The 56191-nt window shown below is 73.0% G+C and carries 56 protein-coding genes, 1 pseudogene and 1 riboswitch (2 of these 58 only partly in view); of the genes and pseudogenes, 22 read left to right on the top strand and 35 right to left on the bottom strand.

All coding sequences use genetic code 11. From position 1 onward, the window contains the following. From AB0J80_RS22745 to AB0J80_RS22760, 4 genes are all read right to left on the bottom strand, one after another. Positions 1–377, bottom strand: the beginning of a protein-coding gene (locus AB0J80_RS22745; protein ID WP_364708077.1) for a tyrosine-type recombinase/integrase. It extends 592 nt beyond the left edge of the window; 377 of the gene's 969 nt are visible here — the first part of the coding sequence; its start codon is at positions 375–377; the stop codon falls past the left edge of the window. Positions 378–389: 12 nt separating this feature from the next. Then, positions 390–1982 (bottom strand): ABC-F family ATP-binding cassette domain-containing protein, encoded by a 1593-nt coding sequence (locus tag AB0J80_RS22750; RefSeq protein ID WP_364708080.1) that lies wholly within the window; start codon positions 1980–1982, stop codon positions 390–392. Positions 1983–2201: 219 nt separating this feature from the next. Further along, the gene (locus AB0J80_RS22755) at positions 2202–3068 is read right to left on the bottom strand and encodes a sigma-70 family RNA polymerase sigma factor (protein WP_364708083.1); all 867 of its coding nucleotides are present in this window, start codon (positions 3066–3068) and stop codon (positions 2202–2204) included. 215 nt (positions 3069–3283) lie between these two features. Next, complete coding sequence (locus AB0J80_RS22760) at positions 3284–4045, bottom strand: TioE family transcriptional regulator (RefSeq protein ID WP_364708242.1); 762 nt, start codon at positions 4043–4045, stop codon at positions 3284–3286. 83 nt (positions 4046–4128) lie between these two features. Here AB0J80_RS22760 and AB0J80_RS22765 point away from each other — a divergent pair, with 83 nt between their 5' ends. From AB0J80_RS22765 to AB0J80_RS22800, 8 genes are all read left to right on the top strand, one after another. Further along, positions 4129–5703: a DUF6194 family protein gene (locus AB0J80_RS22765; protein WP_364708086.1), complete on the top strand. Its 1575-nt coding sequence runs from the start codon at positions 4129–4131 to the stop codon at positions 5701–5703. 40 nt (positions 5704–5743) lie between these two features. Next, positions 5744–6727: an NAD-dependent epimerase/dehydratase family protein gene (locus AB0J80_RS22770; protein WP_364708089.1), complete on the top strand. Its 984-nt coding sequence runs from the start codon at positions 5744–5746 to the stop codon at positions 6725–6727. 126 nt (positions 6728–6853) lie between these two features. Further along, positions 6854–8293 carry an IucA/IucC family siderophore biosynthesis protein gene (locus AB0J80_RS22775; protein ID WP_364708092.1) on the top strand — a complete coding sequence of 480 codons (1440 nt, stop codon included), beginning with the start codon at positions 6854–6856 and terminating at the stop codon, positions 8291–8293. Continuing rightward, positions 8290–9915, top strand: coding sequence for an IucA/IucC family protein (locus AB0J80_RS22780; protein ID WP_364708095.1), 1626 nt, complete (start codon positions 8290–8292; stop codon positions 9913–9915). Before AB0J80_RS22775 ends, AB0J80_RS22780 begins: the two co-directional genes overlap by 4 nt. Beyond that, complete coding sequence (locus AB0J80_RS22785) at positions 9902–11047, top strand: alanine racemase (RefSeq protein WP_364708098.1); 1146 nt, start codon at positions 9902–9904, stop codon at positions 11045–11047. Before AB0J80_RS22780 ends, AB0J80_RS22785 begins: the two co-directional genes overlap by 14 nt. Continuing rightward, positions 11047–11487, top strand: a complete 441-nt coding sequence (locus tag AB0J80_RS22790) for an NUDIX domain-containing protein (protein ID WP_364708101.1) — start codon at positions 11047–11049, stop codon at positions 11485–11487. The genes AB0J80_RS22785 and AB0J80_RS22790 overlap by 1 nt, the downstream gene beginning before the upstream one ends. A gap of 72 nt (positions 11488–11559) precedes the next feature. After that, positions 11560–12174 (top strand): DUF2975 domain-containing protein, encoded by a 615-nt coding sequence (locus tag AB0J80_RS22795; protein ID WP_364708103.1) that lies wholly within the window; start codon positions 11560–11562, stop codon positions 12172–12174. Next, positions 12174–12425, top strand: a complete 252-nt coding sequence (locus tag AB0J80_RS22800) for a helix-turn-helix transcriptional regulator (RefSeq protein ID WP_364708106.1) — start codon at positions 12174–12176, stop codon at positions 12423–12425. Before AB0J80_RS22795 ends, AB0J80_RS22800 begins: the two co-directional genes overlap by 1 nt. 16 nt (positions 12426–12441) lie before the next feature. Here the strand turns inward: AB0J80_RS22800 and AB0J80_RS22805 are convergent, their stop codons facing one another. From AB0J80_RS22805 to AB0J80_RS22815, 3 genes are all read right to left on the bottom strand, one after another. Then, the gene (locus AB0J80_RS22805) at positions 12442–13251 is read right to left on the bottom strand and encodes a class I SAM-dependent methyltransferase (RefSeq protein WP_364708109.1); all 810 of its coding nucleotides are present in this window, start codon (positions 13249–13251) and stop codon (positions 12442–12444) included. After that, a complete protein-coding gene (locus AB0J80_RS22810) occupies positions 13248–13742 on the bottom strand; it encodes a peptide deformylase (RefSeq protein WP_364708111.1) in 495 nt (164 codons plus the stop codon). The genes AB0J80_RS22805 and AB0J80_RS22810 overlap by 4 nt, the downstream gene beginning before the upstream one ends. A 98-nt stretch (positions 13743–13840) precedes the next feature. Then, positions 13841–15082: a chorismate-binding protein gene (locus AB0J80_RS22815; protein WP_364708245.1), complete on the bottom strand. Its 1242-nt coding sequence runs from the start codon at positions 15080–15082 to the stop codon at positions 13841–13843. A gap of 127 nt (positions 15083–15209) precedes the next feature. Here AB0J80_RS22815 and AB0J80_RS22820 point away from each other — a divergent pair, with 127 nt between their 5' ends. Next, positions 15210–15410, top strand: coding sequence for a DUF5999 family protein (locus tag AB0J80_RS22820; protein WP_364156414.1), 201 nt, complete (start codon positions 15210–15212; stop codon positions 15408–15410). Between the two features lie 346 nt (positions 15411–15756). Here AB0J80_RS22820 and gcvP read toward each other — a convergent pair whose 3' ends face one another. After that, a complete protein-coding gene (gene gcvP, locus AB0J80_RS22825) occupies positions 15757–18561 on the bottom strand; it encodes an aminomethyl-transferring glycine dehydrogenase (protein ID WP_364708114.1) in 2805 nt (934 codons plus the stop codon). A gap of 75 nt (positions 18562–18636) precedes the next feature. Then, a riboswitch (glycine riboswitch) is annotated at positions 18637–18730 on the bottom strand. A gap of 59 nt (positions 18731–18789) precedes the next feature. Here gcvP and mgrA point away from each other — a divergent pair. From mgrA to AB0J80_RS22850, 5 genes are all read left to right on the top strand, one after another. After that, positions 18790–19785, top strand: coding sequence for an L-glyceraldehyde 3-phosphate reductase (gene mgrA, locus AB0J80_RS22830; protein WP_364708117.1), 996 nt, complete (start codon positions 18790–18792; stop codon positions 19783–19785). Continuing rightward, entirely contained in the window at positions 19782–20456 is a 675-nt protein-coding gene (locus tag AB0J80_RS22835) for a nucleotidyltransferase domain-containing protein (RefSeq protein WP_364708120.1), read from the top strand. Before mgrA ends, AB0J80_RS22835 begins: the two co-directional genes overlap by 4 nt. Next, positions 20453–21241: a nucleotidyltransferase domain-containing protein gene (locus tag AB0J80_RS22840; RefSeq protein WP_364708123.1), complete on the top strand. Its 789-nt coding sequence runs from the start codon at positions 20453–20455 to the stop codon at positions 21239–21241. Before AB0J80_RS22835 ends, AB0J80_RS22840 begins: the two co-directional genes overlap by 4 nt. A 13-nt stretch (positions 21242–21254) precedes the next feature. Next, positions 21255–21752, top strand: a complete 498-nt coding sequence (locus AB0J80_RS22845) for a pyridoxamine 5'-phosphate oxidase family protein (RefSeq protein ID WP_364708125.1) — start codon at positions 21255–21257, stop codon at positions 21750–21752. A gap of 130 nt (positions 21753–21882) precedes the next feature. Next, positions 21883–22230: a hypothetical protein gene (locus AB0J80_RS22850; RefSeq protein ID WP_364708128.1), complete on the top strand. Its 348-nt coding sequence runs from the start codon at positions 21883–21885 to the stop codon at positions 22228–22230. A gap of 3 nt (positions 22231–22233) precedes the next feature. On the opposite strand, the gene AB0J80_RS22855 is transcribed toward AB0J80_RS22850, so the two are convergent. The 7 genes from AB0J80_RS22855 to AB0J80_RS22885 form a co-directional block, all read right to left on the bottom strand. Further along, on the bottom strand, positions 22234–22476 hold the full coding sequence (locus AB0J80_RS22855) for a hypothetical protein (protein ID WP_364708130.1): 243 nt from the start codon (positions 22474–22476) through the stop codon (positions 22234–22236). Between the two features lie 1619 nt (positions 22477–24095). Continuing rightward, entirely contained in the window at positions 24096–24221 is a 126-nt protein-coding gene (locus AB0J80_RS22860) for a hypothetical protein (protein ID WP_364708133.1), read from the bottom strand. Positions 24222–24507: 286 nt separating this feature from the next. Continuing rightward, a complete protein-coding gene (locus AB0J80_RS22865) occupies positions 24508–25152 on the bottom strand; it encodes an RICIN domain-containing protein (protein ID WP_364708136.1) in 645 nt (214 codons plus the stop codon). 151 nt (positions 25153–25303) lie between these two features. Then, on the bottom strand, positions 25304–25825 hold the full coding sequence (locus AB0J80_RS22870) for a hypothetical protein (protein ID WP_364708139.1): 522 nt from the start codon (positions 25823–25825) through the stop codon (positions 25304–25306). A gap of 4 nt (positions 25826–25829) precedes the next feature. Further along, positions 25830–26099: a hypothetical protein gene (locus AB0J80_RS22875; RefSeq protein ID WP_364708141.1), complete on the bottom strand. Its 270-nt coding sequence runs from the start codon at positions 26097–26099 to the stop codon at positions 25830–25832. A 1-nt stretch (position 26100) separates the two neighbouring features. After that, positions 26101–28587 (bottom strand): DUF3516 domain-containing protein, encoded by a 2487-nt coding sequence (locus tag AB0J80_RS22880; RefSeq protein ID WP_364708142.1) that lies wholly within the window; start codon positions 28585–28587, stop codon positions 26101–26103. A gap of 298 nt (positions 28588–28885) precedes the next feature. Continuing rightward, the gene (locus tag AB0J80_RS22885; RefSeq protein WP_364708144.1) at positions 28886–29530 is read right to left on the bottom strand and encodes a nucleotidyl transferase AbiEii/AbiGii toxin family protein; all 645 of its coding nucleotides are present in this window, start codon (positions 29528–29530) and stop codon (positions 28886–28888) included. A 142-nt stretch (positions 29531–29672) separates the two neighbouring features. Here AB0J80_RS22885 and AB0J80_RS22890 point away from each other — a divergent pair, with 142 nt between their 5' ends. Beyond that, complete coding sequence (locus AB0J80_RS22890) at positions 29673–30428, top strand: DUF3152 domain-containing protein (RefSeq protein WP_364708147.1); 756 nt, start codon at positions 29673–29675, stop codon at positions 30426–30428. A 37-nt stretch (positions 30429–30465) separates the two neighbouring features. Here the strand turns inward: AB0J80_RS22890 and AB0J80_RS22895 are convergent, their stop codons facing one another. The 4 genes from AB0J80_RS22895 to asnB all read right to left on the bottom strand — a co-directional run bounded on the left by AB0J80_RS22895 (position 30466) and on the right by asnB (position 35019). Continuing rightward, the gene (locus AB0J80_RS22895) at positions 30466–31293 is read right to left on the bottom strand and encodes a DUF6745 domain-containing protein (RefSeq protein ID WP_364708149.1); all 828 of its coding nucleotides are present in this window, start codon (positions 31291–31293) and stop codon (positions 30466–30468) included. A 95-nt stretch (positions 31294–31388) separates the two neighbouring features. Beyond that, positions 31389–32246 (bottom strand): ATP-grasp domain-containing protein, encoded by an 858-nt coding sequence (locus AB0J80_RS22900; protein WP_364708246.1) that lies wholly within the window; start codon positions 32244–32246, stop codon positions 31389–31391. 77 nt (positions 32247–32323) lie between these two features. Beyond that, on the bottom strand, positions 32324–33079 hold the full coding sequence (locus AB0J80_RS22905; protein WP_364708152.1) for a DUF3152 domain-containing protein: 756 nt from the start codon (positions 33077–33079) through the stop codon (positions 32324–32326). Continuing rightward, positions 33076–35019, bottom strand: coding sequence for an asparagine synthase (glutamine-hydrolyzing) (asnB, locus tag AB0J80_RS22910; RefSeq protein ID WP_364708155.1), 1944 nt, complete (start codon positions 35017–35019; stop codon positions 33076–33078). Before asnB ends, AB0J80_RS22905 begins: the two co-directional genes overlap by 4 nt. A gap of 166 nt (positions 35020–35185) precedes the next feature. Here asnB and AB0J80_RS22915 point away from each other — a divergent pair, with 166 nt between their 5' ends. Then, entirely contained in the window at positions 35186–35869 is a 684-nt protein-coding gene (locus AB0J80_RS22915; protein ID WP_364708158.1) for a response regulator transcription factor, read from the top strand. Next, the gene (locus AB0J80_RS22920) at positions 35866–37614 is read left to right on the top strand and encodes an ATP-binding protein (protein WP_364708161.1); all 1749 of its coding nucleotides are present in this window, start codon (positions 35866–35868) and stop codon (positions 37612–37614) included. The genes AB0J80_RS22915 and AB0J80_RS22920 overlap by 4 nt, the downstream gene beginning before the upstream one ends. On the opposite strand, the gene AB0J80_RS22925 is transcribed toward AB0J80_RS22920, so the two are convergent. Both AB0J80_RS22925 and AB0J80_RS22930 read right to left on the bottom strand, forming a co-directional pair. Then, on the bottom strand, positions 37611–38105 hold the full coding sequence (locus AB0J80_RS22925) for a DUF6624 domain-containing protein (protein ID WP_364708163.1): 495 nt from the start codon (positions 38103–38105) through the stop codon (positions 37611–37613). The genes AB0J80_RS22920 and AB0J80_RS22925 overlap by 4 nt on opposite strands. Before the next feature lie 11 nt (positions 38106–38116). Next, the gene (locus AB0J80_RS22930) at positions 38117–39058 is read right to left on the bottom strand and encodes a LysR family transcriptional regulator (protein WP_364708166.1); all 942 of its coding nucleotides are present in this window, start codon (positions 39056–39058) and stop codon (positions 38117–38119) included. A gap of 67 nt (positions 39059–39125) precedes the next feature. On the opposite strand from AB0J80_RS22930, the gene AB0J80_RS22935 reads away from it, so the two are divergent. Both AB0J80_RS22935 and AB0J80_RS22940 read left to right on the top strand, forming a co-directional pair. Beyond that, entirely contained in the window at positions 39126–39905 is a 780-nt protein-coding gene (locus tag AB0J80_RS22935; RefSeq protein WP_364708168.1) for an inositol monophosphatase family protein, read from the top strand. Continuing rightward, positions 39905–40492, top strand: coding sequence for an NAD(P)H-binding protein (locus AB0J80_RS22940; protein WP_364708171.1), 588 nt, complete (start codon positions 39905–39907; stop codon positions 40490–40492). Before AB0J80_RS22935 ends, AB0J80_RS22940 begins: the two co-directional genes overlap by 1 nt. 59 nt (positions 40493–40551) lie before the next feature. Here the strand turns inward: AB0J80_RS22940 and AB0J80_RS22945 are convergent. Continuing rightward, a pseudogene (locus tag AB0J80_RS22945) lies at positions 40552–41340 on the bottom strand (EamA family transporter); the annotation flags it as partial. 82 nt (positions 41341–41422) lie between these two features. Here AB0J80_RS22945 and AB0J80_RS22950 point away from each other — a divergent pair. Beyond that, complete coding sequence (locus AB0J80_RS22950) at positions 41423–42298, top strand: LysR substrate-binding domain-containing protein (RefSeq protein WP_364708174.1); 876 nt, start codon at positions 41423–41425, stop codon at positions 42296–42298. Here AB0J80_RS22950 and AB0J80_RS22955 read toward each other — a convergent pair. From AB0J80_RS22955 to AB0J80_RS23010, 12 genes are all read right to left on the bottom strand, one after another. Next, a complete protein-coding gene (locus AB0J80_RS22955; protein ID WP_364708177.1) occupies positions 42273–42890 on the bottom strand; it encodes a class I SAM-dependent methyltransferase in 618 nt (205 codons plus the stop codon). The two genes, AB0J80_RS22950 and AB0J80_RS22955, sit on opposite strands and share 26 nt — an antisense overlap. Positions 42891–42958: 68 nt before the next feature. Then, positions 42959–43510 (bottom strand): MerR family transcriptional regulator, encoded by a 552-nt coding sequence (locus tag AB0J80_RS22960; protein WP_364708181.1) that lies wholly within the window; start codon positions 43508–43510, stop codon positions 42959–42961. Positions 43511–43686: 176 nt separating this feature from the next. Continuing rightward, positions 43687–44151 (bottom strand): bifunctional nuclease family protein, encoded by a 465-nt coding sequence (locus AB0J80_RS22965; RefSeq protein WP_360637853.1) that lies wholly within the window; start codon positions 44149–44151, stop codon positions 43687–43689. Positions 44152–44414: 263 nt separating this feature from the next. Further along, positions 44415–45092 carry a MerR family transcriptional regulator gene (locus AB0J80_RS22970; protein WP_364708184.1) on the bottom strand — a complete coding sequence of 226 codons (678 nt, stop codon included), beginning with the start codon at positions 45090–45092 and terminating at the stop codon, positions 44415–44417. A gap of 59 nt (positions 45093–45151) precedes the next feature. Further along, positions 45152–45604 (bottom strand): FHA domain-containing protein, encoded by a 453-nt coding sequence (locus AB0J80_RS22975; RefSeq protein WP_067499957.1) that lies wholly within the window; start codon positions 45602–45604, stop codon positions 45152–45154. A 231-nt stretch (positions 45605–45835) separates the two neighbouring features. Then, complete coding sequence (gcvH, locus tag AB0J80_RS22980; RefSeq protein WP_364708187.1) at positions 45836–46216, bottom strand: glycine cleavage system protein GcvH; 381 nt, start codon at positions 46214–46216, stop codon at positions 45836–45838. Positions 46217–46244: 28 nt separating this feature from the next. After that, complete coding sequence (locus AB0J80_RS22985; RefSeq protein ID WP_364708190.1) at positions 46245–47366, bottom strand: DUF881 domain-containing protein; 1122 nt, start codon at positions 47364–47366, stop codon at positions 46245–46247. Between the two features lie 4 nt (positions 47367–47370). Next, entirely contained in the window at positions 47371–47703 is a 333-nt protein-coding gene (locus AB0J80_RS22990; protein WP_364708193.1) for a DUF1290 domain-containing protein, read from the bottom strand. After that, entirely contained in the window at positions 47703–48593 is an 891-nt protein-coding gene (locus tag AB0J80_RS22995) for a DUF881 domain-containing protein (RefSeq protein WP_364708196.1), read from the bottom strand. The genes AB0J80_RS22990 and AB0J80_RS22995 overlap by 1 nt, the downstream gene beginning before the upstream one ends. Beyond that, positions 48590–49201 carry a CDP-alcohol phosphatidyltransferase family protein gene (locus tag AB0J80_RS23000; RefSeq protein WP_364708199.1) on the bottom strand — a complete coding sequence of 204 codons (612 nt, stop codon included), beginning with the start codon at positions 49199–49201 and terminating at the stop codon, positions 48590–48592. The genes AB0J80_RS22995 and AB0J80_RS23000 overlap by 4 nt, the downstream gene beginning before the upstream one ends. 217 nt (positions 49202–49418) lie before the next feature. After that, the gene (locus tag AB0J80_RS23005) at positions 49419–51380 is read right to left on the bottom strand and encodes a hypothetical protein (protein ID WP_364708202.1); all 1962 of its coding nucleotides are present in this window, start codon (positions 51378–51380) and stop codon (positions 49419–49421) included. Positions 51381–51464: 84 nt separating this feature from the next. Beyond that, positions 51465–52889 (bottom strand): sigma 54-interacting transcriptional regulator, encoded by a 1425-nt coding sequence (locus tag AB0J80_RS23010; protein WP_364708204.1) that lies wholly within the window; start codon positions 52887–52889, stop codon positions 51465–51467. A gap of 96 nt (positions 52890–52985) precedes the next feature. Between AB0J80_RS23010 and AB0J80_RS23015 the strand changes: the two genes are divergently transcribed. Next, positions 52986–53825 carry a PhzF family phenazine biosynthesis isomerase gene (locus AB0J80_RS23015; RefSeq protein WP_364708207.1) on the top strand — a complete coding sequence of 280 codons (840 nt, stop codon included), beginning with the start codon at positions 52986–52988 and terminating at the stop codon, positions 53823–53825. 23 nt (positions 53826–53848) lie between these two features. Beyond that, a complete protein-coding gene (locus AB0J80_RS23020; RefSeq protein WP_364708209.1) occupies positions 53849–55483 on the top strand; it encodes an ABC-F family ATP-binding cassette domain-containing protein in 1635 nt (544 codons plus the stop codon). On the opposite strand, the gene AB0J80_RS23025 is transcribed toward AB0J80_RS23020, so the two are convergent. Further along, positions 55473–56191, bottom strand: partial view of a family 10 glycosylhydrolase gene (locus AB0J80_RS23025; RefSeq protein ID WP_364708212.1) — the 3' portion only. It continues 904 nt past the right edge of the window; 719 of the gene's 1623 nt are visible here — the last part of the coding sequence; its start codon lies off the right edge, out of view — the gene reads right to left on this strand; its stop codon occupies positions 55473–55475. The two genes, AB0J80_RS23020 and AB0J80_RS23025, sit on opposite strands and share 11 nt — an antisense overlap.

The raw sequence follows: 56191 nt of genomic DNA on the forward strand, positions 1-56191 counted from the left end.
CTCAGGCCCACGGTGGCCGAGTGGTCACGCGAGACGTACGGGCGGTCCGCGCCGGCGACCGGGTTCGCGTCGATCGCGCGCAGCTTGACCAGGAAGTCATACCAGCTGGACAAGCCCGACAGTTTGCGTGCCACGGTGGCCGGCGCCAGCTCCTGCGCCTCCAGGCCCCGCGCGTACGCGTTGACGTCCAGGAACGAGGCCCGCAAAGGGTCCACGTCACGCCCCGCGCACCAGTCCAGCCATGCGCGCACGTCCCGCCTGTACGCCTCCCGGGTGTGCGCCGACAACCGCCGGTTCTGCAGCCACGCCTCGGTGACCTGCTCGGCGCCGCCGACGGCCGCGACCGTCCCGGCGTGCTGACGCGCTACCAGCGACATACCCCCATGATCTCAGCTCACCACCACCCCGCCGTCCGCGACATGCCAGGACCGGCCATGCCCGACCGCATCCGCGAAAAACCGGTCGTGGGTGACCGTCACCAGCGTCCCCCGGTACGCGCGCAGCGCCTCCTCCACCACGTCGAGCGCATCGAAGTCGAGGAAGTTCGTCGGCTCGTCGAGCAGCAGCACCCGCGCCGGGCTGTTCACCATGACCGCCAGCAACAACCGGCGCAGCTCCCCCGCCGACAGGCTGCGCAGGCTCGCACCCCACTGGTCGGCGCCGAACTGATGCGCCGCCAGCAACCGTTCCGCGTCCTCGGCGTACACGGGAACCTGCGAGCGGAAGAAGTCCACCACCGTGACCCCGGTGCGCAGGCCGTCGTCGGTCTGCGGCAGCACCGCCACCGGCACCCGCGCCTCGGCCTGCAACGCCCGCAGCAACGTCGTCTTGCCCGAGCCGTTACGGCCCGTGATCAGGATCCGGTCGCCGCGGCACACCGTGACGCCGACACCGTCGAGCACCGTGCGCCCGCCCAGCTTCACCGACAGGTCACGCACCTCGATGAGCGGTTCACCGGGCTCCGCGTCGTCGCCGGGGAACGCCAGCGTCAGCGGCGGGCGGGTCCGCGGCTCGGCGATCCACCGTACGGAATCCATCTGCCGCCGCAGCCGCCGCTCCCGCGCCTTGGCCTTCTTCGCCACCTTGCGGGCGATACGCCGCAGGTGCGGCGCCTCCACCCCGGAACGCACGGTCGTCTCGACGAACAACGACTGGGCCTTGGTCCGGTCGATGTCGGCCTCCCACCGCCGCCGGTCCTTCTCCTGCGCCTCGTAGTCCAGCAGCAGCTTCTGCCAGCGGCGGGTCTTCTCCGCCCGGTAGGCCCGGTACCCGCCGCCGGGATAGTCCTGCGGCACGTCGTGGATGCCGTCCAGCTCGATGATCCGGCCGACCGCCGTGTCCAGGAACGCCCGGTCATGACTGACCGTCAGCACGCCGCCGGGATAGCCGGCGAGCCACTCACCGAGCCAGGCCGCGCCCTCGGCGTCGAGATGGTTGGTCGGCTCGTCGAGCAGCAGGACGTCCGGCGCGTCGAGCAGGGCCCGCGCCAGCAGCAGCCGCGCCTGCTCACCGCCGCTGACCTCGCGCAGCGGCCGCCCGTCGTCGAGGTGGGCGATGTCCAGGCGCCGGCGGATACGGTCCAGCCGGGCCGCGGCCGTCCACCCCTGCAGGGTGGTCCAGCGTTCCTGCACCTCACCGTACGCCTGCAGCACGTCGGCGCCCGCCGCCAGCTCCTGCTCCAGCCGGTGCAGCCGCGCCGTGACCCCGGCCAGCTCCCCGAGCCCGGCGTGCAGGAACGCGCCGACGGTGCTGTCCGCCCCGGGGATCTGCTGCGGCACGTACCCGACGCGGATGCCGGGACCGCGCGTGACCGTGCCCGAAGCCGGGGCCAGCTCGCCGGCGAGCACGCGCAGCAGCGTCGTCTTGCCGGCACCGTTGGGGCCGACGACACCGATCCGGTCGCCGGCGCCGAGCACCAGGTCGACGCCGGTGAAAAGCAGGTCGCCGTCATGCGCGGCGCTGAGCGAAACAGCCTTGAGCAAGGAGTCCTCCGAAGGCGGATACCGGATACGACACGGCGACCCGCGCGCCCGCTCACTGACGGCGGCGCGTGACGGGTCGGGTCGGTATCACACGGAGGTGCTCGCTCCTCAAGGCCTCGGGGCTCGTCCGCAAACCACTCTGCTGCCCGGGTGCTGCGGGCCGCAACCGAATTAAGGCCGCCACCCGTGCGGATGGCGGCCTCAACGGTCGATGCCGGATCAGGCGGCGTACGCCGCCGAACGGTTCACGCCCTGCACGTCGGTCACGGCCAGCCGCGACGCCATGGTGCTGCGGCCGGCGATCTGCGCCGCGTACGCCGCCCGGCGCCGCGCCACGCAACCGTCACCCTTCGCCGCACCATTGTCCTGCTGCTCCATGTGCGTGGTCAGCCCGTCGCGCAGCAGCGCCAGCGCCTCGGTACGCAGCTGCGACACCCGCGACTCCGTCACACCCAGCTCGGCGGCGACCTCCGACAGCGGCCGCTCCTGCAGGAACGACGCCTCCACGACGAACCGCAGCCGCTCCGGCAGCACCGCCACCGCGTCGTGCAGGTAACCGATGCGCTCCCGGTGCAGCAGCAGCTCCTCCGGGTTCATCGACGACTCGGTGACCAGGTCCTCGGCGGTCCCGGCGGCGAACCCCTGCAGCGACAGCACCGCGGCGCGCTGCACGTCGTCGTCGACCGTCGCCAGCTCCGACACGCCCACACCCAGCAGCTCGGCCAGCTCCGTCGGGGTCGGGGTACGGCCCAGCTGCGCCGTCAGCTCCTGCCGCGCCACATCGGCGCGCCGCGCCCGCGCCCGCACCGAACGGCTCGCCCAGTCCATGCTGCGCAGCTCGTCGAGCAGGGCGCCGCGCACCCGCACCGCGGCGAACCGGCCGAACGGGATACCCCGGGAGACGTCGAACGCCTTGGCGGCGGTGACCAGGGCCGCGTACCCGGCCGACGCCAGGTCGTCGCGGTGCACGTGCGCCGGGACCTTGAACAACATCTCGCGGACCAGGTGACCCACCAGCGGCATGTTCTCGCGAATCAGGTTCTCCAGCTCACGGCTGACAGTCTTCTGCGCGGTCGCTGCGGACATCGTGTGTTCCCCCTCGTATCCCGTCGCCCGGTGACGGCTCACCGGCTGACAGGGGGAACTTTTCGTGGCGCAGGGTGCAGGGAATGGTCACGCTGGGTTGCCGGTCGGTTGCACCCGAAAAAAGCCTAAAGTCGCACAGGCACCTCCCAGCCGGCACCTAGCTCCGCAACCGACCGACCGCCACCCACTTCCGCAACAGGCCGCGACGGGGGACGCTACGACGACCCGGTGCGGTCCGGTACGGCTCTCGCAGCCGCACCGACCGGGACGGCCGCACCGGGCCGGCCCAGCCCCAGAAAAGCCAGGTAGTCCGCGAGGCGGGCGGACCCCGTCAGCATCGCCAGGCCGCGCGCCGTGATCCGCTCCCGCCACTGGTCGATCGAGGCCGCCAGCGGACCGGGCCCACCCGCCGCGCGCACCTGCCCGATCACCGCCGCGATGCGATCCAGCAGGTAACCACCACGACGCAACAGATGAGCGAGCTCGGCGTCGCGCACATCATCCGGCGAGTACACGCGCGCCCTGCGAGACCGCGCCGGAGCCAGAACACCAGCCCGCTCCCACTTGCGCAGCGTGGCCGGAGTGACACCGAGCCGGTGCGCGAGCACACCGATCGACACAAGCCCCTCCCGGCCCGGCGCGGCAGGCGCGGAAGAGGCAAGCACGACAGCCGCCGACGCGACCCGCTCCACGGTCTCCCGGTCGCGCTGAAGCCGCACATGAGCGGAGCTCAGCACAGCCAACGCCGACGGCAGGTCGCCGCGCAGCACCGACTGCATGACCTCCCCGGCCGCGCCATAACCGAACCCCGCCACCAGCGCGACATAGGCGTCCAACGCCCCCGCATGGTCGTCCGTGTAAACCCGGTAACCGGCCGCCGTCCGCGCGGCCGGCGGGATCACCCCGGCGTCCTCGTAGTTCCGAACCGCCTGCGCGGACAACCCATGACGCCGCGCCAGATCCACCGGCCGATACACCCCGGTTTGAGGCTTCACCGCACCCAGCCTCCGCGACATCGTGCACAACTTTCAACGGGCGGTTCAACGATACGGTTGAGGCCATGGCTTTCGACAGCGCCCTGCAGTCCCTCATCACCGCGCACCGGCCGCACCTGCTCGCCCTCGGCGAACCCTTCCACGGCGAACCGGCGTTCCCCCGCCTGCGCAACCGCATCCTCGAAACCCTCACCGGACACGGCTTCCGGTCCATCGCCATCGAATCCGACCGGGCCGCCGCCCTCGCCGTCGACGACTACGTCCAAGGCCGGCGCGACGACATCGACCTCACCACCGCCATCAGCCACGGCTGGGGCACCCACCCCGCCAACCGCGACCTCGTCGAATGGCTCCGCGCCCACAACCAGAACCGGCCGGCCGACGAACGCCTCACCTTCCACGGCTTCGACGCCCCCACCGAGATCACCGGCGCCCCCAGCCCCGGCCCCCTCCTGCGCCGGCTCACCGAATACCTCGGCGCCCCCGCACCCCAGCTGGACCGCCTCGTCGGCGACGAAGACCGCTGGACGAACCCCGAAATCATGACCGACGCCACCCGATCCCCCGGCCGGTCACCCGAAGCCGCCACCCTGCGCGCCCTCGCCGAAGACCTCCGAACCCAGCTGTACGCCGACGCGCCCCGCCTCATCCAAGACACCTCACCGCAGTCCTGGCACCAAGCCCGCATCCTCGCCACCACCGCCATCGGCCTGCTCGCCTACCACGCCGCGATGGCCGAACCCGGCACCCAGTCCCAGCGCATCGGCCGCCTGCTCGCCGTCCGCGACGCCCTGATGGCACAGAACCTGCTCGACATCCTCGCCCTCGAACGCGACCGCGGACCGGTCCTGGTCTCCTCCCACAACACCCACCTGCAACGCCACCCCAGCCGATGGGCCAGCCACTGGGACGGCCAGGACCTCGCAGCGCAATGGAACGGCGCCGGCTCGATCCTGTCGCCCCTGCTCGCAGACCGGTACGTGTACATCGCCGGCAGTCTCGGCGCCAGCAACACCGCCGGCCTCGGCCCACCAGAACCCGGCACCTACGAGGACCGCCTCGGCCCCCACACCGGCATCTACCCGCCCCCGACCGGCAGCGGCCTGCGCGAACGCGCCACCGACCTGCTCGGCCACTTCCCCCTGGACACCGCCACGATCGAGACCTGCGACGCGATCCTGCACATCGGCTCCGAGCCCGGCGCGGCCGACGCCGCCCGCATCGCCGGCCTCCCCGGCGTGACCGAGACCCGGATCGAACCCGGCTCCGACATGCCGCCCTACACCTGGGGCGACCGGTTCTTCTTCGCCACCGACGACCGGATGCGGCCGTTCGCCACGATCGTCCTGCACGACATCCCCGGCTTCGACGAACGGTCCCACCTGTCGCAGCCCGGACGCTACCGGCTCAACATCGAGGTCGGCCGCGCCGAGTTCCGCAACCTCTTCGGCTACGGCCCCGAAGAGTTCGCCACCCACAGCGACACCATCGACTTCACCCAGACCGACCGGCTCATCCCCCACCCCGCCTACGCCGTCCAGGGCTGGGCAAGCGTCGTCAACCCCGGCCCCGCCACCGCCGACGAGGTGACCCGCCTGGTCGCACAGGCACGCGCCCGCAGTTTCCGCCGACAGCGATAGCCCCTTCCACCCCGCGTACGACACCAGGCATCGTCGCCGCATGAACCTGCTCGTCCTCGGAGGAACCGGATTCGTCGGCCGCACTGTCGTCCACGAAGCCCTAGCTCGCGGCCACCGGATCACCGTCCTCAACCGCGGCCACCACCCGCCACCCCCCGGAGTCACCGCCCTCGTCGGCGACCGCCGCGCCCCCGACGGCCTCGCCGCCCTCGCCCACGGCACCTGGGACGCCGTCGTCGACACCTGGTCTGCCGCCCCGTACGCCGTCCGCGACGCAGCCACAGCCCTCACCGGCCGGGCCGGCCACTACACGTACATCTCCAGCCGCAGCCTCTACACCGGCGACGGCCCGCAACCCCTGACCGAGCAGGCCCCCGTCGTCGACGCCTCCCCCGACGCCGGCGACGACGTCGACTACGCGGCCGCCAAACGCGGCGGCGAGCTCGCCGCCCAGCAGTCCTTCGACGGCCCCGTCCTGCTCGCCCGCGCCGGGCTCATCCTCGGCCCGCACGAGGACATCGGCCGCCTCCCCTGGTGGCTGAACCGCCTGGCGAAGGGCGGCCCCACCCTCGCCCCCGGCCCGCACGACCTGCCCCTGCAGTACATCGACGCCCGCGACCTGGCGATCTTCCTCCTCGACGCGGCCGCCGCCGGGCGCACCGGCGCCTACAACATCGTGAGCGTGTCCGGCCACACCACCATGGGCGAGCTGCTCGACACCGCGAACGAGATCACCGGCGGGCGCGCCGAGCTGCGGTGGGCCGAGCCGGAGGCGATCCTCGCCGCCGGGATCACGCCGTGGATCGAGCTGCCGATCTGGCTGACGCCGGGACCCGACCACTCCTTCATGCACTGCGGAGACGTGAGCAAAGCGATCGCGGCGGGCCTGCGAGCCCGGCCGATGCGCGAGACCGTCGCCGACACGTGGGCCTGGCTGCAGGCTATCGGCGGCACCGCTCCCCAGCGTGCCGACCGGCAGCCCGTCGGCCTGGAGCCGGCCAAGGAAGCCCTGCTCCTGTCTTAGGGGGTCGATGAAATTCGTTTTTGGGGTTGATCTTTGTGTGCGGCCTGTGCCGGGGCGCACACCCTGTAGATCGTCCTAGGATGTTGGTGGAGGGGCGTTGCGGCGGCTCCGGTACGGTGCCGGACAATGGGCGCCGTGCCCACCGCCGACGCCGTCCGCACCCGAGCCGAGCTGGCGACCCTGCGGCCGGAACTGGTCGGCCCCTACGACCGGGCCCTGCCCCGGGCCGAAGCGGAGATCCTCGCGCGGCTGCGGGGCGCCCTGGCCCGCGAGCCGCTGCCCGGCATCGCCGCCCGCGGCACCCTCGCCGACGGGATCACCGATCCGGTCCTTCTGGTACGCCGCCTGGGCTGGCCCGAGACGTTCCGCGCCGAGATCGCCAACAGCGTCGCCAACCTGGCCCTGGCGTACGCGGACCCGCCCCCGCCGGCCCCCCGCCCTCTCCTGGACACCGGCGCCGACCTGGCGACCCTCGAACAGCTCGTGCTCGACGGGCACCCGCTGCACCCCTGCTGCCGCACCCGCGCAGGCATGACCGTCGCCGACGTCCTGGCCTACGCCCCCGAGCACCGGCCCACCCTGCGCCTGCACCGGTTGCGGGTGCCCGCGGACCGCTGGTACGGCGAAGGACCCCCCGTCCTGCTCGCCCACCCCTGGCAGGCCCCCCGCCTGCGGGAGCGGCACCCGTGGCTGACCCCGGACGGCGAGACCGGCCCGGTACGCCCCTTGATGTCGCTGCGCACCGTGGACACCGGCACCGGCGTGCACATCAAGACCGCCGTCGACGTGCAGATGACCTCCGCCGTCCGTACCGTGTCACCCGCGGCGGTCCACAACGGACCGCGACTGTCCGCCCTGTTGCGAGACCTCACCGCCGGGTCGCCCCTCTCGGTCCCCGCGGAGTACGCGGCCGGCGCGGTCCTGATCGACGGCCACCCCGACCGCCACCTCGCCCACCTGCACCGGCAGGCCCCCGCGGTACGCCCCGGCGAGACCGTCGTGCCGCTGGCCGCGCTCGCCGCCGCCGACCCGTACGACGGGCGCCCCCTGCTGCTGCACGCCGCGACCGACCCGTACGCCTGGTGGCACGACCTGACCCACCTGCTGTTCCCGCCGCTGCTGGCGGTCCTCGACCGCGGGGTCGCGCTGGAGGCGCACGGCCAGAACACCCTGGTCGTCCTCGACGGCGGCCGGCCCGTGCGGATCGTCTACCGCGACCTCGGGGGGGTCCGGGTCAGCCCGGCCCGGCTGCGCGCCGCCGGTGTCGACCCGCCGCCGCTGATCGGTGACCTGCCCACCGACGACCCGTACGCGCTGCGCACCAAGCTGGCCGCGGCCCTGGCGACCGTGACCATGCAGCTCGTGGCCGTGCTCGAGGGCGGCGGCGCCGACCCCGCCAAGCTGTGGGCGACGGCAGCCGCGGCGGTCGCCTCGGCCGGGACGAAGGACGCGGCCGCGCTGCTCCGCGAGCCGCTGCCGGTCAAGGCCACCACGGCCATGCGGCTGGCCGCCGACCCGCTCGACGACGTCTGGACCCACCTCGACAACCCGATGGGGCACCCATGACACCCGGCCTGGCCGCACGACGGCTCGCCGTGACCGCCGCCGACTCGGGGGCGTCGCTGGCGGTGCACGCCCCGCACCTGCTGGACCCCTTCACGGCGGCGCTGCCCGTCGCCGCCGACGTCGTCGGGCGCCGGCTGCGGGGAGCGCTGGTCCGCGAGGGGCTGACCGCACCGGCGCCGGGCGACCGCGTGCACGCGTTCCACCGCGTCGAGTACGCCCACGCCGGCGCCGACGACCCGGCCGACCTGCTGCCGCCCGGGCTGCCCGGCAACACCGCCGGGTTCGCCGCGGAGCTGCGCAACGCCGTGGTCAACCTCGCCATCGCCATGGCCCGCCAGGACGACACTCCCGGTACCGGCGGGGACCCCGACGCCGGCGCGGTGAGCGGGGAGCGGCTCGCGGTGGCCGGGCACAACCTGCACCCGTGCGGGCGTACGCGGCTCGGCTGGGACACCGTCGACGTGCTCGCCCACGACCTGGAGGCCGGGCACACCCGGGTCGGCCTCCTCGCCGTCCGCGACGACCTGCACCTCGGCGACGACCTGGGTGCCGCCCTGCGGGAGGCGTACCCGCAGCTGCCCGCGGCACCGCCCGGCTTCCGGCTGCAGCCCGTGCACGCCTGGCAGCGCGACGCCGTCGTGGCGCTGCGCCACCGCGAGCTCGTCGCCGACGGCATCGTGCGGATCCTCGACGACGAGCTCGACGCGGTCCCGACCGCCGCGCTGCGCACCCTGCTGCTGCCGGCCGCCGCCGACGGCAGCCGCCGTTACCTCAAGCTTTCCCTCGACATCCAGGTGACCTCGACCCGGCGCGGGATCTCGGTGGCGAGCACCCGCAACGGCCCGCCCGTGTCCGCCCTGCTGCACCGCCTCCTCGCCGAGGACCCCGACGCCGGGCGGCTGCTGCTGATGGCCGAGACCGGCGGTGCCGCAGTCCCCGTCGGCTCCGGCCGCGACATGTCGGCGATCCTGCGCGACGGGCTCACCGGCCGGCTCGCCCCTGGTGAACGGGCCGTCGCCGGCGGCGCGCTGCCGTTCCTCGCCGCGGGCCTGGTGACGGCGTACGCGAGCAGCACCGGGCGCCGCGACGACGCCACAGCGGCAGCCGCGTTCCTGGACGCGTACGCCCGGCTGCTGGTGCCGCCGCTGCTGAGACTGACCCTGCGCGGGGTGGCCCTGGAGGCGCACCTGCAGAACTGCCTGCCGACGTTCGTGGACGGCGTGCCGCACCGCCTGGCCGTCCGCGACTTCGCCGGGCTGCGCCTGCACCCCGCAAGGCTCGCCGCGGCCGGGCACGACGTGGCGCTGTGGCCCGGGTCGGTGGTCGGCACCGGCGACGAATCGGTACTGCGCGCCAAGATCGGCTACACCGCGTTCCAGGCCCACCTCGGCGAGCTGATCCTGCGCCTCGGCGACTCGCACGGCCTCACCGAGGACGCGGCGTGGCGGATCGTACGGTCGATCGTGGACGAGACGTACGACGCACTGGGCGACGCCGGCCGCGCCGACCACGCGGCGTTCACCGCCCCGCTCGTGCCGCACAAGGCTCTGGTGCGGATGCGGCTGGCCGGCGCCGGTGACCAGTACCTGCCCGTGGGGAACCCGCTGCATGCGCCCGCCTGAGCCGGTGACGGCCACGCTGGCGGGTCTGCCTTCACCGGTCTGCGCGTACGTCTACCAGCGGCAGGCGCTGCGCGACCGGGTCGCGGCCGTGCGGGCGGCGCTGCCGGCGGCCACGCTGCTGTACGCGGTGAAGGCCAACGGGCACCCGGAGGTGGTGCGTACCCTCGCGCAGTCCTGCGACGGCCTGGAGGTCGCCTCCGGCGGTGAGCTGCAGCTGGCCGTGGCGGCCGGTGCCCGGCGCATCGTGTTCGGCGGCCCCGGCAAGACCGACGCCGAGCTGACCGCGGCGATCGCCGCGGGCGCGCAGATCAACGTCGAGAGCGGCCAGGAGCTGCTCCGGCTGGATCGCCTGGCCCGGGCCGCGGGCGTCGTCGTCCCGGCCTGCGTACGGGTGAACCGCGCCGGCGCCGCCCTGCCCGGAAGCCACGCCATGACCGGTACGCCCACCCCGTTCGGCGTCGACGAGTCGCAGCTGGGCGACGTCCTGGCCCAGCCGCACGACCACGTCGCGGTGCTCGGCTTCCACCTGCACGCGGTCTCCAACAACCTCGACGGCGCGGCCCACGCGCGGTTCCTCGCCGACGCGCTGAGCTGGTCCCGGGCGGCCGCCCGCCGGCACCGCATTCACCTGCGCATCGTCAACGCCGGCGGCGGCCTCGGCGTCGACTACCTCAGCGACGCGACCGTGGACCTGGCCGCGGTCGGCGCCGCGCTCGACGTCCCGCCCGGCGTGGAGCTGATCGTCGAACCCGGCCGGCTCCTCGCCGCCGATGCCGGCTGGTACGCGGCCGAGGTGCTGGACCTCAAACGCACCCACGGCCGGTGGTTCGCCGTGCTGCGCGGCGGCACCCACCACTTCCGGCTCCCCGCCGCCTGGGGCTACAGCCACCCGTTCACCGTGCTCCCCCGCGACCACTGGCCCTACGACTGGCCGCGCCCCGAGGTCCGCGACACCACCGTGGACGTGGTCGGCGAACTGTGCACACCCCGCGACGTCCTCGCCCGCGACCGGCACGTTGCCCGGCTGCGCATCGGCGACGTGCTGGTCTTCGGCCGCACCGGCGCGTACGCGTGGGACATCTCGCACCACGACTTCCTGCGCCACCCGCCGCCGTCGTTCATCATCCTCTGATGGAGCCCCCCACGCATCGCCCCGCCGCCCGCATCGTCTGCCTCGACGCCGACGGCCGGGTCCTGCTCCTGCACTGGCGCGACCCGCATGACGGCCACGACGTGTGGGAACCACCCGGCGGCGGCCTGGACCCGGGCGAGAACCACCTGCAGGCCGCCCGCCGCGAGCTCGCCGAGGAGACCGGCCTCGACCCGGCGGCGGTGCTCGACCATTCCGTCGAGGTGGAGCGCGACTTCGTCTGGAAGGGCCGCCACTTCGCCGGACCGGAGCGGTTCTTCCTGGCCCGCTTCCCCGATGCCCGCCCGGCGCTGGCCCGCGACGGGCTGCTGGCCGACGAGCAGCAGGAGCTGGCCGGGCACGCCTGGGTGGCCATCGCCGACCTCGCCGGCCTGCCGGGCCTCGACCCACCCGACCTCCCGCAGATCATCGCCCGGCTCTGAGCGCCACCCGTGTTGACAGGAGATGATCTCTTATCGATACTCGATACATCGATCTTCGATAAGGAGTTTCTCGTGGCGCCATCCCCTCGTCGCTCCGGCGCCCTGCGCCCGCTGCGGGCCCTGTTGACCTTCACCATCGTCATCAACATCCCGTTCCTGCTCATCGAGCCCTTCCTGGCCTGGACCAGTGAGCGGGTCCCGGCAGAGTTCCTGGCACCGCTCGACGCGCTGAAAGACCCTCTGCCCGACACCCTGCGGCCGGCCTTCACGGCGAAGGTCGACGATCTCGGAGTGCTGGTCACAATCGCCGACCCCACCCCCGCGCAGACGATGCTGGAGATCCTCGCCGGGGGCATGGTCGGCGCGGTCGCCTGGCTGGTGATAGCCGTCCTGGCCCGCCGGATCGTCACCTCGGCCCTGCACACCGATCCGTTCACCGTCGACACGGCCGGCCAGATCCGCCGGCTGGGCATCGTCATCCTCGCCGCCGGCGGCCTCGCGGAGATCATCGGCGCGGCGGCGGAGTACGCGCTGTACCGCACCGTGTTCCCGTCCGCTTCCTATACGGGCGCCGGCGCCGACCACCTCAGCCTCTGGTGGCTGCCGCTGGGTCTCGCCGTGCTGGCGTTCGCCGCCGTGGTACGGCACGGCTGCACCCTCCGCGCCGAGCTCGACGAGGTCATCTGATGCCTCCCGAGGAGCAGCACCGCGTCGACATCCACATCGACCGGCTGCTGGCCGCCCGCGGCATGACCCTCACCGAGCTCGCCGGGCAGGTCGGCCTCACCCTGGCCAACCTGTCCATCCTCAAGAACGGACGCGCCCGCGCCCTCCGGTTCAGCACCCTGACCGCGCTCTGCGACGCGCTCGACTGCCAACCCAGCGACCTGATCACCGTCCGGCCCGCGCCGTCGGTGTCGAAAACGGAAGACCGATGAACGGCCCCCGGCGGGGTCACCCGGCGGCTCGGAACTCCGCTCGCCACCGGGCGACCAGCGGGTCGTCCGGGTCCCGCAGGTGCTCCACCGACACCGGCGTCAACGCGGCCACCGGCCCGGCGAAGGCGTCGATCTCCGCGCGGGTCAGCGGCCACGGCGGCCCCTCGCGCTCACCCTGCTCCGCGACCGCGATGACGAGCAGGGTCCCGCTGGGGGCGACCATCGGGCCGACGTTGGCGATCGCCCGGGCGCGTTCCGGCGCCGGGAGGGCCTGCACGTTGTTGCTCTCGACCACGAGGTCGAAGCCGCCCCGCCAGCTCGGGGGCGGGTCGAGCAGGTCCGCGACGACGTAGTCGACGGGCGAGGACGGGTGCCGCACGCGGGCCGTCCGCACCGCGGTGGCGGAGATGTCGAAAGCGATCACGGCGAAGCCGAGGCCGGCGAGGAACTCAGCGTCGCGGCCGAGACCGCACCCCACCACCAGGGCGCGGCGGCCTTCGCCGGTGAGCCCTCCGCGGCGGGCCCAGGCGGCGAGGTAGCGGCTCGGCTCCGGCACGTCCCACGGCACCTCGGCGGTGCCGGCACCGGCCTCGGCGTAGAGCCGCTCGAACCAGCCGGTCGGATCCCCGGCAGCCAGTGACGCCGCCGCCAGCCGCGTCGTGTCCGGCACCCGCCCACCACCCTCGGCCGCCGCCACCGGGACCTGCTCACCGCCCTGGGCCGCCGCCTCGTCTGCGACGTCCCGTTCGTCGGCAAGCGCGGACGGCACCGGCACCTGCTCGCGGTCACCGGCCGCTGCGGACGACGGGTCCTGGCCGGTCGTCATGCCGGCATCGGGCGGGTGCGGCGCAGCTCGCGCAGCGCCCGGCGGCGGGTGTCGCCGGTCAGCGTGTCGATGTACAGCCGCCCGTCGAGGTGGTCCGTCTCGTGCTGCAGCGCCCGGGCCAGGAATCCGGTGCCCGCGATCGTCAGCGGCCTCCCGTACGCGTCGAAGCCGGTGGCGGTCACCGACCAGGCCCGGGGCGTCGCGAAGCCCATCCCCGGCAGTGACAGGCAGGCTTCCTCGTCGTCCTGGGTGCCGTCGAGGTCGGACAGCACCGGGTTGACGAGGTGACCGACCCGGCCGGCGACGTTGTAGGAGAACACCCGCAGGCTGACGCCGATCTGCGGCGCCGCGACGCCGGCGCGGCCGGGTTCGCGGACGGTGTCCTCCAGGTCCTGGACGAGGTCGCGCAGGGCGTCGTCAAAATCGGTCACCGGCTCGGCCGGGGTGCGCAGGACGGGGTCGCCGAACAGCCGTATGGGACGCACAGTCATGGCGTCCAACCTACCGAGCCGGTGTACGGCCCGGCAGCCCCGGCACCCGTTACCCGAAGAGGGCGAGCTGGTCGGCGACCAGCAGTCCGCGCAGCTTCTCAGCCTTCGCCGGCCAGCGCGGCCCGCAGGGGGCCCGCCTTCGCCGCGGCCTCGTCCACCTCGGCGACCGGGTCGCTGTCCCAGGTGATGCCGCCGCCCGCCCACAGATGGACGCGGCCCTCGCTGACCGCGGCCGTGCGGATGGTCAGGCCGAGGTCGAGGTGGTCGGTGCCCACCCAGCCGAGGGCGCCCATCGCGACGCCGCGCCCGACGGGCTCGACGGCGGCGATGAGGTCCAGCGCCGCCAGCTTCGGTGCGCCGGTGACCGAGCCGCCCGGGCAGACCGCGCGCAGCAGCTCCGCCAGACCCAGGTCGCCCTGGATCGGGGCGGAGACCTGCGACTCGGCCTGCCACAGACCGGACCAGCGGCGTACGGCGAACAGCTCGTCCACGCGTACCGGGCCGACGCCGCTCAGGCGGGCCAGGTCGTTGCGTTCCAGGTCGACGATCATGATGTGCTCGGCGCGTTCCTTGGTGGAGCCCAGCAGCTCCCGGCGCCCCGCCGCGGTCGCCGGGCGGGTGCCCTTGATCGGCCGGGTGAAGACCCGCCCGGCGCGGACCTCGACGAGGGTCTCCGGCGACGCCGTGGCGATCGCCCAGTCCCGGCCCGCCAGGATGCCGCCATACCGCGCGCCGGCCAGTTTCGTCACCCGCTGTAGGGGCGGGCCGGGATCTCCCGTGTACGGGGCGCTGGCGTGGCCTACGACATTGACCTGGTAGACGTCCCCTCGGGCGATGGCGGCCCGGACCGCGTCGACCGCTTCGGCATGCTCGTGCCGGGTCCAGCTGTCCTGCCAGGCGCCCAGCGACCACGCGCCGGGTGTTGACTCACCGTCACGGGTCGCGAACGGGAAGAGACCACGCTCCGCCGGTTCCACGGGATCGCTGTGGCGGTAGAGAACCGCTGCCACGTCGGGGATTCCGGGGACCGGTGTCGGTTTGCCGACGGCCCCGCCGGCCATCACCGATCCGGCCGCCGCAGATACGTACAGTGAACTTCCGCAGACCGTGCCGACGCCATTCGGGTGGAATGAACTAGCCGTTCGGATGAGGTTTCGCACCGGCAGTCCGTTGTCCGCGAGCCACGCTGTAACAAGCTCTGCGGGGTCACCACCGTCGCCGAGGTACCACTCGAACACCGATGACGGACGGTGACGGCGCTGGCAGGAGGCCGGAGAACACGGTGGAACGGCTGGCGCGACTGTCGCACAGTGGTCGTATCCACGCCCCGCGTGGACCATCTCAACAGTGGGCTCGCTCAATGGGGCGCCGTCACTCGCTCCACCCGGACTCGTTCGGATGGGAGTAGTGTTCGCCACCGTTGATGTGAACCTCAACACAACACAACCCCCCGACCGGAGACCTCCGATGTGCCAGCACCAAACCACCTGTCCTTCCGCTGAGGCCGTGGACCGCGAGGCGGCCCGCATCGTGGCGACCTTCCCCGAGCAGGGCTGGAGCCTGCTCTGCAACGGCGTCATCCTCTTCGAGGACACGGGCGAACTGCTGCCCGACGGCAGCAAGATCGAACCGCACCGCGGCCCCGCCCGGCACGCCCTCGCGGCCTGACGGCCCCGCACCGCACCACCGGGCGGCTCAGGCCGTCGACCCGACGGCCCGCATACGCCGCCCGCGGCGCGGAGCCCGAGCACGACCGCCGGAAGAGTAACGGCGACGAGGCCGCGACCGCATACCGGCCTGCACCCCCCACGGCGCCCGCAGCGCCGCCGAGCCCCGCTCGCACCGACCAGAAACGCCACCGCGCCCACCGCCGACGCCGCACCCGCGACGCGACGGCGAGACACCGCCCTCGATCGGGCGGCACCACGGCGAGGACCCGCCACCAGCGCCCGCGGGCCGACCGACGACACCACCGGCCGACCCGCCCGGCGCCACCAGGCCGCGGCCGGCGCCCTCAGTCCTCGAACGCCTCCGGCGCTGGACACGAACACACCAGGTTCCGATCCCCGTACGCGCCGTCGATCCGCCGCACCGGGGGCCAATACTTCGCCGTGCGGTCCACACCCTCCGGGAAACCGGCCAGCGACCGCGGGTACGCATGCTGCCACTCGTCCGCCGACACCGCCGCCGCCGTGTGCGGGGCATGGTGCAGCGGATTGTCGTCGCGTGGCCACTCACCCGCCGCCACCCGGTCGATCTCAGCCTTGATCGCGATCATCGCGTCGCAGAACCTGTCCAGCTCCGCCAGGTCCTCGCTCTCCGTCGGCTCGACCATCAGCGTGCCGGCCACCGGGAACGACATCGTCGGCGCGTGGAAGCCGTAGTCGATCAACCGCTTCGCCACGTCGTCCACCGACACACCCGTCGCCTTGGTGATCGGCCGCAGGTCCAGGATGCACTCGTGGGCGACCAGGCCCTCGTTGCCCGCGTACAGCACCGGGTAGTGGTCCCGCAGCCGCGCTGCGACATAGTTCGCCGCCAGCACCGCCACCGCCGTCGCCTGCGCCAGGCCGTCCGGGCCCATCATCCGCAGGTACGCCCACGAGATCGGCAGGATCCCCGCCGAGCCGTGCGCCGCCGCCGACACCGCGTGGTGGTCACCGGGCTCGAGCGGGTCGCCGGGCAGGAACTCGGCCAGGTGCGCGCGCACCGCGACCGGGCCGACGCCCGGGCCACCGCCGCCGTGCGGGATGCAGAACGTCTTGTGCAGGTTCAGGTGCGACACGTCCGCGCCGAACCGGCCCGGCCGGGCGAAACCGACCAGCGCGTTCAGGTTCGCGCCGTCGACGTACACCTGCCCGCCGGCATCGTGGACCTTGCCGCACAGCTCCGCGATGCCGCGCTCGTACACGCCGTGGGTCGACGGGTACGTCACCATGATCGCCGCCAGCGCGTCCCGATGCTTCTCGATCTTGGCGTCCAGGTCGGCCAGGTCCACGTTGCCGTCGTCGTCGCAGGCCACCACGACCACCCGCATGCCCGCCATCACCGCGCTGGCCGCGTTCGTGCCGTGCGCACTCGACGGGATCAGGCACACGTCCCGGTGCGCCTCGCCCCGCGAGCGGTGGTAGCCCCGGATCGCCAGCAGGCCGGCCAGCTCACCCTGCGAACCCGCGTTCGGCTGCACGCTCACCGCGTCGTACCCGGTGAGCTCCGCCAGCCACCCCTCCAGCTGCGCCACCAGCGCCTCGTAGCCCGCGGTCCGCGACGCCGGCGCGTACGGATGGATGTTCGCGAACTCCGGCCAGGTGACCGGCTCCATCTCCGTGGTCGCGTTCAGCTTCATCGTGCACGACCCCAGCGGGATCATGCCCCGGTCCAGCGCGTAGTCACGGTCCGACAACCGGCGCAGATACCGCAGCATCGCCGTCTCCGAGTGATGCGTCCGGAACACCGGATGCGTCAGGAACTCCGACGTGCGCGCCAGCTCCCCGAAGCCCCCCGCGGCGGGCTCGGCCGGCTCGGCGCCGAACGCCGCCAGCACCGCCGACACCTGCTCGGCCGTGGTCGTCTCGTCGCACGCCACCGACACCCGGTCGGCGTCCACCAGGCGCAGATCAATTCCGGACACGGCCGCCGCCTCGACGACCGCCGCGGCCCGGCCCGGCACCACCGCCGTCACCGTGTCGAAGAACCGCGCGTGCGCCAGCTCGACCCCCGCCGCGGTCAAGCCTCCGGCCAGCGCCAGCGCCCGGTCGTGAACCCGCTGCGCGATCGCCCGCAGACCCTGCGGGCCGTGATACACCGCGTACATGCTCGCCATGACCGCCAGCAGCACCTGCGCGGTGCAGATGTTGCTCGTCGCCCGCTCCCGGCGGATGTGCTGCTCCCGCGTCTGCAACGCCAGCCGGTAGGCCGGCGCCCCGTCCGCGTCCCGCGACACCCCGACCAGCCGCCCGGGCAGCGACCGCTCCAGCCCGGACCGCACCGCCAGGTAGCCCGCGTGCGGACCCCCGAACCCCAGGGGTACGCCGAAACGCTGCGTCGTGCCCGCCGCGATGTCCGCACCGATCTCCCCCGGCGCCCGCAGCACCGTCAACGCGAGCAGATCCGCCGCGACCGTCACCAGGGCACCCACCCCGTGCGCCGCTTCCACCAGCGCCGCGTGGTCCCGGACCGCCCCGGACGCTCCCGGATACTGCAGGTGCAGGCCGAAGAACTCGTCCGGCAGCGCCGCGTCGGCGTCCAGGTTCACCAGCCGCACCTCGATGCCCAGCGGCTCCGCCCGGGTCCGCAGCACCGCCAGGGTCTGCGGCAGCGTGTCCGCGTCCACCGCGTACACGTTGCTCTTGCTCTTCGACGACCGCCGCGCCAGCGTCATCGCCTCCGCGACCGCCGTCGCCTCGTCGAGCATCGACGCGTTCGCCGTCGCCAGCCCCGTCAGGTCTGTCACCATCGTCTGGAAGTTCAGAAGCGCCTCCAGCCGGCCCTGACTGATCTCCGGCTGGTACGGCGTGTACGCCGTGTACCACGCCGGGTTCTCCAGCACGTTGCGCCGGATCACCGCCGGCGTGAAGGTGCCGTAGTAGCCCAGCCCGATCATCGAGGTGGTCACCGTGTTACGCCCGGCGATCTCCCGCAGCTCGGCGATCGTCTCCTCCTCGGAGGCCGCGGTCGGCAGCTCCAGCGTGCCGTGCCAGCGGATCACCTCCGGGATCGCGGCATCCATCAGCGCCTCCAGCGACGCGTACCCGATGGCCTTGAGCATCTGGGTCTGCGCGTCCGGATCGGGACCGATGTGGCGATGAGCGAACGTCATGGCGGCTCCAGGGGGCTGCGGAGGTCGACGGGCAACCTCCCCCTCTGTCATACCCACGAGCGCACTCCAGAGTCGCCTGCCCTCGCGGTCCTTTTGCCTGAGAGGTTCCGGGGAGGATTTGCCCCTTCGGCGCCACCGGCGGACCGGCGGTCTCTCCCGCGAGAGTGGTACGGCCCCTTCAACCTACCAGCGCACCGATGTCGATCACGTGTCCCTAGGCTGTGGCGTGTGACCTACTCCCCCGCGGACGACCGCTACGCCACCATGACCTACCGCCGCGCCGGGCGCAGCGGCCTCCAGCTGCCCGCGCTCAGCCTCGGCCTCTGGCACAACTTCGGCGACGCCCGCCCCCTCGAGCGGCAGCAGGCGATCATCCGCCGCGCCTTCGACCTCGGCGTCACCCACTTCGACCTGGCCAACAACTACGGGCCCCCGCCCGGCAGCGCCGAGACCAACTTCGGCCGCATCCTGCACACCGACCTCGCCGCCCACCGGGACGAGATCATCATCTCCACCAAGGCCGGCTACGCCATGTGGGACGGCCCTTACGGCGACTGGGGCTCGCGCAAGTACCTCGTCTCGTCGCTCGACCAGTCGCTCAAGCGCCTCGGCCTCGACTACGTCGACATCTTCTACCACCACCGCCCCGACCCCGACACCCCGCTCGAGGAGACCATGGCGGCCCTCGACGCCGTCGTCCGCGCCGGAAAAGCCCTCTACGTCGGCATCAGCAACTACAACGCCGAGCAGACCGCCCAGGCCGCCGCCATCCTCCAGGAGCTCGGCACCCCGCTGCTCATCCACCAGCCGTCCTACTCGATCCTCAACCGCTGGATCGAACGCGACCACCTGCTCGACACGCTCGAACGCGTCGGCGCCGGCTGCATCGCCTTCAGCCCCCTCCAGCAGGGCCTGCTCACCGACCGCTACCTCGGCGGCATCCCCGCCGACTCCCGCGTGCGTACGAGCGTCTTCCTCGACGAGAGCGACCTCGACCCCCAGACCATGGGACGCATCCACAACCTCAACGACATCGCCCGGCGCCGCGGTCAGAGCCTCGCCCAGCTCGCCCTCGTCTGGGCCCTGCGCGACTCCCGGATGACCAGCCTCATCATCGGCGCCAGCAGCGTCGAGCAGCTCGAGACCAACGTCGCCGCCCTGCGCAACCCCGCCCTCACCCAGGACGAGCTGGACGCCATCGACGCCACGGTCCTCGACCTGTGACCGAGCTCTACCCACCCCGCACGATCCTCGCGGTCGTGGTCGGCTCCCGCGCGTACGGCCTCGACGGCCCGGACTCCGACCACGACCGCCGAGGCGTGTACGCCGCACCCACCCGGGCCTTCTGGCACCTCGACAAGCCGCCCACCCATCTCGACGGCCCCCGCGACGAGCAGTTCACCTGGGAGATCGAGCGGTTCTGCACCCTCGCCCTGCAGGCCAACCCCACCGTCCTCGAAGTGCTCTGGTCCCCGCTGGTCGAGCACGCCACCGCCGACGGCCACGAACTGCGCGCCGCCCGCCACGCGTTCCTCTCCCGCCACGTCGCCCACACCTACGGCGCGTACGCCCAGGACCAGCTCAAACGCGTCGCCGCCCGGCGGAAACGCACCGGCGAGACCAACCACAAACAGGCCATGCACATGATCCGCCTGCTCCTCGCCGGAGCCCACGTCCTGCGCACCGGCGAGGTCCTCGTCGACGTCCGCCCCCTGCGCGACCAGCTCCTGCGGATCAAAAGCGGTGGTGAGCCGTGGGAATCCGTGGTCTCGTGGGCCGAGCAGCTGCAGGCCGACCTGGCCGACGCGGAGACCACCAGCACCCTGCCGGACGAACCCGACCGGGCCGCCGTCGACGCACTGCTCACCGGCGTACGGGAAAGGGGTCTGCAGTGACCGTCGACGTGCCCGCCTGGGCCGCGGAAGCCGCCGCCCTGCCCTACCCCACCGTCTTCGCCACCGTCAGCGGCGCCCACCTGTACGGCTTCGCCTCCGTCGACAGCGACCTCGACCTGCGGGCCAGCCACATCCTCCCCGCCGCCGAGGTGGTCGGGCTGCGCACCGGCCCGGAGACCATCAGCACCGACACCTGGCGCGACGGCGTCGAGCTCGACGTCGTCAGCCACGACCTGCTCAAGTTCGCCCGCATGCTGACCAGCCGCAACGGCTACGTGCTCGAGCAGCTGCTGTCCCCGCTCGTCGTCACCACCTCGCCGGTCCACCGCGAGCTGGTCGCCCTCGCCCCCGGCCTGATCACGTCGCACCACGCCCACCACTACCTGGGGTTCGCCGCAACCCAGGAGCGGCTGTTCGCCAAGACCGGCGAGCTCAAGCCCGCGCTGTACACGCTGCGGGTCCTGCACACCGGCATCCACCTCATGCGTACGGGCGAAGTCGTCGCCGACCTCGGACTGCTCAGCTCCCTGCGCTACGTCCCCACGCTCATCGACCTCAAGCGGTCCGCGGAGCACGGGGCCTTCCCGGACTCACTGCGCTCCACCGTGCTCCAGGACATCGAACGTCTGCGCACCGAGCTGGAGTCGGCCCGGGACACGTCAGCACTGCCCGCGCACGCCGACCCGGCGGCGGTCGAGGCGCTGCACGAACTGGTGGTCCGCACCCGCCTTGTCGAGAACGAGGTTCCGGCTTCGTCCCAGGGGCATCAGACGCCGAGCCCGTGAGCGAGGAACCACCATGCAACCGAACCAGATCACCGAGATCCTCGACCGCCCCCTCAGCCGCGAGCTGCTGGCCCGCGACCTGACCCGGCTCGCATACGTCGCCGAGGACGGCACACCCCGCGCCGTACCGATCGCGTTCACCTGGAACGGGTCGCAGATCGTCATGTGCACCACGAAGAACGCCCCGAAGCTCCCGGCGCTGCGCCGCAACCCGATGGTCGCGCTGACGATCGACACCGAGGTGCATCCGCCGAAGATCCTGCTCATCCGCGGCCGGGCCGAGCTGGACGTCGTCGACGGCATCCCGGACGAGTACCTGCAGATGAACGGGACCTACGAGATGACGCCGGAGCAGCGGGTCGCGTGGGAGGCGGAGGTGCGCTCCCTCTACGACGGCATGGTCCGCATCGTCGTCACGCCGACGTGGGCCAAGCTCATCGACTTCGAGACGACGCTGCCGAGCGCGGTCGAGGAACTCGTAAGGCAGCGCGAGGAACGCCGGCGCGCCTGATCCCCTCTTCCGGCCCGAAGCGCGCCCGGCTGGTTCTCCGGGCGTGCTGTGGTCTGGCGCTCTGCGCGTAGAGCATCCTAGGAACCTAGGGGTTATCGGTAGGTGCGTGAGTCGGTTTACGCTGGTCTCCATGTCCACCCGCGCGCTCGACGCCCCGGTCGCTTACCTGGCGCGGCCGTACCGGCCCGTCCTGGTCGCCGGGACCCTCGCCGAGCTGACCGGCCCGACCCACGGGCTCGTGGAGCTACCCCTGCGCCTCTGGTGGAATCCGCAGCGCGCCTTCGACCTGGGCGAGCACACGATGCTGCTGTGGATGTACGAGAACGTGCTGCGTGAGGCGGTGCGGATCGACGAGCTGCGCGCCCACATCGACGGGGGGACACTCGTGCGGGTGTGGCCCGAGCTGAACCTGCCTCGCGGCGTGCGTGCGGCCTGGGAGGCCCGGCACCCGGCATTGCGGCGCGCCGGCCGCCCGTGAGCATCAGCTGAACGGACGGTCGGCGCCGAGCACGAACTTGGCGATGTTCCGCTGGATCTCCGCCATGCCGAAGGCGGCGAGGTCGCCGGTGACCTCTCCATCGGGCAGGACCGTCAGACTCTTGACGACGCCGCCGCCGGCGTCCCGCCACGCCAGGAACGCCTGCCCGCGAAGCAGGTCGTTGTCGGGCTCCGGCGTGGCAACGAAAGTCGTGAAGACCCAGTACCAGCCGCGGGTTGCCACCACCGCCGCCGCCCGTCCGACGGTCGCGGGCCCAGCCGGGCGAAGCGACCGCACAGCTCCCGCTCGGCGGCATGCGAGGCAGGGACAGGCAGCACCCTACGCACGCGTGAGGCCGCCTGCGACTGCCGCTGCTCGCTCAGCCGGCGCGCAAAAGCATTGATCGACGCGGCGGGGTCGGCGCGACGCTCCGACGGTTCACGGGCCATGCCTCACTCTGGGCCGTCCGGGCCCGGATGACCATACGGAACGGAAACTACCGCGGCACCTGAGCACGCACGAGGTCTGGCACGCGATCGCGATCCTCCACGAGCGGGCCGGCTTCCCGGTCGACGTCCGGTACGGCGAGAAGCTGTTCGCCGACGCGGTGCCGACCTGGGTACAAGCAGCAGAAGTCCCTGAGCACGAAGCAGGTCGGCGCGGCCGCCACGGCACTGCAGGCGACGACCCTTCGCCGCGATGACATCCGGGCTGACGCCCACCGCGCGGGCGGAAGGACTGTCTCGCGCGGAGCGCGGGTCCATCCGCAGATCGGTGACGAGCCGCGGCGAGCTTCGGCGCCACCCCCTGAGCGAGGACCGGCTCACCTGTCGTCACCCAACGCACCGTCCACGCGCGGTGACGGGCGTCGGGACAGGGTGCGCTTTGTCGGCGGCAGATCAACGCGCTCGACCTCAGTGTCCTGTAACTGTTTTCGTAAGGCCGGACCAGCGGATCATACAGGTGACCACGGATCATTTCTTGATATGAAATACGGGCGGTCATCTTCGTGGATCATGAGGGGCGCCTGAGACAATGGGGAAATGACGCAGCTCGCATTGTTCCCCACGAAGAATGTGCGGGACCGGACGCTGCGTCGCAATTATTCACCGGCCGCTGAAGAGTTCCGGCGCGAGCATGCACGGCACCGCTCGTGGGGCTTGGTGCGACGTCATTCCCGGCGCTTGCGCCGGCCACGCGAGACCGCGGAGCAGCCCGCGAAGCCGCAGCGCGGCCCTCATCACCCCCGCCCTGGCGACTCACGCCCCGGCGATTCGCACCGCAGCGATTCCCACCTCAGCCACCCGCGCCCGGGCGATCGGCGGCTCGGAGCGCCGCCCAGCATGACGTATCCGGGTGGCCCAGCTCATCCTCCCGACCAGCCGGACAGGCCAGCACAAGACGACGACCCGGGCCGAGGCACCGCACCTGCAAACGGCAAGGTGCGAAGCGCCGGCGCAGCGGAGCACCGACTCGAGACGGCGGCCGCGCAACAGGCGCGGGCCGCCGGCCCACCACCTCACGCCGGGCGCGACAGCCGCGCATCGTGCCGGGCAATCCCTGCGACCAGAAAACGGGCTCGGTCACCATCCGACCGCCGCTTCCCTGCGCGCGAATACCTCGGCGTCATCCAATCAGCGGCCATTGTCCCACCGAACCAGCGCGGCGACCGCCGCCGAAAGCGGCGGAAAGGCGAACGAGACCCTCCGCGAAAACTTTCGATGATGAACTCATCTCAGCAGATCCGTGCACTCGCTCCGCGACTGGCTTCACGTTTTCTTGCACGGAGCGTGAACGGGCTCGAGAGCGACCGTCGGCACCACCGGGCGGTCAAGGCTCCCAAGTGGTGCCGGTCCTTACGAACGTTACGGCGCCAGTGCCGGCAGGGTGGCGCCGAAGGTCGCCTCGCCGTACACGACGTCGACCGGGGTGAGGGCGCCAAGGTGCCCGAGAGCCGGCCAGGAGAGCACCGCTGACGGTGACGCCGACATGAACGTGGTCGACCGGGCCGCCGCCCTGTCCGGCCGCTACCGGTACCGCCTGGCGACCGCCGACGACCTGGCGACCTCCCTTGATCTGCTCACCCGGCAGCTCATTCCGGCAGGGTGACGGACGGCAGCCTGCCGAAGGGTGCGGCGAGATGCCGATGTCCGGCTGTTCCCCAGCGTGCAGCTCGACGCCGCCGGCCGGGCAGCGGTGCCGCGCTCGGCTACGCCGGCAGCCGCGAAGGGAGAGCCCCGGGCCGAGGACCGGCCCGGGAACCTTCGCCTGCTGAGGCTAGTACCAGAGCTGGTCGGCGTGCCCCTCCCAGTCCCACTGGACCACGGGCGCGCCATCGTCCAGGAAGCCGCCGCCGACTCCGATGATCTTGCCCGAGTTGTAGTTGAGGAACGCGTAGGCGCCCGTCGAGGCGTTGCGGACCGGGCTCCAGAGCTGGTCGGTGTGGCCGTTGCAGTCCCAGATCACGAGCTGCGCCCCGCTGTCTTTCGTGCCGCCCGGGACGCCCAGGCACTTGTTGTTGTTGGCCTGGTTGCGCAACTGGTAGTAGCGGTCGTCGTCCAGGGGCGTGGAGAGCCAGAACTGGTCCGGGTGGTCCAGGCAGGTCCACTGGACGGCCTTGGTGCCGTTGGCCATGTTGCCCCCGGCGATGCCCAGGCACTTGCCGGAGTTGTAGTTGTACCAGTGCCAGTAGACGTCGGCCAGCGAGCTGCTCTGCCTGTTCGACTTCACCGCGGCCCGGTCCGCCTTCGCCGCCGGCGCCGGCACCGGAGCAGCGCCGATGGTGCCGAGATCGGCGGATCCCGGAGCGGCCGGCGCCGCCGTGGCGCTACCGGTCACCACCGCCGCCGTGACCATGGCGGTTGCGGCCGCGACCGCCAGGCCGCGGCGCGTGAACATCTTCAACACGATCGTCCCCCTCATGCGGGTCCTTGCCGGCACGTCGCCGGTGTATCGAGGTTGGCGACCACGCTCCGAACAGGACAAGGCTTGAGCCGTCCCTCCCTGTCCCGGGACGTGAGGGACGGTGAGGGACGGCTTCAGGGACGCTCGAAGCCCCACCGCCGGGCGAGCGTCAGCGCACCAGGTGGGGGAACGTGCCGAAGGGGCCGACCGGCCCGCTGGCCATCGTCAACGGGATGACGCCGGCGGGAACCTGCGTGAGCGGCGGCAGCGCCGGTGGCTGCGCGGTCACGCCGAGGGTGATGTGCGGGCGGTAGTCCCGGTCGACCAGGCCCAGCGGCGGATGCCCTAGGCGCAGGAACTCCTGGTGCAGGGCGTCCAGGACCGGAGTGCGGATGATCTCGAGGCCGAAGTAGTAGCCGCCCGTGGGAACGTAGTGGTCGCCGGGCGGGACCACCGAGTAGAGCAGGCCGATGACCGTCGCTTCAAAGGTCCGGCCGCGGTGCGGTGCGGTCGCCGCGGCGATGCCCGCTTCCTGGGTCGCGGCACAGTCGACGTGCAGCACCGACACGTGCGGCGGGGCCTGCTCTCCCAGCAGCATCAGCGGCTCGTGGCCGTCCCCGATCGTGTGGGACAGCTCCATCAGCGACCGTGACGTCGGCGCGTCCGGGCGCAGGACCACTCCATAGGCCACGAGGTCATCCGTCCTGTAGCGGGAAGGTGCCGCCCTTGGCGTCGGGGTCCCAGCCGGCCTCGATGCCCCGGGCGATCAGGGCGCGCACGTCGTCCGCCGACGGGTGGTCGTACTCCCCCTGCGGCTGGAGCAGGTCGACCTGCAGCGCCCGGCCCGTCTTGCCCGAGCCGAAGATGCGCAGGCGCAGCACCCGGCGGCCCGGTTCGCGGACGACGCGGGCCTGCCAGCGGTACGGCCGCCCGTCGAACTGCAGGCGGCGCAGTGGGGCGCGCACGTCAGTGCGGTCCCACGGCCGTGATACGGATCGCTGCCGCTCCCGCCTCGTCGCTGGCCGCGAGGTCGACCTCCGCCTCGATGCCCCAGTCGTGGTCGCCCTCCGGGTCCTCGAAGACCTGGCGGACCTTCCACACCGCCGGGCCCGCCTCGATGTGCAGGAAGGCCGGGCCGCGGGCCGACGGACCGGTGCCGACCACCGGGTACTCCGCGTAGTAGTCCTCGAGGGCCTCGATCCAGCGGTCCGTCGTCCAGCCGGACTCGGCGTCGAGCTCGCCCAGGTCCTCGGCGCGGCGCAGCGCGAAGAGCTCGACGCGGCGGAACATGGCGTTGCGGACCAGGACGCGGAAGGCCCGGGTGTTGCGGGTGACCGCCGGCGGCCTGTCGTCGAGCGGGGACGGTTCGGCGAGCTCCGCTCCCGGGTTGCGCAGGCGCTCCCACTCGTCGAGCAGGCTGGAGTCGACCTGACGGACCAGCTCACCCAGCCATTCGATCAGGTCCGTCAGTTCTTCGGTACGGGCGTCCTCCGGCACCGTCTGCCGCAGCGCCCGGTACGCGTCGGCGAGGTAGCGCAGCACCAGCCCTTCGGAGCGGGACAGGCCGTAGAAGGACACGTACTCGGTGAAGGTCATCGCGCGCTCGTACATGTCGCGGACGACGGCCTTGGGCTTCAGCTCGTGGTCGGCGACCCACGGGTGGCCGCGGCGGTAGGTCTCGTACGCGGCCTCGAGCAGATCCCGCAGGGGCTTCGGGTAGGTGACCTCCTCGAGGAGCTCCATGCGCTGGTCGTACTCGATGCCTTCGGCCTTCATGGCGTTGACCGCCTCGCCCTTGGCCTTGAACTGCTGGGCCGAGAGCACCTGGCGGGGGTCCTCCAGGGTGGCCTCGATGACCGACACGACGTCGAGCGGGTAGTCCGGCGACTCGCGGTCGAGCAGTTCCAGGCAGGCCAGCGCGAACGGCGACAGGGCCTGGTTGAGCGCGAAGTCGAGCTGCAGGTCGTCGACGAGGCGGTAGGTGCCGTCGACCTTCTCGATGACGCCGCCGGCCAGCAGCGCGCGGGCGATCGCGATGGTGCGGCGGATGTGCCGGCGCTGCGCGGCGGGCTCCTCGTGGTTGTCGGTCAGCAGGTGGCGCAGGGCGGCGAACGGGTCGCCGCCGCGGGCCAGGACGTTCAGCAGCATCGCGTGCGAGACCTGGAACGACGAGGTCAGCGGTTCGGGGTCGGCGGCGACGAGGCGGTCGAAGGTGGGCTGGCCCCAGCCGATCGTGCCCTCGGGCGGCTTCTTGCGGACGACCTTGCGGCGTTTCTTGGGGTCGTCGCCGGCCTTGGCGAGCGCGCGCTCGTTGTCGATGACGTGTTCGGGCGCCTGCACGATGACCGTGCCGAGGGTGTCGAAGCCGGCCCGGCCCGCGCGGCCCGCGATCTGGTGGAACTCGCGCGCCTTGAGCAGCCGGGTCTTCACGCCGTCGTACTTGCTCAAGCCGGTGAACAGGACCGTGCGGATGGGCACGTTGATGCCGACGCCGAGGGTGTCCGTACCGCAGATGACCTTGAGCAGGCCCGCCTGCGCGAGCGTCTCCACCAGGCGGCGGTACTTGGGGAGCATGCCGGCGTGGTGGACGCCGATGCCGTGGCGCACCAGGCGCGAGAGCGTACGCCCGAAGCCCGCGGTGAACCGGAAGTTGCCCAGCGCCGCGGCGATCGCGTCCTTCTCGGCGCGGGTGCACATGTTGATGCTCATCAGCGACTGGGCGCGCTCCAGGGCGGCCGCCTGGGTGAAGTGCACGATGTACACCGGCGCCTGGCGCGTGCTGAGCAGCTCCTCGATCGTCTCGTGCAGCGGCGTCATCGCGTACGAGAACATCAGCGGGACCGGCCGCTCGGCATTGGCGACGACGGCGGTCTCGCGCCCGGTGCGGCGGGTCAGGTCCTCGACGAAGCGGGTGGTGTCGCCCAGAGTCGCCGACATCAGCAGGAACTGCGCCTGCGGCAGCTCGATGAGCGGCACCTGCCAGGCCCAGCCGCGGTCGGGCTCGGCGTAGAAGTGGAACTCGTCCATCACGACCTGGCCGACGTCGGCGTCGGCGCCCTCGCGCAGGGCCAGGTTGGCGAGGATCTCGGCGGTGCAGCAGATGATCGGCGCGTCGGCGTTGACGCTGGCGTCGCCGGTCAGCATGCCGACGTTGTGCGCGCCGAAGACCGCGCAGAGGGCGAAGAACTTCTCCGACACCAGCGCCTTGATCGGGGCGGTGTAGAAGGTGGTGCGCTTGTCGGCCAGGGCCGCGAAGTGCGCGCCGGTCGCCACGAGGCTCTTGCCGGAGCCGGTCGGGGTGTTGAGGATGACGTTCGCCCCGGTGGCGATCTCGATGAGCGCCTCCTCCTGGTGGGGGTAGAGCGTCAGGCCCTGCTCGGCGACCCAGGTCTGGAAGGCGTCGAAGACGGCGTCGGGTTCGGCGGTGCCGGGCAGGCGGTCGGTGAGATTCATGATGCGGCCAGTCTATGAGCAGGCCGTCCGCGGACAGCACCGCGGCCGGGCGCATGCGCGCCCGGCCGCGGAAGGGACCTTGCTGTGGAGTTGGAGCGCTGACCTACGCGGCGAACGCCGCGTAGATCGGGCCGGCGACGCTGCCCGCGAGGCCGATGACGGCGGCGAAGACGGCGATGGTGGATCCGATTCGGTGGCGCATTCCGGGAGCCTTTCTGGTGCTGACTGGCCTCGCTGAAGCAAGATTCGGCCCGCGTGGTTGCTGGTCGGGACGCCTGCGGTTGCGAAACGGTTGCGCTCAGCGGGGCCAGCCGGCGAGCCGCTCCCGCAGCCGGGCGACGTCGGCGGCGGAGAGCCCGTAGACGGCGAACCTGGCGTCGTCGAGGCGGTCCAGGTAGCGGCCGGCGTCGGCGATGTCGTCGTCCTCGAGGGTGTCGTCCAGCGCATGGGCCAGCTCCAGGACCCGGGGCAGCGGGTAGCGCTCCAGCGCGGCGGCGACGTCGATGTAGTCGCGGACCTCCCGGCGGTTGACCAGGGCGGCGACCTTGGACGCGACCAGGTCGTCGAGGTGCATGACCGGCCCGACGTCCATGACCACGGGCGCCCTCCGGCGGTCGAGCCGGGTGAGGGTCAGCCGCAGGGCGCGGCGGCCGTCGGCGACGTGGTACTCGCGCAGGTCCTCGTCCATGCCCACGAACATCTCGTCGGCGACCTCGCGGAACACCTGGTAGCCGGCGGCGGTCAGGGCACCGGTCACCTCGGCCGCGGCCGCCTCGACCGCGCCGGCGGTGTCGGTGAACAGGTCGATGTCCTCGGTCGGGCGCCGGACCAGGCCGTTGACCAGCCAGGCGACCCCGCCGCCGAGGACGAAGCCGTGCCGGCGCGCCGCGGTCAGCGCGATGGTGGCGACGTCGCGGTAGAAGTCGTCGATGTTCGCAGTCACCGAAAGACCGTAGCGGGCCGCCGGGGCCGCCCCTAGGACGGGCGAGCCGCCGGAAAGGTTGACAGCGAACGAGATCAACTATTCGGGCCCTTCACCAGTCTCTCCCTGCGCACACCCCTCCCCCGTGCGAAGGAGAGAGCTCATGATCATCCGCGGCCCCGTCGTCCCGGCCGTCCTCGCGGTCCTCCTGCTGGCCGGATGCGGCGTCATGACCTCCGGCAGCGCATCCCCGGCGCCGGCGTCCCGGCCGTCGTCCGCCGCGCCGCCTTCACCGGCGCCGCGGCTGAAGGTCACCTACCCGAGGGCCGGCGGCGGCACCTTCACGAGCGCCGAAGCAGAGCCCGAGGCGGCCGGACAGGGCGGCGCGCTGCGCTACCGGGTGCTGGTGGAGAAGGACATCACCGGCATCAGCCCGGCCGCGTTCGCCGCCACGGTCGCCGCCACCCTGGGCGACCCCCGCGGGTGGACCGCGGGCGGCGGACGGTCGTTCCGGCGCGTCGGCGTCCGGGACGCCCGGGACTTCACGATCTACCTGGTGACCCCGGGTACGCGCGACACGCTCTGCCAGGACGTCCCGGACGGGTACACGTCGTGCCGCAACGGCGACAGGGTCGTGCTGAACGTGGCCCGCTGGGTCAAGGGTGTCCCCGGCTACGGCGCACCCCTGGCCGCCTACCGGCAGTACATGGTCAACCACGAGGTCGGCCACCGCCTCGGCCAGGGCCACGAGATGTGCCCCGGCAAGGGTCGCCCGGCACCGGTCATGCAGCAGCAGACCCTCGGGATGCACGGGTGCAGGCCGCAGCCGTGGCCGTACCGGGACGGCAGGCGCTACAGCGGGCCGTCCGGCCAGTACGACGACCCGATGCCGCCGCGGGACCGCGGGTCGGCGGGTTGAGGGCCGGGCACCACAGTGTGGCGCCCGGCCGGGGCGGTCAGCGGAAGACGGTGCCGTCGCGGTACTCGACGGTGGCGCGTACCGGGGCGGCGAGCGGATCGTCGGCGAGGGCGACGGGGCCGATGCGGGACGGGCGTTCCACCAGGACGCAGACCTGCTCGCCGGGCCACCACCAGCCGGTGGCGCGGGCCAGGGCGGCCCACTCGTCGAGGTGGGCGGCGTCGCGGGCGGCCGGCTGGGCGAGGCCGAGGCGGCGCAGGACGTCATGGTGGGCGATCCACGGTGCTTCCTGCTGGCCGTACCAGCAGATCGGCAGCGTGGCCGGCGGGCCGAGAGCGGCCCGCACCGGCAGCGCGACGCCGTGCATCAGCGCCGTCCGCAGCGCCTGGCGGACGCTCTGGTCCAGCACCAGGCGCAGCGGCACCCCGGCTTCGAGTGCCGGCACGGGTGGCAGGACGGGCCACGGCTTGTCACCCTTGCGCCGCGGCCGTACCGGTTGGAGATCGGGATGGACGGCGGCCTCGTCGAGGGCGGCCCGTAGCCGGGTCCAGCTCGCAGCGATGTCGACGGCGATCGGCGGCCGGCCTGCCGGCGGATGCGGGCGCAGCCACGCGTGCAGGTCCTCGTGGCTGGGAATTCCAGCGGTGTGCGGGAGGTCGGCGGCCGGCGAGTCCACCCAGGCGAACCGCGGCCGGGCACGGCCGTGCCGCAGATAGAAGCGGGTGAGGATCTGTTCGGCGGTCTCCCGGTCGGCGGCCCCGGTGGCAACTCCCGCGGCGAGCCACTCCCGGCGCCCTTCGTCGGCCCGGTGCCAGTGATCGAGGAGAACGGCGGCGGCGTCCCTGCGCCGCACGGCGGCGGTCAACGCGCGAGGGCGCGCACGCCCTTTCGGTCAGCAATGATCATGTGTCGAGGGTAGCGGGCGGCACAACCCGTAATCGGCGGGCCTGCCGCTCGCGGTCAGCTGCCCGTTCCGGTGATGTTCGCGATGAAGTTCTCGGGGCTGATGGTGGTTGGCCGATCGCTGACCTGACCGTCGCCGATCTCGATGACCCGCCACACGCCGTCATCACGAAGGGCGAAATCGACGGTCACAAACGGTAGGCGTAGGGCGGCCACGAGCGGCTCGGCGTCGGTGAGGTCCATCTCCACCCGCGGGTCGTCGTGGGGCGTGTCCGGATGGGGACCGATCAGGCGGCAGACACCGTTGACCCACCACGTCCGCACCTCAGCCGAGACGAACCGTTCGAAGCGGCGCAGGACGAACCCTCCCGTGAAGTCGTCATCGCGCAACTGACGGAACCGCTGGGCGACGGCCCATGCGGCATCCCTGTCGGCGAGATCCGGGATGAACGCCGCTTCGCGCCAGTAGTGCTTCATCGACTTGGTGTAGTCACGCAGAACTGCTGGGCCGGGACCCAGGTCGGTGCAGGCGCGTGCGAAACCGTCAGGCGTGTCGCCGGACGTCCAAGCCGATGCTGGGGTGACATCGGCCAGCGCCGCGTACCAGCCGGGAAGCTCGTGTGCCTGCCGGTACTGTTCCGGGCTCGTGAGCAACAGGATGTTTCGTCGTGCAAGCGCCTGCGCGAACTGCTCGTACTGTTCGCTCCGCATCATCCAGCCGCGGTAGATCGCCGCGCGCTCGGTCGTCGGCTCCGGCACGCGCGCCAGCGCCCCCACAGCGCCACCGCCGGTGGTGAGCGCGTCATGGTCGATGAGAGCGACATCGAGCCCGGCTTCTCGAGCGGCGCGGGCCTCGCCCGCGAAATGGTCGTCCGGACGACGAGGCCTGAGCACGTCCGCGGGGAGCAGCAGCATCACGCCCGAGATGATCCCTGTCCCCGCGCCGGAGATCCACAGCTTTACCGAAGGCCCGCGTCTCGAGAGACGCGCAGTTACCGGCGGGCCCGTTCGGGGGCGGGCAGCGGGTCGGGGTACGCGCCGGAGGCACCCGCGTAGCGCCGGCCGGACCGGTACGGCCACGGGTACGCCGTACAGCCGTGCAGGCCGAGGGTCTGCTGCTGCATGACGGGTGCCGGGAGGCCCTTGCCGGGGCAGCGTTCGTGGCCGTGGCCCAGGCGGTGGCCGACCTCGTGGTTGACCATGTATTGGCGGTAGACGCTCAGGGGTGCGCCGTAGCCGGAGACGCCCTTGACCCAGCGGGCCACGTTGAGCACGACCTTGTCGCCGTTGCGGCACGACGTGTACGCGTCCCCCGCGCTGCCGCACAGCGCATCGCGTGTCCGGGGCGTGGCCAGGTAGATCGTGAAGTCGTACGGCTGGCCGAGCCCGGAGCGCCGCAGCCGCAGCGCGCCGCCGGCCGTCCAGCCCCGCGGGTCGTCGAGCGCGGCCGACACCGCGTCGGCGAAGCCGGTGAGCGCGAGCCCGCGGATGTCCCGTTCGACGCGGACGCGGTAGCGCAGCAGCCTCCCCCTGCTTCCGCCGGTGCGCGCCGACGCGGGTGCGGTCCACCATTGCGCCCGGCCGCGTGCCGGGTAGGTGATCTTCGGGGCCCGCGCCGGTGCAACCGCCGCGCGTGAGGGCTGCGGCGCGGGCGGTTCCGCGGCCACCGGCGCCGACGTGGCGCCGCACCCGGCTGCCGCGGGCAGCACGGCGAGCAGCAGCGCCGCCGCCCACCGGATCCGAGTCACACCCGACCATCGGCTCCGGCACCGGCGGGCTGAGCCGCTCCGCGTGGCGGCGCCGGGACGATCGTCTTCTCGACCGTGATCGCATGCCACAGGCAGAACATGGCCACGGTCCAGACCTTGCGGGAGTGGTCCGCGACGCCCGCACGGTGCTCGGCGAGCAGGCGGTGAGCGTAGCTGAGGTTGAGCAGGTGGCCGGCCTGCGAGTCGGCGAACAGCGCCCCCGCCCAGTCGCCGATCGCGCCCTTGAGCCACAGCCGGGTGGGCGTGGGAAAGCCGAGCTTGCGGCGCTCGCGCACGGACTCCGGGACGATGCCGCGCATGGCTTCGCGCAGGGCGTGCTTGGTCGTGCGGGTGCCGTGCGGCAGCTTCAGCTCAGTGGGCAGGCCGGCGGCGGCCGCGTACACGGCCTGGTCGAGGAACGGTACGCGTAGCTCCAGCGAGTGCGCCATCGACATCCGGTCCGCCTTCACCAGGATGTCGCCCTGCAGCCAGGTGTGCAGGTCGACGTACTGCATGGACGCCACGTCGTCGACGTCGGCCGTCTCGGCGTACAGGTGGGACGTCACGGCGGTGTGGGGTTCTGCCGTGAACCGCAGGAGGGCGGCCTTCTCGGCCGGGCCGAAGATGCGCGCGTTGCCGTAGTAGCGCTCCTCGATCGGGGTCGTGCCCCGCTCGAGGAAGCTGCGCCCGCGCATGCCCTCCGGCAGAACGTGCGACAGGTGGCGCAGGCCGCGTCTCATACCGGCCGGGAGCCGTTCCACGCCGGCCAGCGACATCGGCTCCCGGTAGATCGTGTAACCACCGAACAACTCGTCCGAGCCTTCGCCGGAGAGCACCACGGTCACATAGCGGGACGCGGTCTGCGCGAGGAAGTAGAGCGGGATCAGCGACGGGTCGGCCACCGGGTCGTCGAGCAGCTGCACGATGCGAGGCAGCTCGCGCAGCACGTCGTCCTCGGTGACGACGGTCGGGGTGAGCCGCACGCCGAGCTGCGCGGCGGTGTCCTGGGCGACCTCGATCTCGGAGTAGCCCTCCTGAGCGAACCCGGCGGTGAACGCGTGCAGGCCCGGCTTCGCCTCGCGGGCCAGCGCGACGATCGCCGACGAGTCGACGCCGCTGGACAGGAAGGCGCCGACCGGCACATCGGCCTGCAGGTGCCGCCGGACGCTGTCGCGCAACGCGTCGCGGATCGTCTGGTGCGCGGCTTCCGGCTGCACGTCCAGCGGCCGCAGCGAGGGCCGGAAGTAGCGCTCCTGCCGCACGCCGCCGCTCGGGGTCCAGGTCAGCCGATGCCCCGGCGGCAGCCGCCGCACCTGTCGGTGCAGGGTCAGCGGGTCCGGCACGTACTGGAAGGTCAGGTAGTGGGCCAGCGCGTCGGTGTCGAGCGCGGAGCCCGAGTCGCCGCTGAACGGCAACAGTGCCTTGCGCTCGCTGGCCAGGAACACACCGTCGGCGGTCTCCAGCAGATACAGCGGCTTGATGCCGAACGGGTCACGGGCCGCGTGCAGCGTGCCGGTGACGTGGTCGTACGCGGCGAACGCGAACATGCCGCGCAGCCGGGGCAGCGCTTGCGCACCCCAGTGGTGGAAGGCGGCGGCGAGGACCTCGGAGTCGCCGTGGGTGGCGAACGTCGCCCGGTGTTCGCGGACGAGGTCGGCGCGCAGCTCGCGGTAGTTGTAGATCTCGCCGTTGAAGAGCACGGTCCAGCGCCCGGCCTGCGGTCCGTCGACCGGGTAATGGACCGGCTGGGCGCTCTCGGCCCGGTCGACGACGGCCAGCCGCTTGAAACCGAAGGCGACGCCGTCGCCGTACTCGACCCTGGTGTCGTCCGGGCCGCGGTGGTGCATCGTCTCCAGCGCCCCGGCGAACACATCGGCCGACTCCGGGTCGGGCACACCGGCGTTCGGGCGGCTGCTGACGAAGACGCTGAGACCACACATCGGGCACTCCTGTCGTTGCGGCGATGGGTGGCACACCGTAGGAAGATCGCGACGAAGAACTTGTGAAGAAGTCGCCGAGATCCGCACCGGCACCGGAATCGGAACGGGTCTTCACAGGAAACGCACATTCCTTGGTGCGGTCGGCCCGCCGAGCGAGAATCGCTTCGTGACCGCTCGTATTCTCGTGGCCGACGACGATCCCAAGCATGCCCAGCTCATCCGCCTGTACCTGGAGCGGGAGGGGCATCAGGTGCTCACGGTGGGTGACGGGCGGGCCGCGTTGGACCTTGCCCGGGCGCGGCGGCCCGACCTGGTCGTACTGGACGTGATGATGCCGCTGGTCGACGGCCTCGACGTGTGCCGCATCCTGCGCGCCGAGTCGACCATCGCGATCCTGCTCGTCACCGCCCGCTCGTCGGAGAACGACATGCTGCTCGGGCTGGACATCGGCGCGGACGACTACCTGGCCAAGCCGGTCAGCCCGCGGGAGCTGACGGCACGGGTACGGGCCCTGCTGCGCCGCACCGGTGCGACCGGCGGCACCGCGTCGGTCCTGCGGGTGGGTGACCTGGAGGTGGACAGCGGCCGGTTCGAGGTCCGGGTGGCCGGCGTGCCGGTGCACCTGACCGCCAAGGAGTTCGGGATCGTCGAGCTGCTCGCCCGGGAGCCCGGCCGGGTCTTCACCCGGGGCCAGATCATCGACAAGACGTTCGGCTTCGAGCACGACGTGTCCGAGCGTACGGTCGACGCCCACGTGGTGAACCTGCGCCGCAAGATCGAAATTGACCCGGCCGAGCCGCGGTACGTGCAGACCGTGTACGGCCGCGGCTACCGGATGGCCGACCAATGAGCTTCCGGCTGCGGATCTTCACCCTGGTGATGATCGTGGCGGTCACCGCGATCGGGGCGACGGCCTGGCTGACCCTCAGCCTCACCTCCCGGGCGGTGACCCGGTCGCAGCAGGCCAGGGTGCAGCACCAGACCGAGATCATCGACGCGGTGCAGCGCTTCGGGCGCGTGCGCGGGCGCTGGCCGGGCCTGGATGGGGTGGTCCGCGACCTGTCCGGCAGAACCGGGTTGCACATCCAGCTCAGCACGAAGGACGGCGAGGTTCTCGTCGACTCCGACTCACTGAGGGGGCACACGTCCGGACCGGTGCAGGGCGCAGCGCTCGACATCGACCCACGCCCGTCGTTGAGCTCGCCCGTCGCCGAGCTGGTGCGGTCGCGGGACCTTCTGCCACCCGTGAAGGACGTGCCGCTGTCCTTCTCGCAGGTGCTGCCCACCCAGCTGTTCGGCCCCGATCCCGTTGACCCGGTCCGCGGCTCGGCGGCCGCGTTGATGCTGCGTCAGGCCGCCCAGTACCGTGCCGCGCTGACAGCGGTCCGATGCCTGGCCGACGCCGGCGTGATCGGCGAGCCGGAGCTGCCCTCCGACCAGGCGCCGTACCTGGCCGCCGGGCAGATCCAGGCGAACCCGAAGTGTCTCGCCACGGCGACCAGACAGGTGCTCGCCGACAAGGCGTGGTCGCTGGACATCTGGAGCACCTACCGCAGATGCATACATCCGGGATCGGCGGACTCGGTGCGCATCTGCCTCCACTCCGCGTTCACGAGGGGTGTGAGCACGTCGTCCGCCGTACCCCTGCAGTTGCATCTGGGAGCCCCCACCGACACCGACATCGGCGAGCTACGGCGCCCGGCCGCGCTCGGCGCCGCGGGCCTGGTCGTGGTCGCCCTGGCCGGGACCGCCCTGATCGCCCGCCGCGTGAGCCTGCCGGTGTGGCGGTTGACCGAGGCGTCCCGGTTGCTGGCCGACGGCCAGCTCGACGTGCGGGTGCCGGCGCGGGGCGGCGGCGAGCTCGCCGACCTCTCGGCGTCGTTCAACGCCATGGCAGGCGCGCTGCAACGCAGCGAGGAGCGGCAACGCCGGCTGGTCGCCGACGTCGCCCACGAGCTGCGTACACCGCTGTCGAACCTGCGCGGCTATCTGGAGGGCCTGTCGGACGGAGTGGTCGAACCGAGCCGGGAGCTGTTCGCCTCTCTGCACGAGGAGACCCTGCTGCAGCGACGCATCCTCGACGACCTGCAGGTGCTGGCGCTCGCGGAGGCCGGGGACCTGAACTACACCAGGGCGCCGCTCGACCTGGCGGAGCTGGCGTCCGGCACAGCGACGGCGCACCGGGCGGTGGCCGCCGAGGCGGGTGTGACCCTGCTGGTGGAGGCGCCGCGGCCGATCCCGGTGGAGGCGGACGCCGACCGCCTGCGGCAGGTGCTCGGCAACCTGCTGACCAACGCCATCCGCTACACCGACCGGGGCGGCCAGGTCCTGGTCGGGGTCCGGGCCGACAACGGCACGGCGGTGCTGACTGTACGGGACACCGGCGTGGGCATCGCGCCGGCCGATCTGCCACGGGTCTTCGACCGGTTCTGGCGCGCCGACCCGGCCCGGCAGCGGGCGACCGGCGGCACCGGCCTCGGCCTGACCATCGCGCACCGCATCATCACCGACCATGGCGGGCGCATCGAGGTCACCAGCGTCCCGCACATCGGCACCATGTTCACCGTGCACCTGCCGGTGCAGCCTCTCCCTTAGCTGTACCGGCTCACGTGCACGGCGAACGGTTCAAGGCCCACGGCGACGCGCCGGTCGTCCAGCGTCTCCGCGTCCTCGCAGGGCCACGGGACCGGGGCGCCGTCGGCTACGCCGGCGATCTGGGTGCCGTAGAGCTGCGGCCTGCCCTCGTTGACCCGTACCCGGTCCTCCAGCATCGCCAGGTGGGCGGGCTCCGCCTCCCCGTCGGCCACGGCGGCGGCCAGGAGCGGCAGCACCCGGCGCTGCAGCTCGAGCTGCCGGTCGGCGTGCTGGGCGATGAGGAACGCCCGGCGCGCCGCGTCCGCGCCGACGAGGGTCACGGTGGGCCAGCCGTACGTGTCCAGGATCGCGGCCAGCCGGTCGGCGTTGCGGACGGTCACCCGCCGGTGGGCCAGCTGCGCGGCGGGGTCGTCGCCGAGCGCCCCGGCCTGCAGGGCGCGGTCCTCGTCGGTCATGACGATCAGTTCCTGGGCCAGCGCGTCGTTCGTCATGGTCCCCGACGCTAGGCGTTCCGGTCCGCGGAACCGGGGTCCCCCTGCGACCCGCCGGACACCGCCGGACTGGCATGCTGAGTGAACACCGCGGCGAGGGCCTCGCGGACGGTGTCCCGCAGCCAGGCGTGCGCGCGGTCGTCGTCGTAGCGCTGGTGCCACGCCATGATCACCCGGTTCGGCGGGAGGGCGAGCGGCAGCGGCCGCAGCTCGAGCTCGCCGGCACCGGCCGCGTGCCGGGGCAGCGTCACGAGCAGGTCGGTCCGGCGGGCCACCTCGAGGGCCGGCGCCACCGACGGCAGCGAGGCGACGACCGTCCGGCGCAGGCCGCGGGCGGCGAGGGCGTCGTCGACCGGGTCGCGCAGCCGGCCCCGCCGGGAGACCAGGACGTGGCCGGCCGCCGCGTAGGCGTCCACGGTCAGCACCGGCGGCAGGTCACGACCGGCCACCGCCCACGAGTCGTGCGCGACCACCTCGCCGCGAATCTCCGGCAGGGCCGGCTCGGTGGCGCCGATCTCCAGGTCCACGTGGCCGTGCCGCAGGTCGTGGGTGTCGCCCGGGCCCTCCGCCGGCAGGCTCAGCCGCACGCCCGGGGCCTGCGCACCGACCGCCGCCAGCAGCGGCACCGCCAGCGCCGTGGCCAAGGCGTCGTGGCAGCGGATCGTGAAGGTGCGCGTGAGGGTGCCCAGGTCCAGCGACGCCGCCGGGGACAGCACCCCGCGGGCCTCGGCGACCAGGCGGTGCACCTGCTCCCGTACGGCCAACGCGTACGGCGTGGGAGTCATCGTGCGGCCGGTGCGGACCAGGATCTGGTCGCCGGTCGAGCGCCGGATGCGGCCCAGGGTCCTGCTCATCGCCGGTGGGGACAGGCGTAACCGGTCGGCGGCACCGGCGACGCTCCCCTCCTCCAGCAGCGCGTCGAGGGCGGCGAGCAGGTTCAAATCCAAGTGCATTTCGGTAACTCTAGCCGTACCAAAGATGCATTTGCCGTCATACCACCGCGTCCCTAGCGTTGCGGGCATGGATCTCAACCCCGTGATCGCGGCCGTGCAGGCCGCCGGAAAGCCGCTGCTGGACCGCTTCCGTGCCGCCGCCGTGCCGGACACGCTCGCCGGGATCGTCGCGGCGATCGACGCCAACGACGCGGCGTCCCTGGCCATGCTGCGCCCCGCCCTCGAACAGGCGCGGCCGCAGGCCCGCTGGGCCGAGGACGAGCTTGCCGCGGGCGCGCTCCCGGCCGGCGAGTGGTGGGTCACCGACCCGGTCGAGGGCAACATCAACCACGTGCACGGCACCACCGAGTGGGCGGTGACCGCCACCCTGGTCCGCGACAACCAGCCCGTGCTGACCGCCGTGCACCTGCCCCTGACCGGGCAGACGTACGCCGCCACGGCCGGCGGTGGGGCGACCCTCGACGGCGTACCGCTGCGCGTGTCGGACAAGACCAGCCTCGACGCCGCGCTGGTCGGCACCGGACAGGCCCGGCCCGGCGAGGACCCGGAGGCGCTGCGCCGGATGGGCCGCTCGGTCGCGGCCATGCTCGAGTCCGCGCTCGTGACCCGCGTCTCGGTGCCCGCCACGCTGCCGCTGCTCCAGGTCGCCGCCGGGCGCATGGACGTGTTCTGGCAGCACAGCCGGGTCCGGTCGGGCCTGATGGCCGGCGCGCTGCTCGTGGCCGAGGCGGGCGGGACGGTGACCGGCGGCGACGGCGAGCCGTGGGGGCCGGCCAGCGCGGACTTCGTGGCGGCGGCTCCCGGGGTACACGCGGCCACTCTCGCCGTCCTCGCCGGGACCCGGTGATGCGGATCGCCGTGCTGGGGGCCACCGGGCGGACCGGGCGGCATCTTGTCGCGGCGGCCCGGGCCCGCGGCCACGAGGTGGTTGCGCTGGCCCGGCGGCCCGCGACGGATCAGGTACGCGCCGACGTGACCGAACCCCCCACCGTGCTCGCCGCGCTCCACGGCGTGGACGCGGTCGTCAGCGGTCTCGGCGTCCGCCGCGGCGAGGACCCCCGGACCCTCGTGGCGGGCGCCCGGCTGGTGGCCGCCGCCGAGGTGCCGCGCATCGTGTGGCTGGGCGCGCTGGGCAGCGGCGTCACCGCGGGAGCGTTCCGCCGGCCCACCGGCGCCCTGCTCGCCGCCGTGCTGCGCCACGAGTGGGACGCGAAGGCCGAGGCCGACGCGGCGGTACGGGCCGCCGGCGGCACCGTGGTGCACGCCGGCCGGCTCACCGACGACGGGCGCGAGGGCCGCCTGGTCGCCGCCGATCAGGTGCGCTCGCGGCTCATCCCGCCCACGGCGGCCCGCTCGGGCGTCGCCGCGCTGATGATCGCCGAGGCGGAGGCACCGCGGTACGCCGGTTCGACGGCCGTCACGCTGTTCGGCTGAGCCGGCGCCGGGCCGGGGCGGGCGCCCGTACGCTCGGCCCCGACCCCGGCGGCGACCACGAACGCGATGCCCAGGACCGGCGCCCATCCGGGCCGCTGTCCCAGCACGAGCAGCCCGATGATCAGCGCGAAGGCGGGCTCCAGGCTCATCAGCGTGCCGAACGCCGCCGTGGTGAGCCGGCGCAGCGCGAGGAACTCCAGCACGAACGGCACCACCGGCAGCAGGATCGCCAGGCCCAGCCCGCCGAGCAGCAGCTGCCAGGTGAGCGCGCCGAAGATCGACGGTCCGGCGACCACGGTGGCGACCAGGCCCGCCACCGGCATCGACACCGCCAGCCCGGCGTAGCCCGAGACCCCGTCCCCGACCCGCTGGGTCAGCAGGATGTACGCCGCCCAGCACGCGCCCGCGCCCAGCGCGAAGCCCACCCCGGCGAGATCGACGTCGCCGTGCCAGGGCTCGGTGAGCAGGGCGACGCCCACCGCGGCGAGCGCCGGCCACACCAGCGTGCCCCGGCGGCCGCGCGCGACGGCGACCCCGAGCGGCCCCAGGAACTCCAGGGCGCTGGCCGTGCCGAGCGGCAGCCGGGCGACGGCCGCCATGAACAGCATCGTGACGCCGGCGGTCACCACTCCCAGCGCCACCGCCGCCGGCAGGACGCCGCGGGAGAACGCCCGGGGGCGGGGCCGCACCACCACCAGCAGGATGACGCCGGCCCAGGCCAGGCGCAGCCAGGCGGTGCCGCTCGGCCCCAGCCGGTCGATCAGGCCCACGGACACCGCCAGGCCGAGCTGGACGAGGAGCATCGAGGCGAGGGCCATGGCGGTGCCAGTACGGACGTCGGAGCGCATGTCCCCAGTACACGCCGCACCACCGTTCACGTCCACGTGAGAATCATGGACGAACCGTTCGGCTTTAGCTGACGATAGCGGGATGGAGACCCGCCGCCTGCGCCTGCTGCTCGAACTGTCCCGGCTCGGCTCGATGCGCGAGGTCGCCGACGTGCTGCACCTCACCACCTCCACCGTGTCGCAGCAGCTCGCCGTCCTGGCACGCGAGGCGGGCACGGCGCTGATCGAGCCGGACGGCCGCCGGGTGCGGCTCACCCCGGCCGGCCGGCGCCTCACCGAGCACGCCGTGACCATCCTCGCCGCCGTCGAGGCGGCGCGGCTCGACCTGGCCCCGGACGCCGAGCCGTCCGGCGAGGTCCGGGTGGCCGGCTTCGCGACCGGGGTACGCCGCTCGCTGCTGCCGGTCGCCGCCACCCTCGCCGAGCAGCACCCCCGCGTACGCCTGAGCATCCGCGAACACGAGCCCGCCGAGGCGTTCGCGCTGCTCGCCACGGACGCCGTGGACCTCGCGCTGACCTACGACTACAACCTCGCCCCGGCCGCCCCGGACCCGGCGCTGGAGCTGTTCCCGCTGTGGCGCACCCCGTGGGCGCTCGCCGTGGCCGCGGACGCGCCGGGCACCGGCTTCGCCGACTTCGCCGGCAGCGACTGGATCGTCAACTCCCGGCACACCGCGGACGAGGACGTGGTGCGTACCGTCGCGGCGCTCGAGGGGTGCACACCGCGCATCGCGCACCGGGCGGACAGCCTGGACCTCGTCGAGGACCTCATCGTGGCCGGCCTGGGCGTCGCCCTGCTGCCGGACCGCCGGCCCGCCGCGCCCGGGGTACGCCTGCTCCCCCTGACCGGCACGCCGGTGTGGCTGCGCAGCTACGCCGTGGTCCGCGGCGGGCGCGCCAACTGGCCGCCACTCGCGCTGGTGCTGCGCCTGCTCACCGAGTCTTCCGCCGCAGCTTGAGCGTGCTGTCGGTGCGATGCGCCGGCCGGCCGTCCGGACCGTTCTGCTCCCGGTCGTGCTCCTCGCTCACCAGGACCTCCCACTCCCCCTCGGGCAGGCACAGATCCTCGAGCATCTCGGCAGGGGTGGCGAAATGCACCGGCGGGTGGTCGTGCGCCTGGTGGCCGAAGGGACCGTGGTCGAGGTGGCTCTCGATCAGCAGAATTCCGCCGGGCGCCACCGCCTGCGCCGCCCTGCGCAGGATCGCGCCGCGCGGGAAGTCGCCGTACGAGTGCAGGAACTGGGCGGACACGAGGTCGAACTCGCCGTCGGGAAAGGACTCGTAGAGGTCGTGGCGCTGGAAGTCGACCTTCACACCGGCTTCCTCGGCGTGCCGGGCGGCCCGTTCCAGCGCGACGCCGGAGATGTCCACGCCCGTGACAGTCCAGCCCTGGCGGGCCAGCCAGATCGCGTCGGCGCCCTCACCGCAGCCGAGGTCGAGGGCGCGGGCCGGCGGGAGGCCGGTCACCTCGCGGACCAGGACGACATTCGGGTTGCCGCTCCAGACGCGGTCCGTGCCGGCGTACCGCTCGTCCCACCATGCGTCAGCCATGCGTCAAGAGTGGTCCGCCGGTAGGCCAGGGAGCAACGTTCGTTGCCGGACCGGCAAGTCGTGGCGGTTCAGCCGGCGCGGCGGCGGGCCCGGCGGGCGGCCAGCTCGTCGCCGGCGGCGGGCTGGGCCGGGGTGCCGACCGGCTGCGGGGCCGCGGCCGGCTCGGCGGGAAGGTGCGACAGCGAACCCTGGATCTCCTTGAACGCACCGCCGATGGCGATGCCGAAGACGCCTTGACCACCCTGGAGCAGATCGACGACCTCCTCCGGCGACCGGCACTCGTAGACGGTGGTGCCGTCCGAGATCAGCGTGATGCCCGCCAGGTCGTCGACCCCGCGCGAGCGCAGCGTCTCGATCGCCTTGCGGATGTTCTGCAGCGAGACCCCGGCGTCGAGCAGGCGCTTGACCACCTTGAGGACGACCAGGTCCCGGAACGAGTAGAGGCGCTGGGTCCCCGACCCGGACGCGTCACGGATGCTGGGCACGACGAGGGTGGTCCGGGCCCAGTAGTCGAGCTGGCGGTAGCTGATGCCGACCGCCTGGCACGCGGTGACCCCGCGATACCCGACCTCACCGTCCTCGCCGACGTGAGGACCCTCCTGAGGTTCTGAGTCGTGCACGCGACTACCTCCCCGCTGCGCGGTGCCGCTTCACCTGGACTTCACGAGCCTATAACTCAGCGTGCCGGGAAACAGGGAGGTAATGACGCGACACGCCGCGTACGGGCGACCGGACATGTGGTGACCGTCGATGCAATAACCCCGAAACCGGCCGCTCACGGCACATTCCGGCCCGGTCAGCCGGCGAAGTCCTCCGGGCGCACCTGGTCGAGGAACTCGCGGAACTTCTCGACCTCGTCCTCCTGCTCGTCCGGGATCACGATGCCCGCCTCGGTCAGCACCTGGTCGGCGCACCGGATCGGGGCGCCGACGCGCAGCGCCAGCGCGATCGAGTCGCTCGGCCGGGCCGACACCCGCAGGTCGTCGCCGATCAGCAGGTCGGCGTAGAAGACGTTCTCCTTGAGCTCCGTGATCTCGACGGCCTTCAGCGGCGCCTGCAGCGCCGCGAGAACGTCCCGGAGCAGATCGTGGGTCAGCGGCCGTGCCGGTTTCACACCCTGCTGCTCGTACGCGATGGCGGTCGCCTCCACCGCGCCGATCCAGATCGGCAGGTAACGATCCCCGTCGACCTCCCTGAGCAGGACGATCGGCTGGTTGCTGGGCAGCTCTACCCGAACCCCGACCACGCTCAGCTCGCGCACCGCCCGCCTCCGTGTCGCACGTCGTCGCCGCCCCGTCGGCCACCGCACGAAACGGCGACCGTCAGGCTGTTTCCCGCCCTATCCTGCACGGTACACGGGCGCCCGGGCACAAGCGCCACACGAGGTCCGTGTCCGATCCCACTGCGCATACCCCGCCGGGCGGCACCGAACCGCCCCCGGACGCTGGTCACGGCCGATCCCTCAGGCGAGCGCCGTGACACCGTTCAGCGCTGGGCGTAATGCTGCGGCCGCCGACCACCGGCTCAGCGGCCGAGAGTGTCCCGCAGGCCGGCGCGTACCAGGGCCGCGTGCAGTCGCTGGGACAGCGCCTGCAGCTCGCGGGCCGTCTCCGCGGCCCGGGCCCGGGCGGCCGGGTCCTGCTGGCGGACCAGCGGTGCCAGCAGCTGCGTGAACAGCCCCACCTCCCGGTCCGCGCCGGCGCGGAAGGCCCGCAGGTGGCGCACCTCGAGGCCGTGGCGGGCCAGGCCCACCACCGCCTCCACGATGACCACCGCGTCGTTGTCGTACCAGCCCGGCGGGCGGGAGGTGACCAGGCCGATCTGCTCGAGCTCGGTGAGCAGCTGGTCGCCGATGCCGGTGCGCTCGACCAGGTCGGCGCGCGCCACCCGGGTGTCCGTCTCCGCGGGCGGCTCCGCCTCGGAGCCGACCGCCACCAGCGACGGACGCTGGCGGCTGAGCGGGTCGTCGCCGCGCTCCAGGGCCTCCAGCTGCTCGCGGATGACCCGCAGCGGCAGGTACTGGTCGCGCTGGGCGGTCAGCACGAACCGCAGCCGGGCCACGTCGTTCCACGAGTACTTGCGGTAGCCGGAGGCGGTGCGCTGCGGGTCGACCAGCCCCTCCGCCTCCAGGAACCGGAGCTTGGAGATCGTCGTATCGGGGAACTCCGTGCGCAGCTGGGCCAGCACCTCCCCGATGCTCATCAGCGCGACGTCACGACCCGGGCGCGCGCCCGGGTCGTGTGCGGCCGCCCCCGCCGGGTTCACGCCCCGCCGCCCTCGCCCTCCGGGCGCGGACCGGCGATGAAGACCAGACGGAACTTGCCGATCTGCACCTCGTCGCCGTTGCTCAGGGTCGCGGACTCGACGCGCTCACGGTTCACGTACGTGCCGTTGAGCGAGCCGACATCGCGGACCGTGAAGGTGCCCCCGTCGCGGTGGAACTCGGCGTGCCGGCGCGACACCGTCACGTCGTCGAGGAAGATGTCGCTGTCGGGATGCCGGCCGCTCGTGGTCACGTCGTGGTCCAGCAGGAAGCGCGCGCCCGCGTTGGGACCCCGGCGCACCACCAGCAGGGCCATACCGGGCGGCAGCGAACCGGACATGCGGCTCGGTACCACGTCGGTCTCAGGTCCCTCGAGCACCTCGTCGAGCGCTCCGAGGTTCAGCGTGGACGTGACGTCGAGTGGGGGGAACTCGTCGTCTGGGCGCGTCATGGACCACCTCACGGATCTGTTTCGGTCGCCGCCCGACGACGAAGGGTGAGCGAGCCGGACGTGAGGTCCGGAGCGCAGCGCCCCCCGCCGCCGCTGCCCGGTCCTGCCGGACGTACGACTATCGGTTTCGAAGTAATAACGGTTCTACAGGTGCCCCGCGAGCCTAGTCAGCCCCGAAATAGCGGGCAACCAGACGCGCGGACGTTGCGGGGCTGAGCCGCGGGCGGCGGATCAGCCGTCGGTCAGGGCCTTGTACGCCTCGGCGTCCAGCAGCCCGTCGAGAGCGGCCGGGTCGTCCGGGGCGATCTCCACGAGCCAGCCGGCCGCGTACGGCTCGGCGTTGATCAGCTCGGGCTCGTCGGCCAGCGTCGCATTGCGGGCCACCACGGTGCCCGACACGGGCGCGTAGATCTCCGACACGCTCTTGGTCGACTCGATCTCGCCGAGCTGGTCACCGGCCTGCACCGCCGTGCCCTCCTCGGGCAGCTGCACGAAGACGATGTCGCCGAGCGCGTCCTGCGCGAAGTGGGTGATGCCCACCCGCACGGGGCCGGTGCCGTCGCCGGACACCCACTCGTGCTCGGCCGTGTAGCGCAGATCCTCGGGAATCACACATTCCTCCGTTGAGAAGCGCGCCCGCTCAGGAGACCGGACGCGCGTACTGCAGGCTGGCGGGCTGGCGCACCGCGGTCACCGCGACCGCAGTGCGCTGTTCCATGGTCACGTTACCGCCGGCCTGGCTCACCGACGCCACCACCCCACCGGGGATCTGCAACGCGGTCTGCATGGTCGACGGCACCCCGATCACCGACACGGTGTAGGGGCCGCTGAGCTGCTTGCCGTCGACGATCACCCCGCCGTCGGCGTCGACGAAGTACGAGGACGCGACGATGCGCACGGCGACACCGTTGTTGCCGACGAGCTCCATCACCTCGCCGCCGGCGCCGCGCAGCTCCTGCACGGCGTTGAGGATCGCCGACGCCTTGAGCGGCTGCCCCTTCGGGTCGATGGTGATCTTCAAACCGGGCCCCGTCGCGGGCAACGTGCCGGACAGCAGGCCCAGCTCCTCGGCCCGCTTGTCGGCCTCGGCCAGCGCCGCCTGTCGCCCGGCGACCCCGGAGGTCAGCTGCCGCTGGCTCTCCTCCAGGCCGTTGATCTCCTGCTGCAGGCGCTGGTCCCGGGCCTCGAGGTCGGACAGGATCCGGACCAGGTCCTCCTGCCGGGCCGACGCGAGCCCGGAGTCGGCGTCGTTGCTGCGCAGCTGCACCACCAGGGTGAACCCGAAGAGCGCGAGCAACACCCAGATCAGCGCACCGGCCGACGAGAGCCGCCGCCACGGCGCCGAGACCTTCTCCGGTACGCGCCCAGCCGCCTCACCCGCCTCCTCGGGCGACGGCGCCGCCGGATCACCGGCCGGATCCGGTCCGGCGAGCGCCACGGCGGGCTCCGGAACCGGCTCGGCAGCGGGCGGTTTCCGCAACCTGACCGTCTCCTTGTCGCCGACGTCGACGGGCGCCGTCACGACGGGCGCCGTCACGACCGTGGGCTCGTCGCCGTCGGCCGTCGCATCGTCACGGTCGGCCGTGGCGTCCCCGTCGGCAGGGCTGGGAGCTGCCACGGTCGGCGTCGGAGGCGCCTCCGACGGCGGTGCGGCGTCCGTGGGCGCGGTCAGCCGTACCGTCGGACCGTCGGGCGCGGGCAGCCGGTCCGCCGCCGGCGCCTCCGGGGTCTCGCCCGGTTCGGGGGTCTTCTCGTCGGTCATCGGCCTACGCCCTGAACAGGTGCCGGCGGATGGCCGCCACGTTGCCGAAGATGCGGACCCCGAGGACCACCACGACGCCCGTGGACAGCTGGCTGCCCACGCCGAGCTGGTCACCCAGGTAGACGATCACCGCGGCCACCACCACGTTGGCGATGAACGACACGACGAACTGCTTGTCGTCGAAGATGCCGTCGAGCTTCGCCCGCACCCCGCCGAAGACCGCGTCGAGCGCGGCCACGACCGCGATGGGCAGGTACGGCTGCAGGGCGGGCGGCACCGTCGGGTGGAAGACGATGCCGAGGACGACACCGGCGATCAGGGCGAGTACGGCGATCATCAGCCGCCTTTCGACGGGGTGCGGGACGGGGACGACGACGAGGCAGGCGTCGGGGTGGCCTGCCGCAGGCTGGGCTCGGTGGCGGCGTCGAGCGTCACGCCGTGCACCTCCGCCACGTCGAACGACATGCCGTACTTACTGTTCAGGGCACGGAAGAACTTGCCGGCCGAGCCGTCGCGGAAGTCCTCCACGAGGGAGTCCGGGCCGATCGCCACCACCTGGTACGGCGTGGTCACCGGCCGGAAGTCGACCAGGATCGCCTCGCCGGCCTGCCGGATCGTCGAGGTCGCGGTGAGCCGCTGGCCGTTCACGGCGATCGCCTCGGCGCCGGCCGCCCACAGCGCGTTCGTGGCGAGCTGCAGATCGGTGTCACGGACCCGGGCCTCGTTGCGCCGCTCCCCGGTGACCGGGTCGATCGGGGTGGGACCGTCGCCGACGGTGACCCGGGCGCCCGAGCCGCGCACCGGCGCCAGCCCGGTCTCGGCCTCCAGGTCGCGCAGCCGCGCCACCGCCGCGCCGCCCAGCTGCCGCTCGCGCAGCGCCGCCACCTCGGCCCGCAGCCGGTCGGCGCGCGCCTGCAGCTGCGTGGTGTCCTCGCGACGGCCCTGGACCTGCTCGATGAGGGTGTCACGGGCCCGTGCCCGGGCCGGCTCGTCCGCGACGGTCTGCTGGTAGGCGACCGCCAGCAGGAAGCCGACCCCGGCCAGGGTGAGGGCGCTGACACCGCTGAGCGCCCTGCGGCGGGCGCCCGCGGGGCCCTCGCCGCGGGCCCGGCGGGCGGCGGCCTCGGCGTACCCGGGGTCGAGCGGGTTGCGGAACAGCTCGGTGAGGAAGTCCGGGGTGTACGTCCGGCGCTGAGCGCCGTCGGTGCCGCCGTCGGCCGAGGTCATCCCGCGACAGCCCCGCCCGTGGTGCGGTCGGCGCGCAGCAGCGTCCGGGTCTGCGCCAGGTAGAGGGCGGCGGCGGCCCAGTACAGCCCGAGCGCCCACCAGGCCAGCCCCCAGCCGATCGGCGCGGCGACGCTGTGGGCGGCGGGCACGGCCTCGGCGAGCAGCAGCACCGGGAAGGCGCCGAGCAGCACGAACGTGCCGGTCTTGCCGACATAGTGGACCGGCGGCGGCCCGTACCCGTGCCGGCGCAGCACCAGCAACGCGACGCCGAGCACGGCCTCCCGCAGCAGCAGCGCCGTGGTCAGCCACCACGGCACCACCTCGCGGACGGTGAAGCCGACAAGGGTGGCGAGGATGTAGAGCCGGTCCGCGAACGGGTCGAGCAGCTCCCCGAGCCGGCTCACCGAGTTCAACCGGCGGGCTATGTACCCGTCGACCCAGTCGGTGGTGCCGCCGAGCGCCAGGACGATCACGGCCGCGACGTCCTGCTCGGGTCCGAGCAGCAGGTAGAGGAAGAGCGGTACGCCGAGGAGGCGCACGAAGCTGATCACGTTCGGGATGGTCCAGATGCGGTCGTTCGCGACGAAGGGCGCAGCCTGCTGCGACACGGCGCCCCCTCTCCCTGCGAACCGGCCGCGAACCCCACCCGCGGACGTCACCAGCCCGGCCCGGGTGCCGCACCTGGCCGCCGTTCCCCCCGGAAGGCTGCCGGGCACCCCGGGCCGCTCACTCGCCGAGTCACTATATCCAGCCCCGCCGCACGGCAGATCACGTCACCCACGGCACGCCGTGCAGGCCGTCCTAGGAAGATAGGTCGGTAGCTGGTCAGCGCTTCCCGCGGCGGCTGCGGACGTAGTCGTCCACGACGTACCGGCCCAGCTCGCTCAGGTCCGGGCTGAACACCCGCCCGCCGCTGCGCTTGGCCACCGCGTCCACGAAGCGGCGCAGCCCGGGGTCCTCGCCCAGCATGAACAGGTTGAGGGTGGCCCCGTACCGGGTGAGCTGATCCACCTCCTGGACCGTGAGCCGCACGGTCTCCGGCGTCGTCGGCCAGGTGAAGAACGCCTCGCCGTCGTCCTCCAGGTGGGCCGTCGGCTCGCCGTCGGTGACGACCAGCACCACCGGTTCCGCGCCCGGGTGGCGGCGCAGGTGCCGGCCGGCCAGCTTCAGCGCGTGCTGCAGGTTCGTGCCCTGCACCATGTCCGGCTCGATGCCCGCCAGCTCGCCCTGCGACAGCGGCATCGCGTAGCGGCCGAAGCCCACGATCTGCAGCGAGTCCTGCGGGAACTGCGTGGCCACGAGGTGGGACAGCGCCAGGGCGGTCTGTTTCATCGGGCCCCAGCGGCCGTCCGCGAACATCGAGTACGACAGGTCGACGCAGAGCGCCACCACGGCCGAGGCCCGGCGCTCGGTCTCGGCGACCTCGAAGTCCTCCGGCTCCAGGCGTACGGGCACAGTGGCCGCTCCCCCGCCGGCGCGCCGGCGGACCGCGTTACCGATCGTGCGGACCACGTCGAGGGGCTGCTCGTCGCCGAAGCGCCACCGCCGCGACGAGCCGATGAGGTCGCCGGCGGCGCCCGCGTCACGCAGGTCGTGCTCGCCACGGCGCTTGCCGTTGAGGTCGTCGAAGACGCGGGCCAGCGCCGTACGCCCGAGCCGCCGCAGCGCCTTGGGCGACAGGGTCAGCCCCTCGTCGTCGCGGGTGACCCAGCCCTGCCGGCGCAGCTCACGTTCCAGCTCGCGCAGTCTGCGGACGTCGTCGGCGGCGCCGCGGCCGAGCTGGCGCTCCACCGCCTCCACGTCGACGTCGTCCAGGGTGGCACCGGGATGCTCCTGGCCGAGCTGGTCGAGCAGCTCGTCCAGCTCGCCGATCTCCCCCAGGGCCGCCGCCGCGTCGCCGTAGCCCAGGTCCTCGCCGCCGCGCATCCGTTCGCCGCGGCCCCAGTTGAGGTTCGGCCGCAGCGTCTGCAGGTTCGCGGTGAGCTCCGCGAGCTGGGCGCGCAGCGGGCCGTCGCCGAGCGCCTGGTCCATGAGCCGGGACAGCTCCTCGCGCTGCTGGGGGCTCAGCGAGCGCAGCAGCCGTTCGGCCGCCGCAGCGCGCCGGGCCAGCGAGTCGACCAGCTCCTCGACGTTGGCCGGCTTCTCCGGGAAGAAGTCGCCGTGCTTCTCCATGAACTGCTGGAACGCGTCGTCGGTGTCCTCGCCGCGGGCGTGCCTGCCGAGCAGGTCGTTGAGGTCGCCGATCATCTCCGCGACGCGGGCGTCCCCGGCCGGGTCGCGGCCCTGCAGCGCGTCGCGCATGCCGGCGAAGCGCTGCTCGACGACCTCGCGCCGCAGGCCGTCGAGGATCTGCTGGTAGAGGCCACGGGCCTCGGGGCTGGCCCAGTCGTAGTCGGACAGCTCCTCGACGGCACGCGAGGTCGAGCGCGGCAGGTTGTCCAGCACCGCCTCGTTGAAGCGCGCGTCCATGTCGTCGCGGCCGCGCAGCTCGTCGCGTTCGGCGGCGAGGGCCTGGTCGAGCAGCTGCTGGGCCCGGGTGACCGCGCCGTCGAGGTTGCCCCGGCGCAGCGCCTCGCGGCGCAGCCTGCGAGCCCGGTCCCGCAGGTCGTCCAGGCCCCGGCCCTCCCGGGGGCCGCGGCGGATGAGGTCACGCAGGGCGTCGCGCAGGCTCTCGCCGCCCAGCACCCGCTCGCCGACCTCGTCGACGGCCGCGCGGACGTCGTACGGCGGGGCGAGCGGGTCGGGGCCGTCGCGCCAAGCGCCGTAGCGGAACCGGTTGCCGCTCATGACGGCACTCCGCTTCGCTCCGTGCCGCCATGAGGCACAAGGGGACTGAGCCCAATGGTGCCCTCACTTCGTTCGGTCACGGATCTAGCTCCCGTACAGGGTGCGGCCGTCGTCGGTCAGCTCCTTGGCCAGCCGGCGTGTCAGGTGCAGGCCCTCGAGCGCGAACTCGACGCCCGCGGCGGCCTGGCCGGGGCTGGGCGCGTCGCCGAGGCCGAGCCGGTCGAGCACCTTGGCCAGCCCGGGCACGGTGCCGATCTGGCCGAGCAGCTCCTCGGCCGCGACCAGGTCGCCGGTCTCGATGATCGCGCCCTCGGCGACCAGGTCGGTGAAGCCGGACAGGTCGAGGCCGGCGAGCCGGGCCCGGAAGGTCTCGGCGGTCGCCAGGCGCAGCAGGTGGGCGAGGATCTCGGTCTCCCGGCCCTCCTCGCCGCTGTCGAACTCGACCTTGCCGCGCAGGGTGCTGGTCACCGACACGGTGTCGCAGATGCGGGCGACGGCCTCCCGCTCGCCGCGCAGCCCGGCCCGGCGCAACGCGGACGCGGCGACGGTCTCGGCGGCCGCGATGGCGAACCGGGCGGAGATCCCGGAGCGCTGGTCGACGGCCGGCGACTCGCGCACCGCGCGGGTGTAGCGGGCGAGGACCTCCACGAGGTGGTCGGGCACCGATGCCGCGAGCGCCGCCTCCTGCCGGATCAGCGCCGTCTCCAGCTCGATCTCCAGCGGGTAGTGGGTGCGGATCTCGGCTCCGAAGCGGTCCTTGAGCGGCGTGATGATGCGGCCGCGGTTGGTGTAGTCCTCCGGGTTCGCCGACGCCACCAGCAGCAGGTCCAGCGGGAGCCGCAGCTGATAGCCGCGGACCTGGATGTCGCGCTCCTCGAGGACGTTGAGCAGCGACACCTGGATGCGCTCGGCGAGGTCGGGCAGCTCGTTGACGGCGAAGATGCCCCGGTTGGTACGCGGCACGAGGCCGAAGTGGATGGTGTCGGGGTCACCGAGCGCCCGGCCCTCGGCCACCTTGATCGGGTCGACGTCGCCGATGAGGTCGCCGACGCTGGTGTCCGGGGTGGCGAGCTTCTCGCCGTACCGCTCCGAGCGGTGCAGCCAGGAGATCGGCAGCAGGTCGCCGGTCTCGGCGGCGAGCCGGCGCGAGGCCGGGGTGAGCGGCTGGTACGGGTGTTCGCGCAGCTCCGAGCCGGTGATGTACGGCGTCCACTCGTCGAGCAGGCCGACCAGCCCGCGGATGAGCCGGGTCTTGCCCTGGCCGCGCTCGCCGAGCAGCACCATGTCGTGGCCGGCGAGCAGCGCCCGCTCGACCTCGGGCAGCACGGTGTCGTCGTAGCCGACGATGCCGGGGAACCGCGGCGCGCCGCTGCGCAGGCGGTCGAGGAGGTTATCGCGCAGCTCCTCCTTGACGGTGCGGAACTCGTGCCCGGAGGCGCGCAGCTCGCCGAGGGTGCGCGGAAGATCGGTGGGTGGTGTGGGGACGAGCGGTGTGGAGGCCTCTGTCACTTCGAGAACGCTACCCCGCGCCGGGCACCGATGACCAAGACCAGAGCCGGGCGATTGGCCCTGGTTCCGCGAGCCGGCGCTTGTCACGCTCGGCTCATGACAGATGTCGAGATCCTTCGGTACGCGGCCTTCAGCAGCGATCCGGACGGTGGCAACCCCGCCGGCGTGGTCCTGGACGCGGGCGCCCTGTCCGACGACGAGATGCTGGGGATCGCCGCCGACGTGGGCTACTCCGAGACCGCGTTCGTCACCGAGGACCGCGGGGACGGCGTCCTGCGTGTCCGCTACTTCAGCCCCCTGGCCGAGGTGCCGTTCTGCGGGCACGCCACCGTCGGCACGGCCGTGGCGCTGGCCGACCGGCGCGGGCCGGGCACCTTCGTGTTCGTGACCAACGCCGGCGAGGTCCCCGTGACCGTCGACGAGCACCGGCGCGCCACGCTGACCAGCGTCGGGACCCGGGTGGCGGAGCTGGACGACGCCGGTCTGCGGGAGCTGCTGGCGGCGTTGCGGTGGGCCCCGGAAGACCTGGACGCCGCGCTGCCGCCGCGGGTCGCGTACGCGGGGGCCTATCACCCGATCGTGGCCGTCCGGACCCGCCAGCGCCTCGCCGAGCTCGACTACGACGTGCCGGCGCTCAAGGCGCTCATGGAGCGCCGGGGCTGGACCACCGTGCAGCTGGTGTGGCGCGAGGACGAGCACCGCTTCGACGTGCGCGACCCGTTCCCCGTCGGCGGCGTCTACGAGGACCCGGCGACCGGTGCCGCGGCGGCCGCGCTCGGCGGCTACCTGCGCGACCTGTGGCTCGTCGAGGGCGACGCGGTGGTCGAGCTGTCGCAGGGCGCGGACATGGGCCGCCCGGGGCGTCTCACGGTCACGCTGACGCCCGGGGAGGCCGGGGTACGGGTGAGCGGCACGGCGGTGCCCATCCCGGGCTGAGACGGCGCTAGAGTCGGGTCCCGATGAGCGCCACGATGATCGCCCGGGACCTCGCCGCGGGGCACGGCGACCGAAACCTGTTCAGCGGCCTGGACCTGGTGGTGGCGCCCGGCGACGTGATCGGGCTGGTCGGCGCCAACGGGGCGGGCAAGACGACGCTGCTGCGTACCCTGGCGGGCCTGCTGCCGGTCGAGGCCGGCGCGGTCTCGCTCAGCCCGCCCACCGCCACCGTCGGCTACCTGCCGCAGGAGCGCGAGCAGCGCCCCGGTGAGACGGTCCGCGACCTGCTGGTCCGGCGCACCGGCGTGGGCCCCGCGCAGGCGGCCATGGAGGCCGCCGCGGAGGCGCTGGCCGAGGGGGCGCCGGGCGCGGAGGAGGCGTACGCGGTCGCGCTCGAACGCTGGCTGGACCTGGGCGGCGCCGACCTCGAGGAGCGCGCCGAGCAGGTCACCGGGGAGCTGGGGCTGGCGGTGACGCTGGACCACCCGGCGACCGCGCTGTCCGGCGGGCAGGCGGCCCGGGCGCAGATGGCGTCGCTGCTGCTCAGCCGCTACGACGTGTTCCTGCTGGACGAGCCGACCAACGACCTCGACCTGGACGGGCTGCGCCGGCTGGAGGAGTTCGTCACCGGGCTGCGCGCCGGGGCGGTGCTGGTCAGCCACGACCGCGAGTTCCTGTCCCGCACGGCCACCGCGGTCCTCGAGCTGGACCTGGCCCAGCAGCAGATCCACCTGTACGGCGGCGGCTACGACGCCTACCTGGAGGAGCGCGCGACCCGGCGCCGGCACGCGCGGGAGAGCTACGAGGAGTACGCGGACCGCGTGTCGGCGCTCGAGGAGCGGGCGCGGATGCAGCGCAACTGGATGGAGCACGGGGTCCGCAACGCGCGGCGCAAGGCGAAGGACAACGACAAGATCGGCCGGGGCATGCGGGCCGAGTCGACCGAGAAGCAGGCCGCGAAGGCCCGCCAGACCCAGCGGATGATCGAGCGGCTGGAGGTGGTGGAGGAGCCGCGCAAGGAGTGGGAGCTGCGGATGGAGATCGCCGTCGCGCCGCGCGCCGGCGCCGTCGTGGCCTCGCTGCGCGACGCGGTGGTCCGCCGGGGTGGCTTCACGCTGGGCCCGGTGACGCTGCAGATCGACTGGGCGGACCGGGTGGCGATCACCGGCGCGAACGGGTCGGGCAAGTCGACGCTGCTGGCGGCCCTGCTCGGCCGGTCGCCGCTGGACGAGGGCTCGGCGCACCTGGGTCCGCAGGTCGTGGTCGGCGAGGTCGACCAGGCGCGCGGGCTCTTCCTGGGCGGTGAGCCGCTGCTGGCGGCCTTCGGTGCCGCGGTCCCGGACTTCGCCGACGCCGACGTGCGGACGCTGCTCGCCAAGTTCGGCCTCAAGGCGGCGCACGTGCTGCGGCCCGCCGCCACCCTCTCCCCCGGCGAGCGCACCCGTGCCGCGCTGGCCCTGTTGCAGGCCCGTGGGGTGAACCTGCTGGTCCTGGACGAGCCGACCAACCACCTCGACCTGCCGGCCATCGAGCAGCTCGAGTCCGCCCTCGCGGACTACCCCGGCACCCTGCTGCTGGTCACCCACGACCGCCGGATGCTCGAGGCCGTACGCACCGACCGCCACTTCGAGGTGGCGGACGGCAAGGTCACGGGCTGACCGATACGGGGTTGCTGAGGGCGCTCTCGTTGCCGGAGCGGTCAAGGGCGCTCAGGCAGTAGGTGGCACCGGCCGCCGGTGGCGCGGGATCCACGACCTTCTGGGTGCCGGCCCGGCCGGTGGCCACGAGGTTCGCGACGGCGCCGTCGACCCGGTAGAGCGCCCAGGAGACCGCCTTGCTGCCCCCGCCGGCCTGCCACTCGACGGCCACCGTGCCGTCGCTGCGGCGCGCCGCGGTGGTACGGGGCGCGGTGGGCGGTTCGGCGGGCAGCTTCGCCATGGTCGGCAGCAGCGCGGGGGCAGCGTAGTGCCGGGTGCGGTACCGGGTGACCGCGCCGAGGGGGTCGGCGCGGATCTGTTTCGCGTTGAAGTGCACGCTGCCCTGCACGCCGTACTTGTCGTTGAGGGTCAGCTGGCGCTCGATCTGGTCGGGCTGGCGCCACGGGCCCTTCTCGCCGATGCGGTAGTCGCCCTGGCCGATGTAGAGCTGCACGTCGGTGCCCTTGACCAGCTGCGACCACCACGGCAGCACCTTGGCGTAGTCGGCCTTGTCGAACCCGATGGCCCAGTAGAGCTGCGGCACCACGTAGTCCAGCCAGCCCTCGCGGACCCAGGTGCGGGTGTCGGCGTAGATCGCGTCGTAGCTCTCCAGGCCGTGGCTGTCCGAGCCCGCCGGGTCGGTCTCCTTGTTGCGCCAGATGCCGAACG

Origin of the sequence: Actinoplanes sp. NPDC049548 (assembly GCF_040676695.1) — a bacterium.
Taxonomy (GTDB): domain Bacteria; phylum Actinomycetota; class Actinomycetes; order Mycobacteriales; family Micromonosporaceae; genus Actinoplanes.

Coding starts and splice junctions, on each gene's coding strand:
- AB0J80_RS22755 (WP_364708083.1), bottom strand. CDS start 3,068: ATGTCCGCAGCGACCGCGCAGAAGACTGTCAGCCGTGAGCTGGAGAAC.
- AB0J80_RS22765 (WP_364708086.1), top strand. CDS start 4,129: ATGGCTTTCGACAGCGCCCTGCAGTCCCTCATCACCGCGCACCGGCCG.
- AB0J80_RS22770 (WP_364708089.1), top strand. CDS start 5,744: ATGAACCTGCTCGTCCTCGGAGGAACCGGATTCGTCGGCCGCACTGTC.
- AB0J80_RS22775 (WP_364708092.1), top strand. CDS start 6,854: ATGGGCGCCGTGCCCACCGCCGACGCCGTCCGCACCCGAGCCGAGCTG.
- AB0J80_RS22780 (WP_364708095.1), top strand. CDS start 8,290: ATGACACCCGGCCTGGCCGCACGACGGCTCGCCGTGACCGCCGCCGAC.
- AB0J80_RS22785 (WP_364708098.1), top strand. CDS start 9,902: ATGCGCCCGCCTGAGCCGGTGACGGCCACGCTGGCGGGTCTGCCTTCA.
- AB0J80_RS22790 (WP_364708101.1), top strand. CDS start 11,047: ATGGAGCCCCCCACGCATCGCCCCGCCGCCCGCATCGTCTGCCTCGAC.
- AB0J80_RS22800 (WP_364708106.1), top strand. CDS start 12,174: ATGCCTCCCGAGGAGCAGCACCGCGTCGACATCCACATCGACCGGCTG.
- AB0J80_RS22805 (WP_364708109.1), bottom strand. CDS start 13,251: ATGACGACCGGCCAGGACCCGTCGTCCGCAGCGGCCGGTGACCGCGAG.
- AB0J80_RS22810 (WP_364708111.1), bottom strand. CDS start 13,742: ATGACTGTGCGTCCCATACGGCTGTTCGGCGACCCCGTCCTGCGCACC.
- AB0J80_RS22815 (WP_364708245.1), bottom strand. CDS start 15,082: ATGGTCCACGCGGGGCGTGGATACGACCACTGTGCGACAGTCGCGCCA.
- AB0J80_RS22820 (WP_364156414.1), top strand. CDS start 15,210: ATGTGCCAGCACCAAACCACCTGTCCTTCCGCTGAGGCCGTGGACCGC.
- gcvP (WP_364708114.1), bottom strand. CDS start 18,561: ATGACGTTCGCTCATCGCCACATCGGTCCCGATCCGGACGCGCAGACC.
- AB0J80_RS22845 (WP_364708125.1), top strand. CDS start 21,255: ATGCAACCGAACCAGATCACCGAGATCCTCGACCGCCCCCTCAGCCGC.
- AB0J80_RS22850 (WP_364708128.1), top strand. CDS start 21,883: ATGTCCACCCGCGCGCTCGACGCCCCGGTCGCTTACCTGGCGCGGCCG.
- AB0J80_RS22860 (WP_364708133.1), bottom strand. CDS start 24,221: ATGTCGGCGTCACCGTCAGCGGTGCTCTCCTGGCCGGCTCTCGGGCAC.
- AB0J80_RS22865 (WP_364708136.1), bottom strand. CDS start 25,152: ATGAGGGGGACGATCGTGTTGAAGATGTTCACGCGCCGCGGCCTGGCG.
- AB0J80_RS22880 (WP_364708142.1), bottom strand. CDS start 28,587: ATGAATCTCACCGACCGCCTGCCCGGCACCGCCGAACCCGACGCCGTC.
- AB0J80_RS22890 (WP_364708147.1), top strand. CDS start 29,673: ATGATCATCCGCGGCCCCGTCGTCCCGGCCGTCCTCGCGGTCCTCCTG.
- AB0J80_RS22900 (WP_364708246.1), bottom strand. CDS start 32,246: ATGCTGCTGCTCCCCGCGGACGTGCTCAGGCCTCGTCGTCCGGACGAC.
- asnB (WP_364708155.1), bottom strand. CDS start 35,019: ATGTGTGGTCTCAGCGTCTTCGTCAGCAGCCGCCCGAACGCCGGTGTG.
- AB0J80_RS22920 (WP_364708161.1), top strand. CDS start 35,866: ATGAGCTTCCGGCTGCGGATCTTCACCCTGGTGATGATCGTGGCGGTC.
- AB0J80_RS22925 (WP_364708163.1), bottom strand. CDS start 38,105: ATGACGAACGACGCGCTGGCCCAGGAACTGATCGTCATGACCGACGAG.
- AB0J80_RS22930 (WP_364708166.1), bottom strand. CDS start 39,058: ATGCACTTGGATTTGAACCTGCTCGCCGCCCTCGACGCGCTGCTGGAG.
- AB0J80_RS22935 (WP_364708168.1), top strand. CDS start 39,126: ATGGATCTCAACCCCGTGATCGCGGCCGTGCAGGCCGCCGGAAAGCCG.
- AB0J80_RS22940 (WP_364708171.1), top strand. CDS start 39,905: ATGCGGATCGCCGTGCTGGGGGCCACCGGGCGGACCGGGCGGCATCTT.
- AB0J80_RS22950 (WP_364708174.1), top strand. CDS start 41,423: ATGGAGACCCGCCGCCTGCGCCTGCTGCTCGAACTGTCCCGGCTCGGC.
- AB0J80_RS22955 (WP_364708177.1), bottom strand. CDS start 42,890: ATGGCTGACGCATGGTGGGACGAGCGGTACGCCGGCACGGACCGCGTC.
- AB0J80_RS22970 (WP_364708184.1), bottom strand. CDS start 45,092: ATGAGCATCGGGGAGGTGCTGGCCCAGCTGCGCACGGAGTTCCCCGAT.
- AB0J80_RS22975 (WP_067499957.1), bottom strand. CDS start 45,604: ATGACGCGCCCAGACGACGAGTTCCCCCCACTCGACGTCACGTCCACG.
- AB0J80_RS22985 (WP_364708190.1), bottom strand. CDS start 47,366: ATGACCGACGAGAAGACCCCCGAACCGGGCGAGACCCCGGAGGCGCCG.
- AB0J80_RS22990 (WP_364708193.1), bottom strand. CDS start 47,703: ATGATCGCCGTACTCGCCCTGATCGCCGGTGTCGTCCTCGGCATCGTC.
- AB0J80_RS22995 (WP_364708196.1), bottom strand. CDS start 48,593: ATGACCTCGGCCGACGGCGGCACCGACGGCGCTCAGCGCCGGACGTAC.
- AB0J80_RS23005 (WP_364708202.1), bottom strand. CDS start 51,380: ATGAGCGGCAACCGGTTCCGCTACGGCGCTTGGCGCGACGGCCCCGAC.
- AB0J80_RS23015 (WP_364708207.1), top strand. CDS start 52,986: ATGACAGATGTCGAGATCCTTCGGTACGCGGCCTTCAGCAGCGATCCG.
- AB0J80_RS23020 (WP_364708209.1), top strand. CDS start 53,849: ATGAGCGCCACGATGATCGCCCGGGACCTCGCCGCGGGGCACGGCGAC.